Annotated in this window: 50 protein-coding genes and 2 tRNA genes (2 of these 52 only partly in view); 23 read left to right on the top strand and 29 right to left on the bottom strand. The window is 73.7% G+C overall.

The features are described from left to right. Nucleotides 1–222, top strand: the final stretch of a protein-coding gene (locus ACZDYF_RS05060) for a dihydrolipoyl dehydrogenase family protein (RefSeq protein WP_475054216.1). The gene continues 1290 nt to the left of window position 1, outside the view; the window shows 222 of its 1512 coding nt (coding positions 1291–1512); its start codon lies beyond the left edge, outside the window; its stop codon occupies nt 220–222. 31 nt (nt 223–253) lie between these two features. Here the strand turns inward: ACZDYF_RS05060 and ACZDYF_RS05065 are convergent, their stop codons facing one another. The 3 genes from ACZDYF_RS05065 to ACZDYF_RS05075 form a co-directional block, all read right to left on the bottom strand. Further along, nucleotides 254–1264 carry a glycine betaine ABC transporter substrate-binding protein gene (locus ACZDYF_RS05065; protein ID WP_475054220.1) on the bottom strand — a complete coding sequence of 337 codons (1011 nt, stop codon included), beginning with the start codon at nt 1262–1264 and terminating at the stop codon, nt 254–256. Between the two features lie 86 nt (nt 1265–1350). After that, nucleotides 1351–2031 carry an ABC transporter permease gene (locus ACZDYF_RS05070; RefSeq protein ID WP_475054222.1) on the bottom strand — a complete coding sequence of 227 codons (681 nt, stop codon included), beginning with the start codon at nt 2029–2031 and terminating at the stop codon, nt 1351–1353. Further along, a complete protein-coding gene (locus ACZDYF_RS05075; RefSeq protein ID WP_475054224.1) occupies nt 2028–2768 on the bottom strand; it encodes an ABC transporter permease in 741 nt (246 codons plus the stop codon). The genes ACZDYF_RS05070 and ACZDYF_RS05075 overlap by 4 nt, the downstream gene beginning before the upstream one ends. A gap of 68 nt (nt 2769–2836) precedes the next feature. Here ACZDYF_RS05075 and ACZDYF_RS05080 point away from each other — a divergent pair, with 68 nt between their 5' ends. Then, nucleotides 2837–3883 (top strand): ABC transporter ATP-binding protein, encoded by a 1047-nt coding sequence (locus tag ACZDYF_RS05080; RefSeq protein ID WP_475054229.1) that lies wholly within the window; start codon nt 2837–2839, stop codon nt 3881–3883. 66 nt (nt 3884–3949) lie between these two features. Then, nucleotides 3950–4870, top strand: coding sequence for an ATP-grasp domain-containing protein (locus ACZDYF_RS05085; RefSeq protein WP_475054234.1), 921 nt, complete (start codon nt 3950–3952; stop codon nt 4868–4870). A 184-nt stretch (nt 4871–5054) separates the two neighbouring features. Here ACZDYF_RS05085 and ACZDYF_RS05090 read toward each other — a convergent pair whose 3' ends face one another. Beyond that, the gene (locus tag ACZDYF_RS05090; RefSeq protein ID WP_191789227.1) at nt 5055–5534 is read right to left on the bottom strand and encodes an aromatic ring-opening dioxygenase LigA; all 480 of its coding nucleotides are present in this window, start codon (nt 5532–5534) and stop codon (nt 5055–5057) included. Between the two features lie 291 nt (nt 5535–5825). On the opposite strand from ACZDYF_RS05090, the gene ACZDYF_RS05095 reads away from it, so the two are divergent. Further along, complete coding sequence (locus ACZDYF_RS05095; protein WP_475054238.1) at nt 5826–6215, top strand: nuclear transport factor 2 family protein; 390 nt, start codon at nt 5826–5828, stop codon at nt 6213–6215. Between the two features lie 140 nt (nt 6216–6355). Beyond that, entirely contained in the window at nt 6356–6838 is a 483-nt protein-coding gene (locus ACZDYF_RS05100) for a hypothetical protein (RefSeq protein WP_475054242.1), read from the top strand. 49 nt (nt 6839–6887) lie between these two features. Here the strand turns inward: ACZDYF_RS05100 and ACZDYF_RS05105 are convergent, their stop codons facing one another. The 4 genes from ACZDYF_RS05105 to orn all read right to left on the bottom strand — a co-directional run bounded on the left by ACZDYF_RS05105 (nt 6888) and on the right by orn (nt 10525). Further along, nucleotides 6888–8162: a class I SAM-dependent methyltransferase gene (locus tag ACZDYF_RS05105; RefSeq protein ID WP_475054245.1), complete on the bottom strand. Its 1275-nt coding sequence runs from the start codon at nt 8160–8162 to the stop codon at nt 6888–6890. After that, the gene (locus ACZDYF_RS05110) at nt 8159–9565 is read right to left on the bottom strand and encodes an FAD-binding oxidoreductase (protein ID WP_475054250.1); all 1407 of its coding nucleotides are present in this window, start codon (nt 9563–9565) and stop codon (nt 8159–8161) included. The genes ACZDYF_RS05105 and ACZDYF_RS05110 overlap by 4 nt, the downstream gene beginning before the upstream one ends. 139 nt (nt 9566–9704) lie before the next feature. Next, nucleotides 9705–9780, bottom strand: a tRNA-His gene (locus tag ACZDYF_RS05115). Between the two features lie 70 nt (nt 9781–9850). After that, nucleotides 9851–10525 (bottom strand): oligoribonuclease, encoded by a 675-nt coding sequence (gene orn / locus ACZDYF_RS05120; protein ID WP_475054613.1) that lies wholly within the window; start codon nt 10523–10525, stop codon nt 9851–9853. Between the two features lie 188 nt (nt 10526–10713). Between orn and ACZDYF_RS05125 the strand changes: the two genes are divergently transcribed. From ACZDYF_RS05125 to ACZDYF_RS05145, 5 genes are all read left to right on the top strand, one after another. Further along, nucleotides 10714–11280 (top strand): DJ-1/PfpI/YhbO family deglycase/protease, encoded by a 567-nt coding sequence (locus ACZDYF_RS05125; RefSeq protein ID WP_204808357.1) that lies wholly within the window; start codon nt 10714–10716, stop codon nt 11278–11280. A gap of 402 nt (nt 11281–11682) precedes the next feature. Next, a complete protein-coding gene (locus tag ACZDYF_RS05130; protein ID WP_475054258.1) occupies nt 11683–12453 on the top strand; it encodes a phosphatase PAP2 family protein in 771 nt (256 codons plus the stop codon). 186 nt (nt 12454–12639) lie between these two features. After that, nucleotides 12640–14037 carry a GmrSD restriction endonuclease domain-containing protein gene (locus tag ACZDYF_RS05135; RefSeq protein ID WP_475054261.1) on the top strand — a complete coding sequence of 466 codons (1398 nt, stop codon included), beginning with the start codon at nt 12640–12642 and terminating at the stop codon, nt 14035–14037. Between the two features lie 88 nt (nt 14038–14125). Next, nucleotides 14126–14860: a winged helix-turn-helix domain-containing protein gene (locus ACZDYF_RS05140; RefSeq protein ID WP_475054265.1), complete on the top strand. Its 735-nt coding sequence runs from the start codon at nt 14126–14128 to the stop codon at nt 14858–14860. Beyond that, nucleotides 14857–16110: an MFS transporter gene (locus ACZDYF_RS05145; RefSeq protein WP_475054268.1), complete on the top strand. Its 1254-nt coding sequence runs from the start codon at nt 14857–14859 to the stop codon at nt 16108–16110. Before ACZDYF_RS05140 ends, ACZDYF_RS05145 begins: the two co-directional genes overlap by 4 nt. A 51-nt stretch (nt 16111–16161) precedes the next feature. On the opposite strand, the gene ACZDYF_RS05150 is transcribed toward ACZDYF_RS05145, so the two are convergent. Both ACZDYF_RS05150 and ACZDYF_RS05155 read right to left on the bottom strand, forming a co-directional pair. Further along, entirely contained in the window at nt 16162–17205 is a 1044-nt protein-coding gene (locus ACZDYF_RS05150; RefSeq protein ID WP_475054271.1) for a hypothetical protein, read from the bottom strand. Nucleotides 17206–17211: 6 nt separating this feature from the next. Beyond that, nucleotides 17212–19515 carry a choice-of-anchor I family protein gene (locus tag ACZDYF_RS05155; protein ID WP_475054274.1) on the bottom strand — a complete coding sequence of 768 codons (2304 nt, stop codon included), beginning with the start codon at nt 19513–19515 and terminating at the stop codon, nt 17212–17214. A gap of 304 nt (nt 19516–19819) precedes the next feature. On the opposite strand from ACZDYF_RS05155, the gene ACZDYF_RS05160 reads away from it, so the two are divergent. Both ACZDYF_RS05160 and ACZDYF_RS05165 read left to right on the top strand, forming a co-directional pair. After that, nucleotides 19820–20365, top strand: coding sequence for a hypothetical protein (locus ACZDYF_RS05160; RefSeq protein WP_475054278.1), 546 nt, complete (start codon nt 19820–19822; stop codon nt 20363–20365). A gap of 111 nt (nt 20366–20476) precedes the next feature. Further along, on the top strand, nt 20477–21430 hold the full coding sequence (locus ACZDYF_RS05165) for a phosphotransferase (RefSeq protein WP_475054280.1): 954 nt from the start codon (nt 20477–20479) through the stop codon (nt 21428–21430). A gap of 51 nt (nt 21431–21481) precedes the next feature. Here the strand turns inward: ACZDYF_RS05165 and ACZDYF_RS05170 are convergent, their stop codons facing one another. Next, on the bottom strand, nt 21482–21904 hold the full coding sequence (locus ACZDYF_RS05170) for a VOC family protein (protein WP_475054282.1): 423 nt from the start codon (nt 21902–21904) through the stop codon (nt 21482–21484). A 104-nt stretch (nt 21905–22008) separates the two neighbouring features. Here ACZDYF_RS05170 and ACZDYF_RS05175 point away from each other — a divergent pair, with 104 nt between their 5' ends. Next, on the top strand, nt 22009–23004 hold the full coding sequence (locus ACZDYF_RS05175; protein ID WP_475054283.1) for a helix-turn-helix transcriptional regulator: 996 nt from the start codon (nt 22009–22011) through the stop codon (nt 23002–23004). 32 nt (nt 23005–23036) lie between these two features. Here ACZDYF_RS05175 and ACZDYF_RS05180 read toward each other — a convergent pair whose 3' ends face one another. The 5 genes from ACZDYF_RS05180 to ACZDYF_RS05200 are packed head-to-tail and all read right to left on the bottom strand — an operon-like array spanning nt 23037 to nt 27761. Beyond that, nucleotides 23037–23672 (bottom strand): energy-coupling factor transporter transmembrane component T family protein, encoded by a 636-nt coding sequence (locus ACZDYF_RS05180; protein WP_475054288.1) that lies wholly within the window; start codon nt 23670–23672, stop codon nt 23037–23039. After that, nucleotides 23669–24418, bottom strand: a complete 750-nt coding sequence (locus tag ACZDYF_RS05185; protein WP_475054291.1) for an energy-coupling factor ABC transporter ATP-binding protein — start codon at nt 24416–24418, stop codon at nt 23669–23671. The genes ACZDYF_RS05180 and ACZDYF_RS05185 overlap by 4 nt, the downstream gene beginning before the upstream one ends. A gap of 11 nt (nt 24419–24429) precedes the next feature. Next, a complete protein-coding gene (locus ACZDYF_RS05190) occupies nt 24430–25617 on the bottom strand; it encodes a thiolase family protein (protein WP_475054294.1) in 1188 nt (395 codons plus the stop codon). Further along, complete coding sequence (locus ACZDYF_RS05195; RefSeq protein ID WP_475054297.1) at nt 25614–27056, bottom strand: AMP-binding protein; 1443 nt, start codon at nt 27054–27056, stop codon at nt 25614–25616. The genes ACZDYF_RS05190 and ACZDYF_RS05195 overlap by 4 nt, the downstream gene beginning before the upstream one ends. A gap of 18 nt (nt 27057–27074) precedes the next feature. Further along, nucleotides 27075–27761 (bottom strand): biotin transporter BioY, encoded by a 687-nt coding sequence (locus ACZDYF_RS05200; protein ID WP_475054299.1) that lies wholly within the window; start codon nt 27759–27761, stop codon nt 27075–27077. Between the two features lie 413 nt (nt 27762–28174). Here ACZDYF_RS05200 and ACZDYF_RS05205 point away from each other — a divergent pair, with 413 nt between their 5' ends. Further along, the gene (locus ACZDYF_RS05205; RefSeq protein ID WP_475054302.1) at nt 28175–28531 is read left to right on the top strand and encodes a hypothetical protein; all 357 of its coding nucleotides are present in this window, start codon (nt 28175–28177) and stop codon (nt 28529–28531) included. Between the two features lie 150 nt (nt 28532–28681). Here the strand turns inward: ACZDYF_RS05205 and ACZDYF_RS05210 are convergent, their stop codons facing one another. The 10 genes from ACZDYF_RS05210 to ACZDYF_RS05255 are packed head-to-tail and all read right to left on the bottom strand — an operon-like array spanning nt 28682 to nt 41579. After that, a complete protein-coding gene (locus ACZDYF_RS05210) occupies nt 28682–29677 on the bottom strand; it encodes an FHA domain-containing protein (RefSeq protein WP_475054305.1) in 996 nt (331 codons plus the stop codon). After that, nucleotides 29674–30957 carry a VWA domain-containing protein gene (locus tag ACZDYF_RS05215; protein ID WP_191789209.1) on the bottom strand — a complete coding sequence of 428 codons (1284 nt, stop codon included), beginning with the start codon at nt 30955–30957 and terminating at the stop codon, nt 29674–29676. The genes ACZDYF_RS05210 and ACZDYF_RS05215 overlap by 4 nt, the downstream gene beginning before the upstream one ends. A 22-nt stretch (nt 30958–30979) precedes the next feature. Continuing rightward, nucleotides 30980–32230 carry a PP2C family protein-serine/threonine phosphatase gene (locus ACZDYF_RS05220; protein ID WP_475054313.1) on the bottom strand — a complete coding sequence of 417 codons (1251 nt, stop codon included), beginning with the start codon at nt 32228–32230 and terminating at the stop codon, nt 30980–30982. Continuing rightward, complete coding sequence (locus tag ACZDYF_RS05225; RefSeq protein ID WP_475054316.1) at nt 32227–34566, bottom strand: serine/threonine-protein kinase; 2340 nt, start codon at nt 34564–34566, stop codon at nt 32227–32229. Before ACZDYF_RS05225 ends, ACZDYF_RS05220 begins: the two co-directional genes overlap by 4 nt. Further along, nucleotides 34563–35768, bottom strand: coding sequence for a hypothetical protein (locus ACZDYF_RS05230; RefSeq protein WP_475054321.1), 1206 nt, complete (start codon nt 35766–35768; stop codon nt 34563–34565). Before ACZDYF_RS05230 ends, ACZDYF_RS05225 begins: the two co-directional genes overlap by 4 nt. Beyond that, complete coding sequence (locus ACZDYF_RS05235; RefSeq protein ID WP_475054323.1) at nt 35765–36781, bottom strand: transporter substrate-binding domain-containing protein; 1017 nt, start codon at nt 36779–36781, stop codon at nt 35765–35767. The genes ACZDYF_RS05230 and ACZDYF_RS05235 overlap by 4 nt, the downstream gene beginning before the upstream one ends. Further along, a complete protein-coding gene (locus ACZDYF_RS05240) occupies nt 36778–38145 on the bottom strand; it encodes a hypothetical protein (RefSeq protein ID WP_475054326.1) in 1368 nt (455 codons plus the stop codon). The genes ACZDYF_RS05235 and ACZDYF_RS05240 overlap by 4 nt, the downstream gene beginning before the upstream one ends. Further along, nucleotides 38142–39797 carry an AAA family ATPase gene (locus ACZDYF_RS05245; protein ID WP_475054329.1) on the bottom strand — a complete coding sequence of 552 codons (1656 nt, stop codon included), beginning with the start codon at nt 39795–39797 and terminating at the stop codon, nt 38142–38144. The genes ACZDYF_RS05240 and ACZDYF_RS05245 overlap by 4 nt, the downstream gene beginning before the upstream one ends. After that, the gene (locus ACZDYF_RS05250; protein ID WP_225226640.1) at nt 39794–40351 is read right to left on the bottom strand and encodes a hypothetical protein; all 558 of its coding nucleotides are present in this window, start codon (nt 40349–40351) and stop codon (nt 39794–39796) included. The genes ACZDYF_RS05245 and ACZDYF_RS05250 overlap by 4 nt, the downstream gene beginning before the upstream one ends. A 10-nt stretch (nt 40352–40361) precedes the next feature. Continuing rightward, a complete protein-coding gene (locus ACZDYF_RS05255; RefSeq protein ID WP_191789203.1) occupies nt 40362–41579 on the bottom strand; it encodes a toxic anion resistance protein in 1218 nt (405 codons plus the stop codon). 176 nt (nt 41580–41755) lie between these two features. On the opposite strand from ACZDYF_RS05255, the gene ACZDYF_RS05260 reads away from it, so the two are divergent. Further along, complete coding sequence (locus ACZDYF_RS05260; protein WP_475054332.1) at nt 41756–42394, top strand: alpha/beta hydrolase; 639 nt, start codon at nt 41756–41758, stop codon at nt 42392–42394. Nucleotides 42395–42641: 247 nt separating this feature from the next. On the opposite strand, the gene ACZDYF_RS05265 is transcribed toward ACZDYF_RS05260, so the two are convergent. After that, entirely contained in the window at nt 42642–43298 is a 657-nt protein-coding gene (locus ACZDYF_RS05265; protein WP_475054335.1) for a flavin reductase family protein, read from the bottom strand. 429 nt (nt 43299–43727) lie between these two features. Then, nucleotides 43728–43800 (bottom strand) — tRNA-Arg (locus tag ACZDYF_RS05270). A 187-nt stretch (nt 43801–43987) separates the two neighbouring features. On the opposite strand from ACZDYF_RS05270, the gene ACZDYF_RS05275 reads away from it, so the two are divergent. The 8 genes from ACZDYF_RS05275 to ACZDYF_RS05310 all read left to right on the top strand — a co-directional run bounded on the left by ACZDYF_RS05275 (nt 43988) and on the right by ACZDYF_RS05310 (nt 55127). Continuing rightward, nucleotides 43988–45706 (top strand): GTPase, encoded by a 1719-nt coding sequence (locus ACZDYF_RS05275; protein ID WP_475054337.1) that lies wholly within the window; start codon nt 43988–43990, stop codon nt 45704–45706. Further along, nucleotides 45703–47289 carry a GTPase gene (locus tag ACZDYF_RS05280; protein ID WP_475054339.1) on the top strand — a complete coding sequence of 529 codons (1587 nt, stop codon included), beginning with the start codon at nt 45703–45705 and terminating at the stop codon, nt 47287–47289. The genes ACZDYF_RS05275 and ACZDYF_RS05280 overlap by 4 nt, the downstream gene beginning before the upstream one ends. A gap of 43 nt (nt 47290–47332) precedes the next feature. Beyond that, the gene (locus ACZDYF_RS05285) at nt 47333–48010 is read left to right on the top strand and encodes a single-stranded DNA-binding protein (RefSeq protein WP_475054342.1); all 678 of its coding nucleotides are present in this window, start codon (nt 47333–47335) and stop codon (nt 48008–48010) included. Between the two features lie 112 nt (nt 48011–48122). Next, nucleotides 48123–49805 carry an energy-dependent translational throttle protein EttA gene (ettA, locus tag ACZDYF_RS05290; RefSeq protein ID WP_364073857.1) on the top strand — a complete coding sequence of 561 codons (1683 nt, stop codon included), beginning with the start codon at nt 48123–48125 and terminating at the stop codon, nt 49803–49805. 135 nt (nt 49806–49940) lie between these two features. Next, nucleotides 49941–52037 carry a dynamin family protein gene (locus ACZDYF_RS05295; protein WP_475054347.1) on the top strand — a complete coding sequence of 699 codons (2097 nt, stop codon included), beginning with the start codon at nt 49941–49943 and terminating at the stop codon, nt 52035–52037. Then, nucleotides 52037–53623, top strand: coding sequence for a GTPase family protein (locus ACZDYF_RS05300; RefSeq protein WP_475054350.1), 1587 nt, complete (start codon nt 52037–52039; stop codon nt 53621–53623). Before ACZDYF_RS05295 ends, ACZDYF_RS05300 begins: the two co-directional genes overlap by 1 nt. 83 nt (nt 53624–53706) lie before the next feature. Further along, nucleotides 53707–54213 carry an acyl-CoA thioesterase gene (locus tag ACZDYF_RS05305; RefSeq protein ID WP_138824940.1) on the top strand — a complete coding sequence of 169 codons (507 nt, stop codon included), beginning with the start codon at nt 53707–53709 and terminating at the stop codon, nt 54211–54213. A gap of 113 nt (nt 54214–54326) precedes the next feature. Then, nucleotides 54327–55127, top strand: a complete 801-nt coding sequence (locus tag ACZDYF_RS05310; RefSeq protein ID WP_364073847.1) for a hypothetical protein — start codon at nt 54327–54329, stop codon at nt 55125–55127. Here ACZDYF_RS05310 and ACZDYF_RS05315 read toward each other — a convergent pair. Then, nucleotides 55108–56160, bottom strand: the 3' portion of a protein-coding gene (locus ACZDYF_RS05315; RefSeq protein ID WP_475054355.1) for an SDR family oxidoreductase. It continues 603 nt past the right edge of the window; 1053 of the gene's 1656 nt are visible here — the last part of the coding sequence; its start codon lies beyond the right edge, outside the window; it ends in the stop codon at nt 55108–55110. The genes ACZDYF_RS05310 and ACZDYF_RS05315 overlap by 20 nt on opposite strands.

Here is a 56160-nt window from a genome sequence, read left to right on the forward strand (position 1 = left end):
GTCGCCGAGGGCTACGAGGGGACCGCGCAGATCGTGGTCGACACCGACCGGCAGGTGATCGTGGGCGCGACGTTCGTCGGTCCGGACGCGGCGGAGATGCTGCACGCCGCGACCATCGCGATCGTCGGGCAGGTGCCGCTTGCACGCTTGTGGCACGCTGTGCCCGCCTACCCGACGATCAGCGAGGTCTGGCTACGGCTGCTCGAGACCTACGGCCTGTAGCCGCGAACGCCCCGAGCAGCCGCCTGCTCGGTCAGCCGAGCTGGCCGTCCGAGGAGAACACGAGGCCGAGCACGATCTCGCCCTGGAGGAGCGCCGACTTGGTCAGCGGCCCGCCCACGTCGAGGTTCACGAAGTTGGTGATGTTGAGGCCGTAGGTCTCCTCGAGCCCCGGCTGGCAGAAGGCGCGCTCGGGGCACTCCGGTCCGGCGCCCAGCGTGATGCCGCCGGGGCAGGCTTCGGCCAGCTCGCTGAGCGTGGCCACGTCGTGCTCCTCGGCGAAGGCCGTCGTGACGGCGAACGCGTTCTGGTCCTGGGCTGCCGACGGCTCGCCGAAGGTCAGGCCCTTCTGGGCGCCCAGGTCGCGCAGCGCGGTCACCGTGGTGTCGAGATCCCCGCTCGCGAGGGGCTCGGCGTCGGGGCCGTTGATCTCCTTGTTGAGGAACTCGGTGAGCGTCCCCACGTACTCGGGGAACACGCTGAGCTGGCCCGACTCGAGCGCCGGCAGGTACGTCTCGCGCGCGTCGACCGTCTGGACCGTGACGTCGTAGCCGCCCGAGCGCAGGACCGCCGCGTAGATCTCGGCGAGCGTGGTGCTCTCGGAGAAGTTGGCCGCGCCCACGACGAGCGACCTCCCGGTCCCCGGGGTCGAGGTCGCCGCGAGGCCCTCGTCCTCGACGAACTTCTGCGCGACCTGCGAGGACGTCTGCCGGTCCACGTCGACGGCCTTGTTGAGCGCGATGAGCTTGTCGGTGTCGAGCGCTGCGGACACGGTGTCGAGCAGCTCCAGGACGGCGGGCTGGTTCGCGACCGCCGCCGCGTTGGCCGCCGGGATGATGTTGTCGACGGTCTGCAGGTGCTTGTCGTCCTCGAGGACGACGAGCGCGTCGCCCGCTACGGGCTCGCACACGGTGCCGCTCGCGGTGGACGTGGAGCCCCCGGACGCCTCGGTGCCGGAGGATCCGGCCTCGCCGCACGCCGCGAGAGCGACGACGAGGAGGGCGGAAGCGGTCAGGGTGCGGAAGGTGGTGGATCGCCGTGACATGGGTGTCAGGTGCCTCTCGGGTCGTCGTCTCGCACGGACAACCCATTCCACCCCCGGGGGAGGGCACCGGCAACCCGAGGGGTGCCTCAGCGGACGGTGCCTGCCTTGACGCGCAGCGGTGCGGGGGTCACGGCCCGCTGGACGAGCGCGAGGACCGCGTCGACGACGAGGCACAGCACCGCGATCACGACGCCCACCGCGAGGACCTGCCCGTAGCGCTGGTTGGAGAAGCCGACCCGCAGGGGGACGCCGAGCCCCCCGCCGCCGACGAACGCCGCGAGCGTGAGCACCGCGATGACCTGCACGATCGCGGTCCGCAGCCCGGCGGCGATCAACGGCACCGCGAGCGGCACCTCGACGAGCCACAGCGAGCGCTGCGAGCTCATGCCCATGCCACGGGCAGCGTCCTTGACGTCGGGGTCGACCTCGGCGACGCCCGTGTAGGCGTTGGCGAGGATGAGCGGGATCGCGAAGATCACGGCCGAGATGACTGCAGCGCGATTCCCGAACAGCCCGCCTGCCGCGAGGATCAGCAGGATCCCGAACGTCGGCAGGGCGCGCGAGGTGTTCACGACCACGATCGTCGGACCCGCGCCCTTGCCCGAGTGGCCGAGCCAGATCCCTGCGGGCAGAGCGATGAGCGCCGCCAGCAGGACCGCGATCGCGGTCATCTCCAGGTGCTCGCCCGTGCGCACGAGCAGCCCGTCGGGCCCGGTCCAGTTGAGCGGGTCGTTGAGCCACGTCAGGGCTTCCTGGACGACGTTCATGCGGACCGCTCGCTCGCCGCGACGGCCGCCTGCGCGACGGCCGCCTCGCTCGCGACGCGTCCCGTCGAGCGGTCCGTCGAGCCCGGCGCACGGGTCCGTGACCACGGGGTCAGGGCCCGGCCCAGGAGCAGGAGGAGCAGGTCGAGCACGACCGCCAGCAGCAGGCACAGCAGCGTCGCCGTCATGATCTGGGCGTTGTAGCTCGACCGGAAGCCGCGGAACATCAGGGTGCCCAGCCCGCCGTACCCCGCCACGAACCCGACCGTGACGAGCGCCACGGTCGAGACCGTCGCGAGCCGTACCCCGGTCATGATGCTCGGCAGCGCGTTGGGGATCTCGACCGAGGTCAGCAGCCGCGTGGGACCGTAGCCCAGGCCCTTGGCCGCGTCGCGCACGTCGGGGTCGACGCCCTGCAGGCCCACCAGGATGTTGCGCACCAGGATGAGCAGGGCGTACATCACGAGACCGATGAGCACGGGCGTCCGACCGATCCCCGTGAACGGGACGAGGATCGAGAACAGTGCGAGCGAGGGGATCGTGTACATGACGCCCGTCGTGCCGAGCACGGGGACCGCGAGCCAGCGCACGCGGTGCGCGAGTGCCGCGAGCGGCAGGGCGATGACGAGCGCGATGAGCACGGCCTGGATGGTGATCGTCGTGTGCTCGACGAGCGCCTGGGAGATCTCTCCCCAGTTGTTCTGGACGTAGCTCCACGAGAACCACGGGTTGGGCGGCATGCCGTCGAACCTATCCCGAGCCACCCACCGCTCGCGCGACGGGGTGGCGCGCCAGGTAGCGTCGAGGCATGGCGAGCACCCCGACCGGCACCACCGAGGCCACCAGAGCGTTCCCGACGATCACCGACGAGGCGGCCATCGTGTTCGACGGCGTCCGCAAGGAGTACCCCAACGGGACCGTCGCGGTGGGCGGCCTGTCCCTGAGCGTGCGCGAGCACGAGATGCTCGCGCTCGTCGGGCCCTCGGGCTGCGGGAAGTCCACGACGCTGCGCATGACCAACCGCCTCGTCGAACCCTCTGCCGGGCGCATCCTGCTGAGCGGCGAGGACATCACGCAGGGTGACCCCGTGGCCCTGCGGCGGCGGATCGGGTACGTGATCCAGAACGTCGGCCTCTTCCCGCACCGCACCGTCGCCCAGAACGTCGCGACAGTCCCCGGGCTGCTCGGCTGGGACAAGGCGCGCACGCGCTCCCGTGTCGGCGAGCTGCTCGAGCTCGTCGGCCTGGCCCCCGACACCTACGCCAAGCGATACCCGCACGAGCTGTCGGGCGGCGAGCGCCAGCGCGTCGGCGTGGCCCGGGCGCTCGCCACCGACCCGCCGGTCCTGCTCATGGACGAGCCCTTCGGTGCCGTCGACCCCGCAGGGCGGCGCCGGCTCCAGACCGAGTTCCGGCGCATCCAGCGCGAGCTCGGGACCACCGTGCTGTTCGTGACCCACGACATCGACGAGGCCGTCCATCTCGCCGACCGCATCGCGGTCTTCAGCTTCGGCGGGCACCTCGAACAGCTCGCCGAGCCCCTGTCCGTCCTGGCGCACCCCGCGAGCGACGCCGTCCGGGAGTTCATCGGGGAGGGCGCGCCGGTCCGCATGCTCGGGCTGGCCATGGTGCAGCGCGCGGACCTCGAGGGCGTGGACCTCATCTCCGCGCCCGCCCCCGACGCGATCCGCCTGGGCGCGCCGCTGTCCGTCGCCTTCGAGGCGATCGCGGCGCTGCCCGGGGCCGCGATGGGCCGGGTGCCCGTCGCGGACGAGGCGGGCGACGTCGTCGGGTCCCTGACCGCGGACGGGATCCTCGCCGCCCTGCGGCGCACCGCGGACGCCGCCGCGGTCTAGCGGGCGCGACGGAGATCTCACCGCCCGCGCGTGTACGGCGCGCGCGGGGCGTCTAGGCTCGTACGCGTGACCACCACCGCGCGCATCGCCATCGCCACATGCTCCGTCCTGCCCCGCCTCGACCCCGACGACGCCCCCCTCGTGGGAGCGCTTGCCGCCCGGGGCATCGAGGCCGTGCCGTCGGTGTGGGACGACGAGTCGGTCGACTGGACGTCGTTCGAGGCGGTCGTCGTGCGCTCGGCCTGGGACTACGCGCCGCGCCGCGACGAGTTCGTCGAGTGGGCAGAGCGCGCGGGTCGGGTGCTGAACCCCGCCGCGGTCATCAGCTGGAACACCGACAAGCGCTACCTCAAGGAGCTCGAGGAGCAGGGCGTCCCGGTCATCCCGACGCTGTGGCTCGACCCGAGCCAGAACCTGTCCTCGCGCGCCATCCACACGCGCCTGCCCGCGCAGGGTGACTTCGTCATCAAGCCCGTCGTGAGCGCCGGGGCCAAGGACACGGGCCGCTACCAGTCGGGGGAGGCGCACTCGCGCGGCCTCGCGATCCAGCACGCCAAGAACCTCCTCGCCTCCGGGCGTCAGGTCATGGTCCAGCCGTACGTCCGCAGCGTCGACACCGCGGGGGAGACGGGGCTCGTCTTCATCGACGGCGAGTTCTCGCACGCCGTGCGCAAGAACGCGCTGCTCACCGGCCCGCACCGTCCCACCCAGGGCCTGTACAAGCAGGAGGAGATGAGCCGCTTCGAGGCCAGCCCCGAGCAGCTCGCGGTCGCCGAGCAGGCGCTCGCGGTCGCCGCCAGGGCGGTACCGGGGCAGGAGCCCAACCTCTACGCTCGCGTCGACCTGGTCAACGGCGACGACGGCGCCCCCATGGTCATCGAGGCCGAGCTCACCGAGCCCTCGCTCTTCTTCTCGCTCGGCAAGGGATCGCTCGACCGCTTCGCGGACGCGGTGGCGCGGCGGCTCGTGGCGAGCCCCGAGGCCTGACCGCCCGGGCCTGACCGACCAGGCCCGACCGTCCGGCCCTCGACCGGCAGGCGCTCGTCACGGCTCCCGACCCCGGACGTGATGAAGGCCCGACGAGCTGTGCTCGTCGGGCCTTCACCATGCCGGGAGATTCTTGCCGGGTGATCTGCCGAGCTGGTCGTGCTGGTGCTGCTGTGGTGCTGCGTCAGGCGTTGACGACCTCAGGGGTGGGGTTCGCGGTGCCGACGCTCAGGGCGGGGGCTGCTCCGATGCGGCGCAGGGCGTAGCCGAGGAGGCCGAACAGGACACCGAGGCCCATGACCAGTGCGCTCACGCCGTAGGAGACGACCGAGGTGAAGAGCGAGGCGCGGAGGAACGAGCCGTTCATGACCGTCGCGCGGGTCGGGTCTTCCTTGTCGAGCTCGGCGTAGGTCTTGCCGTCGCTCATCTTGAGCGCGTGCTCGTTGATGATCTCGGCCTGGGCGTAGGCGCTGAAGGGGCCGCGGACCGGCGAGCCGGCGAGCATCGAGGCGTCCTCGGAGACCGTGATCTTCTCGGCGGCCAGCTGCGAGGTGATGGTGGCCCAGGTGGCTGCGCCGGCGAGCAGCAGCACGAGGCCTGCGATCATCGTGACGAGGCCGATGAGGCGGACGGAGCGGGCGGGACCAGCGGTGCTGGTGCTCATGGTGTGACTCCCAGAAGAAGAGGTCGAGGCGACCTGAGATGAGGTGCGAAAGGATCGAACTTCGTTGCGATCCCTATGCTGGGAGCGCTTCGATAAGTCGACCCTACAGACCTTGTGAACGTCTTCACAAGCGAGTTTCTGTGGCCTCCGTCACGCGGAGATGACAGAGTGTCAATGTCGAGAAAAGTGGTCGGACGGGCCGATCGCGAGCGTAGGGCCGAAGGTTCCCCACCCCCGGGACGAAGGTCCCGACCGGCACCAGAACCGGCCCACGAGCACCGGGAGAACGGCATGGGACGCGACACCAGTGCCCTGCGGGACGAGCTGGAAGCCGTCGAGGCGGCCTGGGGGCGGGCCATGGTCGCCAACGACGCCGACGCGATCGGCCGGTTCATGACCGACGACTGGCAGATCGTCGGCGAGGACGGCGCCACGGCCCGCGAGGACTTCCTGGCCCTCGTCCGCTCGGGGGACCTCACGCACGAGTCGATGGGCAAGATCACCGGGAGCGTGCGCTCGCTCGGTGACGTCGCCGTGCTCGTCGGGCGCGGCACCAACACCGGTCACTACCAGGGCCAGGCGTTCAGCTCCGACGAGTGGATCACCGACGTGTTCGTCCGGGGCGCCGACGGGTGGCGGTGCGCCCACACGCACCTCACCGCGGCCCGCGGCGCGTCCTGACGCACGGCCGCCAGGTGAGCACCCACGGCGTTCTGCGCGCCGTCGGACTGCGGCCGACGCCCTCCCTGCGGATGCCCTTGGAAGCTGCGGGCAGGGGCTGTCATGCTTGCGCCTGCACGAGTGACCACCAGGAGGGCTCGATGAGCGACACGATCGCCTGGCTGCGGACCGCTGTCGGTCGCATCCAGGAAGGGCAGGCGCCCCACCACTTCGACACCCGGCACCTCGACGAGCTGGGGGAGGGGTGGGGCGGGCTCGAGGACGTCCCCCGCGTCCTCGAGGCTCTTCTGAGGGCGACGCGAGGACTGTCGGCCGACTGCCGGGTCGCCCTGGCCGTACCTCTGGCCGGGGCCGAGAACCCGCCACAGGACAGGCCCGAGCTTCACGACCTCGTCCTCGACGAGCTCGAGCCGCCGTCGATCTACGTCCTCGGCGAGAAGCACTTCCTCCAGGGGCCTGACATGAGCGACCGCCTTCACCTCCCGTACCCGACCACGCCGTGGGGACCGCCCGGCGACGTCCACGTCGAGCTCGTCGCCCGGCGTGACCGTGAAGCAGCCGAGCAAGGGTGGGGCTGGGTGAGCACCCTGTGGGTCCACGTGCGCCCAGCGGCGCTGGCCTGACCCTCGCCAAGCCGTGCTCGAGCGCCCACGGAGCGCGGCGCCGTCGGGCCTAGGGGGTCCAGTCCGGGCGCAGCGGGAAGCCCGACGCCCCACCCGGCTCGGGGCGCACCGCGAGCACCTGGTGGAGCTGGATCTCGTTGCGCTCGAACGCGAGCCGCGACCCCGCCATGTACAGGCCCCACACGCGGGCCGTGCCGATCCCGACGTCGGCCACGCACTCCTCCCAGTGCCGCGTGAGGTTCGCGCCCCACTCGCGCAGCGTCATCGCGTAGTGCTCGCGCAGGTTCTCCTCGTGCCGCACCTCGAGACCCACGTCCTGCATGGTCGAGATGATCCGGCCCGAGCCCGTGAGCTCGCCGTCCGGGAAGACGTACCGGTCGATGAAGCCGCCCGCGCGGGGACGGGCCGTGTTGGTCGGGCGAGTGATCGAGTGGTTGAGCAACCGACCGCCGTCGCGCAGACGACCCTGGAGGAACGTGAAGTACGCGCGGTAGTTCGCGACCCCGATGTGCTCGGTCAGCCCGATCGAGCTCACGGCGTCGAAGCCGCTGTCGGTCACGTCGCGGTAGTCGCCGTACCGGACCTCCGCGAGGTCGCCCAGCCCCTCTGCCTCGATCCGGGCCTGCCCCCACTCGGCCTGCTGCCGGGACAGCGTGACCCCCAGCGCGTGCACCCCTGCACACGCCGCGTGCCGGACCATGCCGCCCCAGCCGCACCCGACGTCGAGCAGGCGCATGCCCCTGCGCAGGCCCAGCTTGCCCGCGACCAGCGCGTACTTGTGCTCCTGCGCCTCCTCGAGCGTCGCCTGCGACGTGGGGAAGCACGCGCACGTGTACGTCATCGACGGCCCCAGGACGTGCTCGTAGAACGTGTTCGAGACGTCGTAGTGGTGGCTGATCGCCTCGGCGTCGCGCTGCCGAGAGTGCCGCAGCCCCTCGGTGAGCCGGCGCAGGCGCGACAGGTGCTCCTCGGGCGGTGGCTCGGGAGGCCGCAGGACGCCCAGGCCCAGACCGCGCGCCCACCGGGCCACCTCGACCGGGCTCGGACGGCGCAGCCGCAGCCCGTCGGCGGCAGCCCGGAGCAACGGGTACGGGTCCCCGCCCGGCACCCCGTCCACCTGCAGGTCGCCCGCGACGTACGCGCGGCCGAGCCCCAGCCCCCCGGGCGACGTCGCGACGTACCGCAGGCCCCGCTCGTTCGCCAGGTGCACGTGGAACGGGGCGTCGGCCGGACCTGCGCTGGACCCGTCGTACGCACTGAAGCCGAACGGCAGCGGGCCGTCCGCCAGCTCGTCGAGGACCTCGGCCACCGCGATCTGCGTCATGCTCCCTGCACCGCCTTCTCGTAGAGCGTCGGCGTGCGTCCCGCCGGGTCGTACCGGTCCTTGACCGCCGCGTAGTCGATGCCGCCGTACAAGGTGTCGAACGTCTCGCGCCCGTACGTCGAGGTCGAGTAGAGCGACTTGTGGCCGTGCCGCACCGCGACCGCCATCTCGATCAGGCGGTTCACGTCGCCGTCGCGCCCGCCCTCGGCGATCGGCACCCCGCCCCAGAAGCCCACGTTGACGTACACGCGGTGCGGTTCGAGCGGGTACAGGGGCCACGGCTCGGGCGACGCGAGGCGCAGCGGGCACAACCACACCGGCGTCATGGGGACGTGGCCCGTGAACCACGCCATGAAGCTCTCGAGCTGGTCGAGCGGCACCTCGACGTCCTGGACCACCCGCTCGTTGCGGGGCCGACGGCGAAGGTCGGCGAGCCGGCCCGTGAGGTCCAGGCGCTCGTCGAGGCCCACGATCCGGCGGTAGACGTCCGAGCGTCGCCACCGCCGCGGCCACAGCCTGCGCACCACCGGGTTCTGCACCCCGAACGCGCGCGAGCACCAGAACCAGTCCGTGTCCCAGCGCCACAGGTAGTCGTGCGTGCTCAGCACGTCGAGCGGGCGCTCGCGCACCGAGAGGTAGTAGATGCGCTGGCCCGTGTAGTCGCTCGGTGCGGGCGCGAGCGACCGTGCCTCCTCGCGCGACGCGAACCGGCCCAGGCACAGGTACACCTCGCCCGGGGCGAACAGGACACCGTCGCAGAAGTCGACCCGCTGCCCCTCCCACGAACCGTCCGCCGCGATCTTGCCGACCGCCGCGGCGACCTCCGCGACCGAACCGAAGCGCACGTTGCGGACCGCGACGAACGGCTCGCTCCGGTCGAGGCGCAGCCGCACGCGCGTCGCGTACCCGAGGGTCCCGTACGAGTTGGGGAACGCGTGGAAGAGGTCGGCGCGCTCGCCCGTGGGCCTGGCCGTGACGAGCTCGCCGGCCGGCGTGAGGACGTCGATCTCGAGGACGGCCTCGTGCGGCAGGCCGTTGCGCAACGAGCTCGACTCGATGCCGAGCCCTGCCAGGGCGCCACCGACCGTGATGGTCCGCAGCTGCGGGACGACGGTGGGGACCAGCCCGTGCGGCAGCGTCACGGCGACCAGGTCCTCGTATGCGCACATGCCCTGCACGTCGGCCGTGCCCGCGGCGTCGTCGACCGAGATCACCCCGGTCAGTCCCGACACGTCGAGGCCGGGGCCGGGGGACGGGCGTCGAGGGCGGAACAGGTTCGTCGTCCGCTTCGCCAGGCGCAACGGGCGGCCGGGGTCGACGGCAGCGGCGGAGCGCACCAACGTGGCCACGGCCTGCGCGTGCTGGTGCTCGCCACGGACAACGGTGTTCGCGGGGGCTGACACCTCACCCACTGTAGGGAAGGCTGGCGAAGCCGCCACCGGTGAGCGGAATCACAGTCGCAGTCGGGCACCTCGCGGGGGTGATGCGGGGGTGCCGGAAGCAGAAGAGGCTCCTCGCGCGAACGCGAGGAGCCTCTTCCCGTGGGGTGAGTAACGGGACTTGAACCCGCGACCCCCTGGACCACAACCAGGTGCTCTACCAGCTGAGCTATACCCACCACGGCCTGCTCGGGTTCCGAGGAACCGTTCTAGCAGCCGTCGAAAAGTGTACCTGGTTTCTGAGGGCTCTCAGGACAGCTTTTCGGCCTCGGCCCCGGCGGGCGCCGAACCGGGGGGCGGGGTGTCTCCCGAGGCGGCTCCTGGCAGGGGCGCGACGATCGTCCCGAGGGTCGTACCGACGCTCGTCGCCTTGATCCGTTCGGCGATCGCCTTCGCGGTCCGCGAGTCCGTCCCGGGCTGGGGCACGAACAGGGCCTCGCGGTAGTACCGCAGCTCGTCGATGCTGTCGAGGATGTCGCCCAGCGCACGGTGGCCGCCCGTCTTGGCCGGGGACGCGAAGTAGACCCGCGGGTACCAGCGGCGCGCGAGCTCCTTGATCGAGGAGACGTCGACGATCCGGTAGTGCAGGTGCCCGACAAGCTCTGGCATGTCCCGCTCGAGGAAGGTCTTGTCGGTGCCGACCGAGTTCCCCGCGAGCGGGGCCTTGCCGGGCTCGGGCACCCAGGTGCGGACGTACTCCAGCACGCGGGCCTGCGCGTCGGCCATGGTCGTGCCGCCCGGCAGCTCCTCGAGCAGCCCCGAGGTGGTGTGCATCTCGCGGACGAAGTCACCCATCTGCTCGATCGCCTCGTCCGGCGGGGTGATGAGGACGTCGACCCCCTCGCCCAGGACGTTCAGCTCGGAGTCGGTGACGACGGCGGCGACCTCGATGAGCGCGTCGGCGCCCAGGTCGAGGCCGGTCATCTCGCAGTCGATCCACACGATGCGGTCGTTGGTGTTCACGGGGCTCACGCCCACAGCCTAGGCCGTGGGGGCCGGGGTCGGTGCCCGGGACGCCCGTGCTGCGAGCCGGACGGGCCCGACCTACCGTCGAGGAGGACCTGGACGCGACCGCGCCCGGGTGCTCTCACGACGACGAGAAGGAGACAACCATGGCTGACACGGACCTGGCGGGCCGCCGCGTCCTGGCGATCGTGACGAACTACGGCGTCGAGCAGGACGAGCTGGTGGTGCCGCTCGAGCACCTGCGTTCGGCGGGGGTGGACGTCGACGTCGCCGCCGTGACGATCGACCCCGTCGAGACCCTGGTGGGGGACAAGGACCCCGGCACCACCGTCCCGCCCACGCTTCGGCTGCAGGACGTCGATCCCGCGGGCTACGACCTGCTGCTCGTCCCCGGCGGCACGCTCAACGCCGACTCGCTGCGGCTCGAGAGCGCGGCCGTCGACGCGGTGACGTCCTTCACCACGACCGGCCGACCGGTCGCGGCCATCTGCCACGGTCCCTGGGTGCTCGTCGAGGCGGGCGTGCTGACGGACAAGACCCTGACGACGTACGCGTCGTTGCGGACCGACGTGCGCAACGCGGGCGGCACCTGGGAGGACAGGCCGGTGGTCCGGGACGACGCGGGCGGGTGGACGCTCGTGACGTCCCGCGACCCGGGCGACCTCCCCGACTTCCTGCGCGAGATCGACGCCGTCCTGGCCGAGCGCGCCTGACGCGAGTCCGCGGACAGCACGAAGGCCCTGGCTCCCGTGGGGAGTCAGGGCCTTCGGCGTGCGGGGACCCGGTCGGCGGGCGGCGCCGGGGGGTCGAGCCGCGTCATGCGGTGTGACGGGGTCGGCGGGATCGCCGGGTGTGCTCCGGGAGGCGCGTCGTCGTCCGGCGCAGCGAGCTGCGGCGGCGGGTCTGCTCCTGGAGCTGTTCGCGCCGACCGAGGTCGGCGACGTCGTACATGAGCTGGGGATGCATGGTGGTGTCTCTCGTGACGTCGGATTCGTGGACCTGGCCGGGCCCTCCACCGCCCGGTACTGACCGGACGGACGCCACCGCGGTGATGGGTGCCACACTTCCACCTCCTCGCCGAGCGGCGCACCCCTTTTTCTCCCTAGGCTCTCGGGATGAACCCTGACGACGAGGCGCGCGACGCCCGAGGTGACCTGAGTGCGGGGGAGGGGACGCCGTCGGGCGGGCGGGACGTGTGGCGCTCGCGGCTCGTCGCCGCGCTGCCCGGCCTGGTCCTGATCGTGATCGGCGTCCTGGGCTTCCTGGTCGTCTACGACTCCGTGCGCGAGCGCGACGACCTCTGGTTCACCGACGACGTGGTGCTGGAGTGGATGGTCGCGCACCGGAGCGCGACTGCGACGACCGTGCTGACGTTCATCACCAACATGTTCGGGCCCGTGGTGCTGCCGATCCTCGTCGCGGTGGGCTGCCTGTGGTGGGGGCTCGCGACCAAGCGCTGGTGGGAGCCGGGGCTGCTCGTCGGGGCCATGATCACCTCGACGATCGTCTCGACGGTCCTCAAGGCGGTCGTCGCCCGGCCACGACCCGACGAGTCCGCGATGGTCGTGGCGGGCGTCGAGCGCAGCTTCTCGTTCCCGTCGGGGCACACGATCGGCGCGGCGACCCTCGTGCTCGTCGGGGGATACCTCGTGTGGCGTCAGTGGAAGGAAGGGCGCCAGCGCCGGATCGTGTTCGCGCTGTGGGTAGTGGTGAGCGTCGTCGTCATCGTCGTCGTGGGCGGCAGTCGGCTCTACCTCGGCTACCACTTCGTGACGGACGTCCTGGCGGGGGCGAGCCTGGCCGTGGCGGTGCTCGGAGGCGTGGTCGTGATCGACCGGCTGCACGACCTGCGGGACGACCAGCCGCGTGCCCGGAGCATCGCCTGAGGCCCCCTCGCGGGTGAATTCCGTGGGCCAGGGCGCCTGTGGACCGGCCTGTTTCCTTGTGCCGCCTGGGTTCCGAGCCGAGCGGCGCTGAAGGGCCCGTGCGTCGTCCACTACCTTGAGCGCGCACACCCCGACCCCGCGCGCCGGTCTCACCGCACCGCTCGGCACGAACAGAAGGACTGAGCGATGGCGAAGAAGTCTGCCGGTGTAGCCCCGGGCGTGATCGCCCTGATCGTCGGGGTCGCGGTCGCGTACTACGCGGTGGCCTGGCCCTACCTCGTGGGGACGTGGCTCGCGGTCCAGATGGGGGCCGGGCTCCCGTCGACGCAGCGATCCGTCCTGGGGTGGGTCTTCGAGGTCCTGTACCTCGCGGTGCTCGCCGTCGTCGCGGTCCGTTGGCTCGCGGCGCGCCGCTCGCCGGCCGGTGCCCGGACCAGGCCCGTGCCGGGGCGTCTCGTCGGGATCGGCGTCGCCGCCGTGGCCGCGACCGCGCTCGTGTCCACGGGGGCCGTCGCGGTCGGGATCAAGGTTGCGCCCTCCGCGGCGCCCGCGCTCGTGGCGGAGGAGGGCGCGCCCCTCGACCTGCTCGACGCCCCTGAGACGGCACTCGTCGAGGCCGACCCCGAGGTGGTCGCCGCGGGGGACGACGCGACGGCCGACCCGGCCGAGCTCGTCCGCTTCGACGACGCCGTGACCACCGCGGGTGCCGAGACCGCGCTCGCCGCGCTCGGGACGCTCGAGGTCAAGGGGCGTGCCCCCAAGACCGGGTACGACCGCGACCAGTTCGGCCCGGCCTGGGCGGACGTCGACCGCAACGGCTGCGACACCCGCAACGACATGCTGGCGCGGGACCTGGTCGACGAGACCTTCAAGCCCGGCACGAAGGACTGCGTCGTGCTCACCGGATCCCTCGCCGACCCGTACACGGCCACGCCCATCGCCTTCCAGCGAGGCAACGCCACGTCGAGCGCCGTACAGATCGACCACGTCGTCGCCCTGTCCGACGCCTGGCAGAAGGGCGCCCAGCAGCTCGACGCCGACACGCGCAAGAGGTTCGCGAACGACCCGCTCAACCTGCTCGCCGTCGACGGACCGTCCAACCAGGCCAAGGGCGCGGGTGATGCCGCGACCTGGCTGCCGCCGAACACCGCCTACCGGTGCGAGTACGTCGCCCGGCAGGTCGCGGTCAAGGTCGGCTACGGCCTGTGGGTCACGCAGGCCGAGCGCGACGCGATCGCCCGCGTCCTGTCGTCGTGCCCCGGGCAGCTCCTGCCGACCGGGGACAGCGCGTACGCCGCGCAGGGGGTCGTCGAGGCGGTCGTCGAGCCTGCACCCGTCGTGCCGGTCCCCGCCCCCGCGCCGGTGGTCCCGGTCCCGGCTCCGGCGCCTGCACCGGCCCCCGCGCCCGCCCCCGCTCCCGCGCCTGCTCCGGCACCCGCCCCGGTGCCCGAGCCCGCACCGGCCGACGTCTTCTACCAGAACTGCGACGCCGTGCGGGCCGCGGGTGCGGCCCCGATCTATGCCGGCGACCCGGGGTTCCAGGGCAAGTTCGACCGTGACAAGGACGGGGTGGGCTGCGAGTAGCCGGGCGCGTCGGCAGCGACGTCCGGAGCCGCTGCCCATTCTAAAGAAGTCTTGCGCAAGACTTCTTTAGAGTTGTAGCGTGGCTGCCATGCCGCAGACCAGCCCGCCCGACGACGCCGCTCACCAGCCCGCGCAGCCCCCAGCTCCGGCGCAGCGCGACGAGGCCGTCACGACCTCCGACCCGGAGCGCATCCGCGCCCTGGCGCACCCGCTGCGCCTCGCGATCCTCGACCTGCTCGACGACGAGGGTCAGGCCACCGCCACGCGCTGCGCGCAGGTCACGGGGGGGTCGGTCGCGAGCTGCTCGTTCCACCTGCGGATGCTCGCCAAGTACGGGTTCATCGAGCCCGCCGAGCGGGTCGGGCGCGAGAAGCCGTGGAAGCCCGTGGGTACGGGGCGCACCAGCCGCTACGACCCCGAGCAGCCCGAGTCGCTGCGCGCCGCGGGCGAGCTCGCACGGATCGTCGTCGACCAGGAGGCTGCCCGGATCGCGCACTGGATCGACGGTGCGCCCCGCCAGCCCCACGAGTGGCTGCTCGCCTCGGTCATGACCAAGAGCTCGTTCTGGGCGACGCCCGCCGAGCTCACCGAGCTCTCGCGCGAGCTCCAGGCGATCACCGACCGCTTCGAGGGCCGCTGGGCGCACCCCGAGCTCCGACCCGAGGGCTCACGGCCCGCCCGGCTCTTCGGCGTCGTCAACGCGGACCCGTTCGACCCCGACGCCCCGGCGTCCGCCGCAGCCCCGCCCGCTCCCGGCGCGGGCTCGTCCACCCCCGGCTCGGTCGCGATCGAGCTGCCGACCGGCGAGGAGGCCGGCGCATGACCACGGACACCCACACCGCGGCTCTGGTCAAGCAGGCGCTGCGCACGCGCCCCTTCCGCCTCCTGACGGTCGCGTGGGGCTTCACGAACTTCGCGGACTCGGTCCTCGCGGTCATCTTCGCGGTGTGGGTCAAGGACCTCACGGGATCGAACGGCACCGCGGGCCTCGTGTTCGCGGCGCTGGGCCTCCCGGCGCTCGTCTCGCCGCTGCTCGGCCAGGTCGCCGACCGCGTCTCGCGCCGCCGCATGATGATCGTCGCCTACCTCGTCGGCGCGGTCTCTCTGCTCTCGCTGTTCGCGGTCCGCGGTCCGGACCAGGTGTGGCTGATCTTCGTCGTCACGGTGCTGTACTCAGGGATCGGGTTCGCGACGGCCGCTGCGCAGTCCGGCCTGATCCGCGACCTGCTGCCCGACGAGGCGCTCGGGTCCGCCAACGGCCGGCTCACGACGATCGACCAGACGTTCCGTCTCGTCATGCCGGTCATCGGTGCGGGCGTGTACGTCGCGGTCGGGCCGCTGCCGCTCGTCGTCTCGGCCGTGGTCGCGTTCGTGGTCGCGGCGTTCGTCGTGTCCCGGATCGTGCTCGTCGAGACCCCGCCGACGCCGCAGGACGAGCGCGAACCGTTCCTCGCCGAGATCACCGCGGGCTTCCGGCACCTGATCCGCACGGCCCCGCTCGGGGTCCTGACCGTCGCGCTCGCGGTCGCGTTCGGGGCCGTGGGCGTCCTCAACGCGGTGAGCTTCGCGGTCATCGAGAACGGCCTGGGGCTGGGTCCGGAGATGCTCGGTCCGATCTCGAGCGTCCAGGGAGTCACGGCGATCGTCGCGGGCCTCACGGCAGCGCGCATGATCAAGCGGATCGGCTCGCAGCGCCTGGTCGCGCTCGCGCTCGGGATCGTGACGCTCGGGATCCTGCCCGCCCTGGGGACGAACCTCGTCGCGATCATCGTGGGGATGGGCGCGATCGGGCTGGGCGTCACGTGGGCGATCGTGGGCTTCGTGACCGAGCGCCAGCTCAAGACCCCGTCGACGCTCCAGGGCCGCACCTCGGCCGCGACGAACATGCTGCTCAACGTGCCGCAGCTCGTCATGACCGTGGTCGCCGCGGCCGTCGTCGGGGCCGTCGACTACCGCCTGCTCGTCGGCGTCACCGCGGCGGGGCTCGCGGTCTCGGTGCTGCTCTCGCTCAAGGGCTCGCGCGCGTCGGCGGCCGAGGAGGCCGCGGAGCCCGCGCAGGCCGCCGGACGGTGAGTGCATGGTTCGGCCGCGACACGCCCGGCGAGTCGCCACCGAACCACGCACTCAGCGGGCTGCGAGCGCCGCGTCCACGGCGGCCTCGAACCGCACGCGCGCCCGACGGCGCCGCGCCCGCCAGGCCAGCACCGCACCGACCAGCAGGGTCGCCAGGGCGAGCGCCGACCACGGGACCGCCCACAGGTGCCCCTCGCCCGTGGCGGGGGGCACGGGGTGGGAGGCGGCGCCGTCGGGCAGGGTGGTGCTCGCCGTCGTGGCGACGACGGGCGCGAGGGTCACCGACGCCCCGAGCCGCCCGAGCGGCGCGACGCCGCTCACCGTCCCCGTGAGGGTGAGCGCGTCGCCCGGCAGGAGCTCGGGCAGGTCGCCCAGCGGGACCGACACGCTGCCGACAACGCCCGCGACCGTCGCCGAGAGCGGGCCCGTGAGGCGCACGTTGCCCGTGTTGGTCACCGTGAACGAGACCTGCACGTCCCCGGTGCCCACGGGGTTCCACGACCCGGCGTAGTCGGCGTCGACGGCCGTGACGGTCGCCGACGGAGCGAGGTCTCCTGCGACCCGGACCAGGACGCGCGTGCCGAGGCGTCGGTCGACCGACACCCCGCCCTCGCCCGCCCCCGTCACGAGCGAGGTCACGAGCGCGGCCGTGTGGTCGCCGGGGGTCGCGTCGGCGGGGACCGTCAGCGTGAAGGGGACCGTGGCCCGTTCGCCCGGGCCCACCTCGACGCGCGCAGCGTCCGCGGTGATCCATGCGCCCAGGTCCACGGACGTCGCGCCCGCGGGCAGGACGTCGAGCGCACCCGTGGGCGAGGTGAAGGCGTCGGCCGCGTAGACCGCGAGGTCGAGCGGCACGTCGCCGCGGTTGGTCACGACGAGCTCGTCCGTGATCGTGGCCCCGGGGTCGAGGGCGAGGTCGAACGTCGGGGCCGAGGCGGGGGCCACGCCCCAGGTCACAGGTGTGCTGCCCGGTGCCGCGCCGACGGGCGCTTCGAGGGCCCCGGCCGGGGTGGTCGACAGCAGCGCTGCGACCACCCCGGCCAGGACGGCCGCCGCACCGCGACGACGACGGGAGGACGCGGTGCGACGGTCCACGGCCGGTCAGCCGATCGCCGTGAGGGTCAGCGTGGCCGTGTACGTCCCGGCCGCCGCGTCGACCGGGAAGCGCAGGTCGAGGTCGGCGCCGAGGACCGCGCTGCCCGGCTCGTGCCCGGCCGCGGCCGAGCCCAGGAGGGCCGAGTCGGCGAGGCCGTTGCCGCTCACGAGGCCCGAGGCCACGGGGGCACCCGCGAGCGTCCCGCCGCCCGGCGTCACGAGCGCCGGGGTCCAGCCGAGGTGCTTGCCGGGCAGCGTGCGCGCGCCCGCGCCGGAGCCGCTCGTGAAGTCCCCGACCTGGGCCGAGACGGACCACGCGGGAGCCGTTGCCCGGGTGTCGGTGACCGTCACGGCGCCCAGGCGCCCGGTCGCCGCGAGGTGATCGCCCGCGAGCCCGGCCGTGCCGAGGTCCACGACGCGGCTGCCGCCGTCGACCGTCCACACGAACTCGCCCGGCTCGACGGGCACGGCGGGGACGGTGACCGTGAGGTCGATCTGGCCGTCGTCGGGCTCGGCACCGGGCACGTCGACGCCGTAGAACGTCGTGGTGCCCGAGATCTCGTTCCCGACCGCGAGCAGCGGGGTGCCCGTGGGCGAGTCGCTCGCGGGGACGAACGTGAGGCCCTCGGGACCCAGGTCGCCCGCCTCGGCGAACTTCTCGGGCGTCGCCTCGGCGCTCACCGAGAAGTCGCGGTGGTTGACGTAGGACACGTAGGTCGCGCGCGCGGGGTCGGTGACGTCGAAGACCGCGATGCCGCCCACGCGCTCGAAGCCGATGAACGCGTAGGTGCGACCGCCGACCGCGCCCAGCGTGAGCCCCTCGGGCTCGGGGCCCTTGTCGTCGCTGCGCCCGTCGAACCCGGACGCGGTGTGGTTCGAGTTGAAGTAGCCCGGGTTGACCGAGGCCACGAGCTGCTCGAACGCGTCGCCCGAGTCGAAGACCTGACGGCCGTCGGTCGACCAGATCGAGAACGACCGCGACCCGTAGGAGTACAGCTCGTCGTAGCACGAGCCGTCGGCGCGCAGCCCGCTCGCGGTGCTGACGTTGAACCGGCCCAGGTGGGCGTCCGCGGTGAGGTCGGCGAGCGTCGCCGGGTTGCCGGGCGCGCCGACGAACGTCGAGAACGCGTCGGCGCACAGACCCGGGACACCCTTCTTGCCGAGGTCCTTGACGCGCGCGACCTCGGAGTACCCGGCCCAGTCGCGCGAGTCGCCCTCGTTGGCCGTGACGAGGTACGTCGCGCCGCCCGCCTGGTAGGAGGCGATCGTGTCGGGCTGGTAGAGGCCCTTGACCGGCCACGCGCGGATGTCGATCTTCCCGTCCTTGTCGGACGCGTCGAGTCCCTTGCCCGCGGCGAGGTGGTCCTGCGTCCCGAGCGGCAGCAGGTCCGTCACGGTCGCGCTCGCGACGTCGACGACCGCGAGCGCGTTCGCCTCCTGGACGCTCGCGTAGGCGAGGGTGCCGGTCGCGTCCCACGCGATGTACTCGGGCTCGAGGTTCTCCGACACCGGGCGATCGGGCGTGCCGGTGCCCGCGGCCTCCCGGCCGCCGAACACGCGGACCCCGGCCGGGAGCGGCTCGGCGCCACCCGCCTCGAACGCGTGGAACGTCGCCGTACGGACGTCCGCCTGGGCGGCGCTCGCGAGGCTCGCGGGCGCCGTGACGATCGAGATCGAGCCCTCGGGGTCGACGCTGTAGTCGTCCGCGGGCTCGCCCTCGTTCGCGACCGCGATGCGCGAGCCGTCGGGCGAGAACGTCACCATGTCGGGCAGCGCGCCCACGCGCACGGCGCCGAGGATCGCGTTCGCGGGGGCGGCACCCGGCGTGGTCACGGGCGCGGCGGCGTCGAAGAGGACGAGCCATCCGTCGTCGGTCTTGGTGCTCGACTCGACTGCGGCCACCGCGAGGCCGTCGGGGCGGATCGCGACCGAGTTCACGACGGCGTCCGCCGCGACGACCGAGCCGTCCGCGGAGGCCGTGCCGCCGACCGCGAGCTCGAACAGCCGGGTCGGGGCCGAGGGGTCCTGGGCGTCGAGCACGTCGACCTTGCCGGACTGCGCGTTGACGACGAACAGGCGCTTCGAGGCCGCGTGGAACGCGACGATCTCCGCCGCGGACTCGTCGAGCTGGCCCGTCGAGTACGTGCCGAGCGGCGAGAGCGTGACGGCAGGGGGGACGGACGGGTCGGGGGCCGCGACGGCCGTGCCGACGCCCCCGAACGTCCCGGCGGCGACCGCGACCGCGAGGCCGGCGGCCACGACGCCGACCGCCTTCGGGTACGGCAGGCGGGACTGGTGAACCACGCGCATTCCGTGCTCCTCGTTCCGATGGCCCTGCAGGGTGCAGGGCAGACGCTCGGAACCTAGGCCCGGCCGGTGTCGAGCCGGTGAACGGCGGCCGACGGGACGAGGGCCGCCGGATGACCGATGGGGCGTACGCGACGAATCCGGCATCCCAGCGCCTAGGGGATGACCCTGGGGCGCCGACAGTGAGCCTGCGACGAGAGGTGGAGGCCATCGGTCGCGAGGTCCCGCGAGCGGCGCAGGCGGGCGCGCGCAGGACCCGACCAGGACCCGACGCGTCGGCCCAAGGAGCCTCCGTAGCGTCGATGCCATGACCACGAACCCCACGTCCCCGTCCCTCGCCCGCCGTTCCCGCACCCTCGCCGTCGTCGCCCTCGGAGGCCTCGCAGCCCTCGCGCTCAGCGCGTGCGGGGGCCTCTCCGAGAGCCTCTCGGAGCGCAACGACGGCCACACCAAGACCTACGCGTTCGACACCGGCAAGGAGGGCAAGGCCGACGAGGTCGTCCCGGCCTGGGTGCCCGATGACGCCGCGACCGTCCAGGGGATCTTCCGCACCACGGGCACGGAGCGCCTGCTCACGTACCGGGGGAGCCTCGACGGCCTGCCGGCCGACTGCACGACCGTCTCGGCCGAGAACCCCCTCACCCCGCAACCCGAGCGCGAAGGGTTCACGGCCGAGGACTACCGGACCGAGGCCACGCTGCTGGCCACGTGGTGGCCCGACGGGCAGGAGAGGGCGAGCACCGTGATGTGCGGCAAGTGGTGGATCTCCGCGGACGGCGAGGACGTGTACGCGTTCACGCCCGAGCTCACGAGGGTCGAGATCGAGGAGCAGCCGACCCCGGCGGCGACGTAGGGCCGGCTGCAGGTCGGGTGCGGGTGAGATGCGGTGACCTGCGAGAACACGACAGGACTCGCGGGCGCGCGCTCAGCGGTCCCGCCCCGCGCGCCGACTACTGTCACCCGGATGGACTCGACACGACGCACCGTCTCGACGCGGCGCACGACCTGGCAGGAGCTCGCACCGCAGGTGCGCGCGGACGTCGAGGAGATCCTGGGCGGCGAGGTGGTCCTGGCCGAGAGCCAGGCGCACGGGTACTCCCCGGGTAGCGCCGACCGCGTGCGCACCGCTGCGGGTGACCGGGCCTTCGTCAAGGCCGTGAGCCGCTCGCGCAACGCCGACGCGTACGACATCCACCGCCGCGAGCTCGACGTGCTGCGCCGCCTGCCGGGCGCCGCGCCCGCCCCCCGGCTCCTGGGCGCGCACGAGTCCGACGAGTGGGTCGCACTCGTGATCGAGGACGTCGACGGCCGCCACCCCGGCCTACCGCCCGAGCGCCGCGAGCTCATCGCGCTCCTCGGAGCGCTCCTCGAGCAGCCCGTGGTCCGGGACCCCTCGGGCTCCTCGCCGTTCCCCGACGCGACGGCCGAGCTCGCCCCGTCGTTCGACGGCTGGACGCGGCTGCGCTCCGACGGTGACCTGTCGGCGCTCCCGGCCTGGGCCACCAGCCACCTCGACGAGCTCGAGGCGCTCGCGGCCGGGGCGGCCCGCGCCGCGCACGGCGACCGGCTCGTCCACCTCGACCTCCGGTTCGACAACCTGCTGGTCGACACGTCCGCGCGCGTGTGGGTCGTCGACTGGCCGTGGGCCGGGACGGGCGCGCGCTGGATCGACGGCGTGACCCTGCTGCTCGACGCGCGGGTCAACGGCAGCACGGTCGACGTCGACCGGATCACGGCGACCCACCCGCTGTTCCGGGGGGCCACGCGGGAGGACGTCGACGCGTTCCTCGCGGGCCTCGCCGGGTACTTCTTCGACGCGGCACGTCACCCCGCCCCGCTGAACATGCCGACTCTGCGCGCGTTCCAGCGACGGCAGGGCGTCGTCGCGATCGAGTGGCTCGAGCAGCGGAGGGCCTGAACAGCGGGACCGGGCGGGCCCTGAACGAGGGGGCAGCGCGAGGGGCAAGGGTCAGCCGTTCCAGGGGACCTCGAGGTCGAGCACCCAGGTGACGCCGAAGCGGTCCGTGAGCATGCCGTAGAGGGGCGACCACGGGGCCTGGGCGAGGGGGACGAGGACCGTGGCACCGTCGCAGAGCCCGCCCCAGTAGCGGCGGAGCTCGTCGGTGTCCGTGCCGCGGACGGACACGAAGACCGGGATGACCCCCGGGTCGTGGCTCGTGTGCGAGGGCACGTCGTAGGCCATGACCCGGAAGCCGGCGTCGGAGGCGACCTGGCCCCACATGACCTGGTCGGCCTCGGTGGGCTCGGTCACGGCGTGCGCGTCGGCATAGGTCACGGCGGCGAGGTGCCCGCCGAAGACCTCCTGGTAGAAGGTCAGCGCGTCGCGGGCGGTCCCGCGGAAGTTCAGGTGCGTGGTGGTGGCGACGGTCATGTCGGCTCCTCGGTCGGTCCGTGCCGGGGCGGGCGCCCCGTCGAGGACCACTGTGCCGAGCCATGAGGTCAGGTTCTGTCCTCATGGTTCGTAGCATGGAGGACATGAGCCAGCCCGCCGGTACGGCCGCACGTCTGCTCGCCCTGCTGTCGCTGCTCCAGGCGCGCCGGGACTGGCCCGGCCCGGTGCTCGCCGAGCGCCTGGGCGTCAGCCTCCGGACCGTGCGCCGGGACGTGGACCGCCTGCGCGACATGGGCTACGAGATCCGTGCCGGTCGCGGGTCCGTGGGCGGGTACCGCCTGGACGCCGGCGCCGAGCTGCCGCCGTTGCTGCTCGACGACGACCAGGTCACGGCCATCGCCGTGGCCCTGCAGGCGGTGCCCCTCGCGGCGGCCGGCGTCGAGGACGCCGCGGGACGGGCGCTCTCCACGATCCGCCGCGTCATGCCGAGCCGGTTGCGCACCCGGGTCGACGCGGTGCGGTTCACGACGCTCGCCGACGACGCCCCGGCGCGCGAGGTGGCGACGGACGACCTGGCCCTCCTGTCGACCGCGATCCGCACCCGCGAGGTCGTCCGCTTCGACTATCTCGGGAGCACGCGGACACCCCAGGAGCGCCCCCGGCCGCCACGGCAGGCCGAACCGCACCATCTCGTGGCCGCCCGCCGCCGCTGGTACCTGGTCGCATGGGACCTGGGTGCCGCGGAGTGGCGGATCTTCCGCGTCGACCGCATGGTCCCCCGCGCGCACACCGGCCCGCGGTTCACGCCGCGCACCGTGCCGGGCGAGGACGTCCAGCAGTTCGTCGCGGCCCGGTTCAAGGGAGGACCCTCGAACGACTGGCCGTGCCGCGGGAAGGTCGTCGTCGACCTCCCGGCACGGGCCGTCGCGCCGTTCGTCGACGACGGGGTCGTCGAGGACCTGGGGGCCGAGCGTTGCGGCGTCGAGGTCGGGGCGTGGTCGTGGACGGCCCTGGCCGCACTGCTCGGACGCTTCGGGGCGGACGTGCACGTCGTCGAGCCACCGGAGCTCCGAGCCGCGTTCGGGGAGCTCGCCGAACGCTTCGCCCGGACGTCCACCTGCGGCGACCCGGGCCGCTGACCCAGCCGCTGACCCGGCCCGCTGACCCGGGCTCAGTCGTCGAAGCCGCGCGCCCGCAGGGCCTCGCCGAGCGCGTCGGCCTGCCGCATCGCGCCCACGACGAGCGGGACGGCGAAGGCCCGCACGTCGCGCTCGTGGCCGCGGGCTCGTTGCGCGTCACGGACCCGTCCCGCCAGGTCTGCGATCACGGGCACGCTGCGCAGCGCGAGGGCAAGCACGAGCGCGATGCGCTCGACGTCCACACCGACGCGCTCGAGCGGCCAGAGCCCGCGCTCGATGGCCGCGAGCAGGTCGGAGGCCCGCGTCGTGCAGGTCACGAGGCCCGCGAGCGCCACGAGCACCAGGAGGCGCGTGCTGAGGACCGCGGCGGACGTGAGGTCCATGAGCCACCACTGGAGCGCGAAGACCACGGGCAGGAACAGGCGCAGGGGTCGCACCTGCCCCCACGCGGCCCGCCACCCGAGGCCCGCGACCGCGTAGAGCCCTGCGACCGCGAGAGCGGCGAGGCCCACGCCCACGGCGTCACGCACGAGCAGCAGGGCCAGCGAGCACGCCATGAGCGCGGCGAGCTTGGGCCCGGCGGGGGCGCGGTGCAGCGGCGAGCGCCCGACGACGTAGGCACCGGCCGTGTGGTGTGTCGCGCCACGTGGGGGGCTCGGGTCGGTCACGGCCGCTCGTCCAGGAGCCGGCGGTAGTACGCGACGGCCGGTGCGGGCGCGTCGTCGGCCACGATGCGTCCCTCGTCCACCACGAGCACGCGGTCGTAGCCCGTCATCAGGTCGAGGTCGTGCGAGACGAGCACGACCTGCTGCGGGATCTCGGTGAGCAGCGCGGCGACGCGGCGCGTGTTGCGCAGGTCGAGCAGGGTCGTGGGCTCGTCGGCCACGACGAGGCGCGGCGAGGTCACGAGGACCGACGTGAGCGCGAGGAGCTGCTTCTGGCCCCCCGAGAGCAGGTGTGCAGGGTGGTCGGCGTGGCCGTCGAGGCCGTGGCGCGCGAGCCAGCCCGCGACGAGCCGGTCGCGGCCGGCACGGTCGTGATCGCTGCGGCGTAGCGAGTAGGCGACGTCCTCGGCGACGGTGGGCATGACGATCTGCGCGTCGGGGTCGGAGAACACGAAGCCGACGCGTCGCCTGACCTGGGCCCCCGAGCGTCGTGTGTCGAGGCCGTTGACCCGCACGGTGCCGCGCGTGGGCAGCACGAGCCCGTTGAGGAGCCGCGCGAGGGTGCTCTTTCCCGAGCCGTTCGCGCCGACGATCCCGATGCGCCGCTCGCGCAGCTCCGTGGTGACCCCGCGCAGGACGTCGCGCTCGCCCAGGCGCACGTGCACGTCCTCGAGCCCGACGACGCAGCCCACCTCGGGTGTCGCGGCCGCCGGATCCCGGGCCGGGTTCTCGACGGTCGACCTGTGCATGCCTGCCCCTCTCATCGGACCACCTCGAACATCCCGGCCACGCCCAGCCCGCCGCCCACGGCTGCGGCCGCGAGACCGAGCGAGCCCGCCGGGGCCCCCGCGCGCACGAGCCTGCTGAACAGCCGCACGACCGACACGGCTCCGCTCGCCCCCCACGGGTGACCCAGCGCCAGGGCGCCGCCGTCCGCGCACAGGCGAGCGTCGTCGTCGGGCAGACCGAGCGCGTCGGTGAACGTCAGGACCTGCGCCGCGAAGGCCTCGACGAGCTCGATCGCGACGAGGTCGTCGGCGCTGCGGCCCGTGCGGGCCAGGAGCTCGCGCACGGCCGGGACCGGCCCCCAGCCCGGCAGTCGCGGGTCGCAGCCGCGCGTCACGCCGCCCACGAGCCGCAGGCCGGGCACCCCGAGGCGCGCACGCACGCGCTCCGGGACGATCGCGACGACCGCGGCTCCGTCGCTGACCGGGCTCGCGTTGCCCGCCGTCACCGTGCCGCCCGGCGTGAACGCCGACGGGAGGCGCGCGAGCCGCGCGCGGTCGAGCGGGCGAGCGCGCTCGTCGCGGGCGAGCCTCCCGACCGGGACGGTCTCCTCGGCGAAGCGACCCGCCGCGTGGGCGGCGAGGGCGCGTGCGTGCGAGCGGGCGGCGTAGTCGTCCTGGCGCTCGCGGCCGATGCCCCGCTCGCGCGCCAGGGCGTCGGCGGCGGCGCCCATGTCCGGGTCGCCGAGCTCGGCCGGGGTGAAGGGGGCGCGGTCGTACGGGACCGGCTCGGCCCTCGATCCGCGGGGTGGTCGGTGGGCGCGCAGCGGGGAGGTCGAGGCGCTCTCCACCCCTCCGGCCAGCACCAGGTCGCCGTCCCCGGCGCGGACGGTCTGGGCCGCGAGCAGGATCGCGGCCAGCCCGCTGCCGCACTGCCGGTCGACCGTGACCCCGGGGACGTGCTCGGTCAACGTTCCGCCCGCGTCGCGCAGCGAGGCCGCGAGCACCGCGACCCGTCCGAGGTTCCCGCCGGGTCCCGTGCAGTTCCCGAGCACGACGTCCTCGACGCTCAGGCCGTGGTCCGCCGGGAGGCCGGCGAGCGTCGCGCCCAGGACGGGGGCGGCGAGGTCGGTCGCCGAGAGGTCCGCGTGCCCGTGGCCCGCCGTGCCGATCCAGGTCCGCCGCGCGGCGACGACCACGGGGGAGCCGGGCGACGCGCTCACCGCAGCGCCTCGTACGCGGGCTCCCCGGACAGCAGCGCCTCGCTGATCGCGCCGCGCGCGGCCTTGCCCGACGGCGTCCGCGGCAGCTCGCGCACGCCGTACCAGTGGCGCGGGCGCTGGGCCGAGGACAACGAGGCCCTGGCCACGCGTTCGAGGTGCGCGCGCAGCCCCGGCCGGTCGGCGCACTGCACCACGGCCGTCACGACCGCGCCGAGGCGGCGGTGCGGGGTCCCGACGACCACGACGTCCTCGACGCCGGGGATCGCGCGCAGCACGACCTCGACGTCCTCGGGAACCACGGTCGCGCCGCCCGTGAGGATCGCGCCGTCGCCCCGGCCGCGCAGGACGAGCGGGGCGCTCTCTCCTGGGGTGGGCTCGGCGACGGGCACCTCCGCGAGGTCGCCCACGGTGCACCAGTCTCCGTCGCGGCGGAACGGGCCGGTCGCCCGGGCGAGGTACCCCTGCGCGACCCACGGCGACCGCACCCAGACCTCGCCGAGCGTCGCTCCCGGCAGCTCGCGCACCTCGACCTCGACCCCTGGGAAGGGACGCAGGCCCGTGCCGTCGGTGTCGATCGCGACGAACGACAGCTCGACGGCCCCGTAGTAGGTCACGACGCCCACCCCGGCGCGCGCCGCGCGCTCGCGCACGTCGTCCGGCAGCGAGGCGCCGCCGACCACGGCGGTCCGCAGTCGGCTCGGGGCGCCCGCCTCGACCGCGTCGAGGATCGGTTCGAGCGCCGAGGGCACGAGGTGCACGACGTCGGAGGTCGCCAGGGCCGTCGTGATCGCGGCGTCGCCCTTGGCGAGCTGGACGCACGCCCCCGTCGCGAGCGCGTGCACGGCCGCGAAGCAGTACAGCGACGACGCGAGCGGGCCGGGCACCAGCACGGTGTCCTCCGACCGGGTGCCCGTGAGCCGTGCGGCCGCAGGGAACGACCCCGTCCAGGAACCGCGCGTGCGCACGACCGCGCGGGGGCGACCCGTGCTGCCCGACGAGAACCCGGCCCACGCGAGATCCGACGCCGACGGCTCGACGGGAGAGGCGTCGTCGGGCGCGCTGCCCACGACCGGGCCGCTGAGCGGGGCGAGCGCGTCCGCCGCGCTGCCCCGCGGGAGCGGAACCTCGACGAAGCCCGCCGGGGCGATCGTCCGCAGGACCTCGGCGCGCTGGGACCGCGACCACGTGTGGTCGCAGACGAGAGGCGTGGCGCCCGCGAGGTCGACCGCGAGGAGGGCCGTGAGGAGATCGACCGGGTCGGGCAGCGAGATCGCGACGACGTCACCCACGACCGTCCCCGTCGCCCGCAAGAACTCCGCTCCTGCCGCGACGTCCGCGGCGAGGGCTCGGTAGGTGCGGGAGCGTTCCGGTGCGCGCAGCGCGCAGCGCCCCCCTGCGGAGCTGCGGGCGTGCGCGAGGACGGCGTGGGCGACGGGCATGAGGGGATCGTAGGGCGATCAGGCCGCGGGGCTCGCGGCGGGCTGGGTCTTCGGCGTCCTCGCACCGCGGCGCAGGGGCGACGCGGCCGGATAGGCGCGGACCACGCCGACCGTGACCGAGGCCGCGACCACGGCCTTGAGGAGGTCGCCCGGAAGGTACACGAGCGAGCCGGTCGCGACCGTCTGGAGCGAGAAGCCCGTGACGAGCGCCTGGAGCGGGATGCCCAGGGCGTACATGACGAGCATGCCGCCGACGACGCACGCGGCCAGGACGCGCCAGAAGGTCAGAGTGCGGAAGCGCTCGACGATCAGACCGATCACCGCGGCGCCCACCACGAACCCGATCAGGTAGCCGGCCGACGGGCCCACGAAGACCGCGGGGCCGCCCCGCCCGCCCGACAGGAGCGGGAGGCCCGCCGCGACCAGGGCCAGGAACGTGAGCATCGCGAGCGCGCCGCGCCACGCGCCGAGGAGGGCGCCCGCGAGCATGACGCCGAGGGTCTGGAGCGTGATCGGGACCGCGTTGCCGAACAGGGCCAGGCTCCCCGGCATGCCGAGGACCGCGGTGAGCGCGGCGAACGTCGCGATGCGGGCCGCGTCGGCGGCGGAGATGCGCCAGCGGGAGGTGGCGGGCTCGGGGTGCTGCGCAGGGTGCGCGTGGGTGGGAACGTCGGCGGGCAGGTCGGTGCGCACTGCGCGGGCCACGGGGTCTCCTCGGGAAGGGCGTGAGGTGCCGGGGGGCACGTGTCCACTCTGGTCGGAGACGGGATGCCGGTGCGTCGGCGCCACGAATCAGGTAGAGCAGGGTGTGTTGGCGGAAGTCGACAACCGGTTGGAGGAAACCACCAAGAACAGCAGGGGGTCCTGGATACCTGATGGAGGAACTGACCAAACGGCCGACGACGGCGAGGTGGTCCGGGTGCTGCTCGTCGATCCCGGGGCCCGATTCCTGGATCGCGTGGTGGCTCCGTTGTCCGATCAGGGCGTCGGGTTCGTTGAAGGAGGCGTGTCTGTTCCAGTGGTGGGCGGCGAGGATGTCGCCTGCGTGGACGGTCAGAACGGTGGGGTGAGACTCGATGGATCGTGACGTTGCTCGAGGTGCTGTCCTTCTCGACCGGGTGAACCAGATCGGTTGGATCGGGAACTACGTGCTGTCGTTCGCGATGATCGGCATAGGGATCGCCTTCGACGTGTGGAGTGTGGTGCTCATGGGGCTGGCGGCCGGCGTCCCGGGTGGGCTGGTGACTCACTGCGCGATAGTGCGGCGATCGACGGCGTTCCGGGCTCGACGCCAGGGCAGTCGGCTCGGGGTGTTCGCGGTCGGCCTTGGGCTTGCAGTGACGTTCGTAGCGCTCGGGGGGTGGCTGGGGGGAGTGTGGGCGGCTGGTCCGCTCGGGGTTCTCGTCGTCACCGCAGAGTTCTTCGTCGCGCGGGAGTGGGTGGCGAAGGCCGACGCCGGTCGGGGACCCGCGTAGCGCCACATGGAGAGGACGCACCCCGGCCTCAGCCTCTGTGTGGTGTTCGTGGATCACCCACAATTGTGGGTGATCCACGAACACCACACCCCGCCCCAGCGGAGTTGAACCACGGCGGCCTCGTCGCCATCGTCCGTCACGCCACGAGGCTCAGACCTCCCCAGGCAGCGCCTTGCGGATCACGAGCCGCGTCCAGCCGCCGAGGTAGATGCGGTCGCCGTCGGCGACCTCGCGGCGCTGACCGGCCGGGATCGGGTCGATGGGCAGCTCGCCGCCCGCGGGGCTCAGGTACGTCCCGTTGGAGGACTGGAGGTCCTCGACCCACCAGCGCTGCCCGTCGGTGTTGAGCTGGCAGTGCCGTCGCGAGACGCCGGTGTCGGCGCCGCAGTCGATCTGCGGGTGGATGTTGCGCGACACCGAGGGGCGTCCCACGAGCACGCTGCGCTCGCGCAGCACCACGAGACCGGGCAGCCCGGCCGACGGCAGCGGGTCCTCGGCCTTCTGCGCCTGGTACCAGTCGGGGTCGATCCACACCTCGACGACCCACTGGTCCTCGCCCGGCACGGGCGGGGTCGGCAGGTGCGTCCCCATGCCCGACGGCGTCGCGCCCGTCCGGGCGGACGCCGCCTCGCCCTCTGCCGGGCCGGCGGGAGCAGCGACCGGGGCCGACGACGGGTCACCCGCCTCCGGGTCCCCGACGGGCGGCGTGAGAGCCGCCGGGGCCGACAGCGGGTCGGCGGTGGGCGCTGCCGCAGGCGACCCCGCGGGAGGAGCGACCGGGTCGAGGTCGAGCGACGATGCCGGGGGATCGAGCGGCCCCGACGACCCAGCGGGCGCACCCGCTGACACCGGGGTCGCGGCCGACGGCGCCCCCGCGGGCTCGGGCAGCGAGCCCGTCGTGAAGTCGTAGCCGCAGTTCTCGCAGAACAGCGCCCCGGCCGCAGCCGGGAACGAGCAGTGCGGGCACGCGATGGGCTCGCCACCCGCAGCCGCGCCACCACTGCCGGCAGCACCGGCCGCGGCCCCGACGGACCCGGAGGTCACGGCCGCCGACGCACCGCTCGACGCGGCCCCCATGGGCTCGCCGCACACGTCGCAGTAGTCGGTCGACTCGGACGCGTGCCCGTTGGGGCAGATCGCGCTCATCGCTTGACCCGCGTGGTCTTGGTCGAGGCGGTGTCGAGGGCCATCTCGTCGAGCTTGTCGGTGTTGCGCTTGAGGCGCACGGTGCCCTGCTCCTCGCTCTCGATCTCGACGACCTTGCGCAGGCGCGAGGTCGCCTCGTCGTTGCCGGTCTCGGCCGCCAGCTGCACGGCGCGGCCGAGCTTGACCGTGGCGGTCGCCTCGTCGCCGGCCGCCTTGGCCGCGAGGCCCTCCTGGATCGCGGACGCGAGCTCGGCCTGACCGGTGTAGTGCGCGACCTCCGGGTTGATGCGCGTGGTGAGCGCGCCGTCGTCGGACCACTTGGCCTTCACGAGCCCCGACGAGACCACCTCGCCGTTCACAGCGAGCTGGACGCGCGCCGCGAGCTGCTCGGAGCCCACGGGCTTCGAGGCCACGCGCACGGCCACGTGGTAGTCGCGCGTCTCGTCGCCCCACGACCCCGTGGGGTAGGAGCCCGTGAGCGGGTTGACCACGGCGCGGCGCGTCGTGAGGTCCTCGACCGTCGGGGCGACCTGGCGCACGAACAGCACCTGGGCGCCCTGCGGGGCCCACACGCGCAGGTCCGCGGAGGCGACGCCACGAGACATGGACTTCTGGACGAGCGAGGAGAAGTCGGCAGCGATCTCGCTCGGGTCGGCGATGAGGTCGACCGTGCCGAGCAGGGCCGTCGAGATCTCGCGCAGCTCGTCGACCTGCCAGCGCGAACCGACGCCGCGCGCGTCGCACTGGAACTTCCCGGTCACGGCGCGCACGACCTGCGACAGGTTCTCGCGCGGCTCCGACTCGTTCTTGCCGTCGGTCAGGAGGATCGCGTGACGCTGGGCGGCCTGGGGCACGGTGTCGAAGAGCTGGGCCGCGAGCTGGAGCCACGTGCTCATCGCGGTGCCGCCCGACGGGCTCATCATGGCGATGGCCCGCTTGGCCTCCTCACGGGCCGCGGGCTCCATCTGCACCATCGCGACGCGCGCGTTGGGGTAGGGGAACGCGCGCTGCGCGACGTGGCTGCCGCCGACGATCGCGAACCAGGTCCCGTCGAGGATCTGGTCGACCGCGACCTGCGCGGCGTACTTGGCGGACTCCATGTTGCGTCCGGACATCGAGCCGGACGTGTCGACCATGATGATCTCGGCGACGCCGCCGCCCGAGGTCGCGGCCCCCGCCTGACCTGCCCCTCGGGCGGTCACCGTCACGATGGCGTGCACATCCGTGGCGCCCTCGGACAGGAACTCGTTCTGGAAGACCTCGGCGGAGAACTCGGCCATGGGTTCTGGGCTCCTTCGTGGATCAGAGGGCGTGCGTCGCGGGCTCGTCGCCCGAGAATGCGTCTGTGTGCAGGTTATCGGAGGTGTCCGGGGCGGCGAGCGCCTCGAAACGCGCAAGGGTCGCGGTGATGTTGTCCCGGCCGCCCTGGGCGTTGGCCCAGCGCACGAGCTCGGTCGCCAGGGCGCGCGGCTCGCGGCCCGTGGTGGTCTCGGTAGAGCGCACGAGGTCCGCGAGGTCGTCGGCCGCGGAGCAGTAGTTCCACAGGCCGTCAGAGCAGACCAGCAGCCAGCCCGAGGAGTCGGGGACGGTCGGGGCGCAGCGGGCCGCCGGGTCGGTCGAGTCGGGCCCGAGCCAGCGCGTGATCGCGTGCGCCTGGGGCGCGTTCTCGGCGACGTGGCGCGGGGTGCCCATGGCCATGAGCTCGTGCGCCCACGAGTCGTCGACGCTGAGCTGGCGGGCCGTGCCGGCGTCGGGGATCCAGTAGGCGCGCGAGTCGCCGACCCAGCCCGCGACGATCAGCGGGCCGTCGACGACGGCCGCGACGAACGTGCACGAGGGTGGCTCGGCCCGCTCGGCCTTGTCGCCCACCGCGACCAGGACGGCGTCGTTCGCGGTCGTCGACGCGGCGAGCATGAGAGCCTGCCACGCCTGGATGCGCTCGGTGACGTCCCCCGTGACGGGGGCGGCGCCGTCGGGCCCGCCGGACGCGAGCACGTCGCGGGCCGCACGCGCGGCCGCGAGGCTCGCGACGTCGGAGTCCGGCGCGGCCGAGACCCCGTCGCACACCACGAGGGCCGCGAACCGCCCGACCATGGCCGGGTCGCCCGACGCGGCGAGCGCCATGGCGTCCTCGTTGCGCGAGTGCCGGATGCCGCGGTCGCACACGCCGGCGACCCAGGGGGCGGGCTGCTCGGCCCAGTGGTCGCGCTCGACCTGGGCCTTCTCGCCGCACTGCTCGCAGTAGCCGTCGTCCGCGACAGTGCCGCCGCAGCTCGTGCAGGGACGTCGGGCAGCGGGCGGCGGCGGAGGGGGCGGCGCCCCGGCGCCCGAGTCGGGGTCCGTGGGCTTGAGGTCCGGCAGAGGCGTCGGGAGGGTCAGGGGAGGCAGCGCGGGCACGGGCGGGCGCGCCAGGATGGGCGGCCCGTCCCCGGCGGCCACCGCCGGCCCGACGTCGGAGCCGCAGTTCTCGCAGAACCTCGCCCCGGGTGCGGGCACCTCGCCGCACGTGGCGCACGGCGCGAGCAGGCCGGGCGAGCTCTCCTGCGCGCTCACGTCGTCGTCCAGCGGCGCACGGCGTTCGCCCGGTCGACGAGGTCGATCTTCGCGACCCGGTCCTCGGTGAGCGTCGCCATCTCGCGGTAGGCCCCCTCGAGGGCGTCGCGCAGCGGTGGCTCCTTGGGCTCGACCCCGCCGAGGCGCGCCGTGCCGACCTGCTTCTTGACCGTGACCTCCTCGAGCGCGGAGCTCAGGACGTCGATCGAGAGGGCGACGCGGTCGCGCTGGGGGATCGCGACCGACTCGACGCTCGCGAGCGCCTCGGCCAGGGCCGTGAGCCCCCGGTCGGACCCGGCGAGGAGCCTGGCGCGGCGCATGCGCGCGTCGGTGTACGAGCTGCGGGTCGGGGTCACGAGGTCCAGCGCGTGCAGGGCCCCGTCGAGGTCGCCGCGCGCCTGCCGGATGCGGGCGAGCCCGAACGCCGCGGGCGCGGTGTAGTTGGCGTCCGACCGGGCGCAGATCACGTACAGCGACTCGGCGATGTCCGGTTCCCCGCTGACCTCGCACGCGACCGCGAGCGCGAGCTTGGGCGCGAGCTCGCCGGGGACCTGGCCGTAGACCGCGTTGAACGAGGCGCGGGCGTCCGCGGCCTCGCCGCGCGCGAGCTCGGCCAGCCCCCCGATCCAGGCCGCCCGCCACTCCCACGGGTCGTCGGCGAGGATCTCGACGATGGTCTTGTCGACCTCGGCGAACCGGCGGTGCTCGATCGCGGCCTTGGCGTACGCGAGCCGCACCTCGACCGTCGACTCGGGGGCCGCCGCCAGGGCGGCCATGCGTGCCGCGGGGTCGGCGATGTTGACGCCCGCGAGCCAGCTCGCCATGGGGTCGGACTCGTCGATCTTGAGCGTCGGCAGGGCGTCCCACGTGAGGGGGTGGTCGGCGTCGTCGGACACGGGCGCCTCGAACAGGACGGAGGCCGCCGAGTGCAGCGCGCCGCTGCCCGGGCCGCGGTCGGTCGCGACGACCTCGCGCAGCACGCCGATGAGCTGGGCGCGCATCTCGTCGACCGTCGCGAAGCGGTCCGACGGGTCGAGCGCGCAGGCCTTGGCGAGCAGGCGGTAGAACGAGTCGTACTGCTGGAAGACCGGGGTCTCGGCGACCGGCGGCAGGGAGGCGACGTACGTCGTCTGGTTCCCGCGGAAGTCCAGCACGAGCGTGGCGAGCGTGCGCCCGATCGTGTAGATGTCGGACGCGACGGACGTCCCGATCTCCGCGACCTCGGGAGCCTGGTAGCCGACCGTCCCGAAGATCGCGGACGTCAGGTCGTCCAGGCGCCGCACGCCGCCCAGGTCGATGAGCTTGACGCCGTCGCCCTGCTGGATCATGTTGTCGGGCTTGAAGTCGCAGAAGATCAGGCCCAGGTCGTGCAGGTACGCGAACGCCGGGAGGATCTCCAGGACGAACGCGAGCGCCTGGTCCACGGGCAGCGGGTTCACCACGCCGCCGTTGCCGTCGCGGCGGTCCTTGAGGATCTCCTTGAGCGACTTGCCGCCCACGTACTCCATGACGGTGTAGCCCGCGCCGTCGTGCATCACGAAGTTGTAGATCTCGACGATCAGCGGGTGCTCGACCTCGGCCAGGAACTGGCGCTCGGAGATCGCGGCCGCGAACGCGTCGGGGTCGCCCGAGTTGAGCAGACCCTTGAGCACGACCCACCGGCCCGACACGTTCTGGTCGCGGGCCAGGTAGATCCAGCCGAGGCCGCCGTGCGCGAGGCAGCCCACGACCTCGTACTGGCCGCCCACGACGTCGCCCGGCGAGAGCTGCGGGTCGAACGAGAACGCGGTGCGGCACTGCGGGCAGAAACCCGAGGTGCGGCCCGGGACGCCGTCGCGCGACCGGCCGACCTTGGCGCCGCACGTCGGGCAGAAGCGCTTGGACTCCGCGAGCTCGGGCACGGCCATGATGGCCTGGAGCGGGTCGCGGACCGGCGCGCTGGGCACGGTCGTCAGGCCTGCGCCCAGGCGGTGGCCGCGCAGACGCGTCGAGGACGTCCCCACGCGCCGCGTGGACTTGGTGCCCGTCACGGCCGAGCGGGCCGAGCCGAGCGCGGCGCTCGCGAGCTGGGTCGAGCTCGTGCGCCCCGTGCGGGTCGAGACGGCCTCGCCCTCGGGGCCCGGGCCGGCCGCGTAGTTCGGGGCGGCCTGCGCGATGCCCGTGCCGAGCATGGCCGACGGCGACGCGGCGGCTGCGGTCGCGGTCGTCGACGACCCTGCCGGGCCGGGAGCCCCGGCCGAGGGCGCGGCGGGCGAGCCGCACACGTTGCAGTAGCCGTCCTCGATGAAGCCGGTGCAGCCCGGCTGGGAGCAGGGCTCCTGAGCGGTCGTGGTCATCGGGACGATCCTTCCTGGCCCGGTGCGGGCGGCGGTGCGGGTGACGATCCGGGCGACGCGAGGTGCGCCGGGAGCGGACGGGACAGGAACTGGTACTGCTCGACGAGGAAGCGCAGCAGGACGACGTCGCAGGGCACGGCCTCGCCCGCCGCGCGGGCCTCGGCCAGCCCGGAGCGGACCGTGGGGGAGGCGCTGCGGCCGTTGGCGTCGGCCTTCACGCGGTAGGCGTTGAGCCGGTAGCGGAGCTCTGCCCGCTCGCGCAGCGGCGCGGTGTACGCGGACTCGACCGTGTCGAACGCGCGTGCGACGGTCGCGAGCCGCGTCAGGAACCCGTCGAGCCCCGCGCGGTCGTGCGGGACCTCGCCCAGGCGCGACACGTCGGGCACCGCGAGGCGCGGGGGAGCGGCGATCTCGCGGCGGGCACGGGCAGCGAGCTCGCGCAGCGAGGGCTCGCGCGCCTCCAGGGCCGCGTAGCGCTCGACGGCCTGCTTGCGGTCACGGGCCAGCTCGCGACGCTCGGACGCACCCACGATGAGGTCGCGCTCGGTGCGGGCGACCTCGGCCTCGAGCTCGGTCAGGGGGCCGGTCACGTCGGCGCCGTGCGACGCCTTGTCCCGCAGGCGCGTCCAGCGCTCACGGAGCTTCTCCACCCGGCCATGGGCCTCGGTGTCGGAGCCGGCGAGCTCGTCGCACCGGGCCAGCTCGGCGCGCAGCCCACGGAACCGGGCGACCTCGTCGGCGGCGTTCGGGTCGAACGACAGGCGCGTGCGCAGCGCGGCCACGATCGCGTCGCACAGCCGCGTCGCCTCGACCAACGACACGAGCGACGAGCCGTCGGGCGAGCTCAGGCGCCCCCAGATCAGCTGCGAGATCTTCTCGCGCGCGACCGTGTCCGCGCGCCCCGAGTCCCAGACCACGGCCATCTCGTCGGCGCGCGTGCGGGCCGCCTGCCACAGGGTCATGGCGAGCAGCATGTCGGCGGTGTAGGTCTCGGGGGACGCCGCGGCCTGTGCTGCGGCGTCGAGGCGGTCGAGCTCGGTCCGCCGAGCCCGCAACCACTCCTCGAGCGCCGCGAGGTACGTGAAGAGCTCAGCGGCCGGGCTCGCCTCGCCCAGACGTCCGGGCGCGCTCGGTGCCTGCTGCGTGCGCGGGGCCACGGGCGGCCCGGCAGCGGCAGGGGAGGGCGAGGAGCCTGGGGTCACGGCGTGCGGCCGTACACGGCGACCGGTGGGGCCGGGGCCGGGCCGAGGACGCCGAGCCACTCGTCGTACAGCGCGGTCCAGGTGCCGTCGGTGCGCATCTGCTCCAGCACGCCGTTGACGAACTTGACCATGTCGACGTTCGCGGCCGGGATGCCCAGGCCGTACGGCTCGTCGGAGATCGCCTGTCCGACGACCTTCGCGTACGGGTCCTGCGCCGCGAAGCCCGCGAGGATCGTGTCGTCGCCCGTGATCGCGTCGACCTTGCCCTGCTGGAACAGGGCGAGGCAGCCCGTGTGGGTCGTCGCGGGCACGGCCTCGATGTCGGGGTACTCCTGGAGGCGTTCGAGCGTCGTGGTGCCGTCCGGGGCGCAGACCCGCTGGCCCGCGAGGTCCGCGATGCCCTGCGCCTCGGAGTCCCTGGTCACGAGCACCTTCTGGCCCGCGTGGTAGTACTCCGAGGAGAACGCGATGGTCTCCCAGCGCTCGCAGTTGATCGTGAACGCCCGGGCGACGATGTCCACCTCGCCGTTCTCCAGGGCCTCGAGCCGCTGCCCCGACGTGATGACGCGGAACTGGAGCCGGTTCGGGTCGCCGAAGATCGCGGTCGACACCTGGTGCAGCACGTCGATGTCGAAACCCTCGATCTGCCCCGTCAGGGGGTTGCGGGCACCGAGCTGGAGGGTGTCGGCGGAGACCCCCACGACGAGCGAGCCGCGGTCGCGGATCGCCGCCATGGTGCTGCCTGCGGGCAGCGCACCGGGTCCCGGCAGCGGGCCGTCGGGCGCGTAGGACGCGACCGGGTTCTCGCACGCCGCGGCAGCCGAGACGGTGCTGCCGGCCGGGCCGCTCCCGGCCGCTGCGCTGCCCGCGGTGCCGACGACCGAGGCCACGGACGCCCCCGCGGACGGTCCGGCGTCGGACGTGGCGCAGCCGGCCAGGGCCAGGGCGCCCGAGACCCCCAGCGCCACCAGGGCGCCCAGGCGCCCGCTCTTGCGGAAGGTCGTGGTGATCACCGGTACTCCTCCAGTCGGACGTTCAGGCCGCGCCAGGCGAGGACCGCCGCGACGAGGCCCGCGGCCAGCAGCAGCCAGCCCGCGAGGGCGGACTTCGTGCCTGCCGAGGCGAGGTCGGCCTGCGTGGCCCTGATGTTGTCGGTGATGTCGTTCGTGACGGACTGGGAGAAGGCCGCGAACGCGGCGTTCGGGCTGCCCTCGGCTGAGCTCGTCGCGAGCGCGACCGCCCCGTCCCAGTCGCCCGCGTCGTCGAGCGCGCGGATCGCCTGGTGCTGGGTGACCCAGTCGCCCAGGTGTCCGGCCGCGGTCCCGTCGAGGACTCCGGCAGCCCCCGCGTCGTCGAGGCGCTGCGTCGCGTCGGCCGTGAGCTCGACGAACGACTCCTCGTATGCCTGGCCCGAGCCGCGCTTGATGAGCGTGAAGCTCTCCATGGCCTTGGCGTCGTTCGCCTCCGAGTACGCGGTCGACGCCGCAAGGGTCGCCGCGTACGGTCCGTCGCGGACCGCGGCGGCCGCGCCGTTGGTCTGGCTCAGCAGGACCGCGCCCACGACCCCGACGACCAGCACGACCGCGCTCGCCGCGAGCAGCCCCACGTTGAGCACGCGGTGCGTGCGCTTGGCCAGCCACACCTGCGTCGCGACGAGCAGCGCCAGGCACAGGATGCCTGCCGCGAGGATCCACAGCGCGTTGCGCACCATCGACAGGTCGGACGCCACACGGTCGGCGTTGTCGTCCACGAGCGTCGTGAGCGTCGGCAGGATCTCGTCGCGCAGCAGCGTCGAGGCCTGGTCCAGGTAGGCCGACCCCACCGGGAAGCCCTGGCGGTTGTTCGCGCGCGCCTGCTCGATCAGGCCCGTGTAGACCGCGACCTGCGAGGCGACCCGGCCGAGCTCGGTCGCGTCCGCGCTGTTGGACCCCGCGAGCTCGGCGATGCGGATCGAGGCGTTCGCGATCGCGTCGTCGTAGCGCTCGCGCTGGTCCACGGGCTCGAGGCCGCCGACCAGGAACGCGTTGGTCGCCGCGGCGTCCGCCACGACCAGGTTGTTGCGCACGTCCTGGACCCCCAGGAGCTGGCTCGTGTCCGCGCGGGCGTCGTCGAGCGCGATCCCCTGGACGCGCGCGGCCTGGAAGCCGAGCGCGCCGAAGACGATCGCCGCGAGCACGCACAGCGCGAGCGCGATCCGCAGCTTGCCCGGCGATCGACGCAGCGCGCTGCGCACCCCCGCGCGGCGGGCGGCCCGCTCCTCGGCCTGCGTGGCGGCGGGTGCGCCCGGGGGCGTGGCGGGCTGCCCGGGGTAGGAGGGCTGGACGGCCCGACCGGGCGCCGGGGCGGACCCGGGCGGCGGCGTCAGGGTCTGGCTCATGCAGGCTCCTCCTGAGGGGAGACGGTCGGGTGGTCGGAGAGGTCTTCGGGGAGCTCGTCGGGCTCGGCCGCGTCGGCCAGGATGCCGGCCGAGCCCTCGGCGGCGGTCCCGTCCTGGGGCAGCAGGTCCTCGGGCAGGAGCCGGCGCAGCTCGTCGAGCGTGGGCTCCGGGGTGTCCTTGAGGCGCCACGCGTGGCGCGCGATGGCCGCGTCCAGGACGTTGCGCGCGTGGCGACCGTTGCCGAACCCCTCGGTGCGCGGCACGAGCGAGACCATCTCCTCGAACCGGTCGAGGGTCTCGGGCAGCGCCTCGAAGTCCGCAGAGGTCGCCATGCGCTCGAAGATGCCGCGCAGCTCGGCGTCCGAGTAGTCGTCGAACGTGATGGTCGTGGAGAAGCGCGACTCGAGGCCGGGGTTGGTCGCGATGAACCCGGCCATGGGGCCGGGGTACCCCGCGACGATCACCACGAGGTCGTCGCGGTGGTCCTCCATGTCCTTGACGAGCGTGTTGACGGCCTCGGCGCCGTACTGGTCCTCCGCGAGGCCGTACGCCTCGTCGATGAACAGCACGCCGCCGATCGCGGTCGCCACGACCTCGGACGTCTTGACGGCCGTCTGCCCCAGGTAGCCGGCGACGAGCTCGGAGCGGTCGACCTCGACCAGGTGCCCCTTGCTGAGCAGCCCGAGCGCGCGGTAGATGCCCGCGACGAGGCGCCCGACGGTCGTCTTGCCCGTGCCCGGGTTGCCGAGGAACACCAGGTGGCGCGTGAGCGTGGGCGTCGTCAGGCCCGCGGCCGTGCGCAGCTTCTCGACGCGCAGGAGCTCGGTCTGCTGGCGGATCTCGTGCTTGACCCGGTCGAGCCCGATCAGCGCGTCGAGCTCGGCCAGGAGCTCCTCGAGCGACCGGGGCGGCTCGGTCTCGGTCTCCTTCTCGGCGGGGGAGTCGCCCGTGGTCGCGCTCTGCGCGCCGTCGGTGGTCGCACCGTCCACGCTGCCCGACGGCGTCGCGTGCGTCCCGGAGGCCGGCCCACCCGCGGGGTGGCCGGGGCTACGGGCGCCCAGCGCGTCGAGGATCGCGTCGACCGTCGGGACGACGTCCTGCGCCGGAGGACGCAGGCCGCCCGCACCGGCGAGCGAGCCCAGGTCGAACGGGTTCGACCCGCTCGGGAGGGTCGGGTCGAACGACGGCGTCGGGAAGTGGACAGGAGTGCCCTGCGGCCGGGCGGTGGGCGGTGGGGCCGTGTGCGGCTGGGCCGCAGCCCGCTGGACGGCCGTCGTGGACGCGGCGTTGGCCGAGGCCGCGAGCCCGGGGGAGCCCAGCGCACCGGCCGCGGAGATCACGGCCGCGAGGGCCTCCGCATAGGCGGCCGCGTGCTCCGAGCCCGCGACGACGAGGGCCGTGAGCTGGTCGGTCGGGGCCGAGCGCCACCGACGGCCCCGCTGCGCGGCCTCGAAGAACGCCGTGAAGTCGCCCGGGTCACGCCCCACGGCCTCGAGCCACGCGGGAGCCGCGCCCGTGGACGACTCGGCCACCGCGGCGGCGAGCCGCTCGCCCTCGTGCGCGACGTCGTCGGGCACGAGGCCCGCACCGCGACCCACTGCGACGAGCGCCTCGATGCTCCGTGCGAGCGCCCCCTGGCGCGCGGCGCTCACGGCCGTTCCAACCCGCCCGGGCTGCCCGGTGCCTGGGGCTGGGCCGTGCCCGTCCCGGCGTCGGGCGCGAGCGCGATCGAGGAGGACTGGAACTTCTCCGCGAGGAACTGACCGTGCGCCACGAGGGCCGCAGCGTCCGCGCGCGAGACCGCGTCCGAGATCTTGTCGAGCGTCACGCCCAGCAGGTCGAGCTGGTCGCACAGGATCATGAGCGACGTCTTGCCGCGGTTGACCGCGCGGGTGTCCGCGAAGTCGCGCGGCAGGCGCAGGTAGCCGCCCACGGCCTCCGGCAGGTAGCTCGTGGCCGTCGCGACGACCGTGTGCGCCTGCGCGCTGCCGCCACCCAGGCGGTCCAGGCGCGGGGCCATGTCGTCGACCGTCCTCGCGATCCGGTTCACGCGCGCCGTGACCGCGGGCGGGACCCGGCCGTCGATCTGCGCCTGCACGGCGTCGACCGAGGCGAGGATGTCCGCGCTCGTGGGTGCCGGCGGCAGCACGGGGACCTCCGGCGGGCGACTGCGCCCGCCGCCGAACAGGTTCTGGAACCAGCCCATGGCGTCCGGGTCAGACCTTCCCGAGGTCGAGCGCGCCCGAGGCCGCACCCGACTGGTCGCCCTGGGCCACACGGTCCAGGTACTCGCGGGCCTTGGTCGTCTCGGTCTCCAGGACGCCGATGGTCTGCGCCATCGAGTCCAGCGCCTGGACCTTGAACGTCGAGATCGAGTCCATGGTCGCGTAGATGTTCTGGAACGCGGCCTGGAGCTGGGGGAGGCCGACCGTGGCGCTCGCAGCCTGCGCCTGGATGGTCGCCGACTGGTCCGCGAGCATCTTCGACGTCGAGGCGATCATGTTCGACGTCGTCGTGTTGAGCGCCGTGATCTGGTCCAGGACGAGCTTCTGGTTGGCGAGCGCCTGGGCCACGATGACGGCCGTGCGCAGCGCCGAGACGGTCGTGGTGGTCGCGCGGTCGACGCCCTTGATGAGCTCGACGTTGTTCTTGATGACGATGTCGATCGCGAGGTACCCCTGGATGGACACGGCGAGCTGCGTCAGGAGGTCCTGGTGCTTCTGGCGCACGTAGAACAGCACGTCCTCGCGCAGCGCCTTGGCCTTCTCCGGGTCCGTCGCGTCGAGCTCGGCGGTCTTCGCGGAGAGCTGCGCGTCGAGGCGCTCGGCCACGTAGATGTACTGGTTGAGGCGCGCCATGGTGTCCCACAGGTGCTGCTTCTCGAGGTTGAGCGCGGCGTTGTCCTTGCGGAGCTCGTCCTGGCCGTCGTAGAGCGCGCGGATGATCGCGTTGAGGTGGCCCTGCGCGCTCTCGTACCGGCGGAAGTAGTCCGTCAGCTTGTCACCGAAGGGGATGAAGCCGAGGAGCTTGCGGCCCATGCTCGCCTCGGACGGGTCGAGGTTCTCGACCGTGCGGCGCAGCTCCAGGAGCGTGCTGCCCACCTTGGAGCCCTCCGACAGCCCGCCCTCCTTGAGCGCGCGCACGGGCGTGGCCAGCAGGCGGTTCGAGGCGTCGGCGGCGGTGCGGATGTCCTGGTCGCCCATGGTGCGCACGTCGTTCGCCTTGGCCGCGAACTCGGGCGAGCGCGCGTCGGAGGCCATGAGCGCGTCGAGGTAGGACGTGACCTTCTGGTCCAGACCGGGGATCGCGGCCTCGTCGACGCGCGGAGCCATCGCGGGGGCCTGCGTGGTCGCGACGGGCTTCACGGGCTCGGGCGCGGAGAGCACCAGGTGCTCGGTCGCGGCGGGGGGCTGGAGCGGTGCTGCCTCGGTCATCGTGATCCTTCGCTCGTCTCTGACGGAGGTCGGTGCGGGACCCACCCCTGGAACCCGGCGAACCGGGCAAGCCGGTCGACCGGCCGGTCCGGGGAGTATATCCGCGACGGGTGGCCGGTTCTTTACTCTTTCACGGCCTGGGAAGGGAGAGAACTCCCCATGTCAGGATTCTCGGCATGAGCTCCCCGATCACGGTCCACGTCCGCGGCAGCAACCAGGCGGGCCGCCCCCTTCTGCTGCTGCTCCACGGGTTCGGCTCGCACGAGCACGACCTGCCCGCGATCGCCGGTCATCTTCACCCGGTCTGGGACTGGGCGTCGCTGCGCGCTCCCCTCGACGCGGGCAACGGCGGGTTCTCGTGGTTCCCGCTGGGCGTGCCGGGACGTCCAGACCCGGCACCCGTCGCGGAGTCCACCGAGGCGGTGCTCGCGTGGCTCGACGCGAACGTGGCCCCCGGGACGGTCGTCGTGCCCGTGGGCTTCTCGCAGGGCGGCCTGATGGTGACCCAGCTCCTGCGCACCGCCCCCGAGCGCTTCGCGGCGGGGGTCGTGCTCTCGGGCTTCGTGCTCGACGCGGCGCTGCCCGGTGACGAGGCGTTCGCGGAACGGCGGCCGGCCGTCTTCTTCGGGCACGGCGACGCGGACCGGGTCATCTCGGCCGACGCGACGGCGCGGACCTCGGCCTGGCTGCCGCGGTTCACCGCCGTGACCGACGTCGAGTACGCGGGGCTGCCGCACTCGATCAGCGCCGAGGAGCTCGCCGACGTGTCGGTGTTCCTGGACGGGGTGCTCGAAGGCGCCGGGCTCGGGGACTGACGCCTCCTTCCGCCGGGGGCGCACCCTCTCCTGGGGGGCACCAGGGGCTGGGGGCGGGGTGGTGTTGCCGCAGAGTGCCAACAATTGTTGTCAGTTATGGGCACGGTCCCCGACCCGAACAGTTCACGCTCAGCCGACCACGGAAGCGCTGCCCGTCACCGGACCGCCACGACGGGCCGGGACGCCGCCCACAGCGGAGCGGTCAGCCCCGCGGTCCCGACGGCGGAGATCGCCTGGGCGACGACGGCTAGCGGTACCACTCCTCGTCGATCGACGAGAGCCTCGACGGCAGCACCCGGTCACCCAGCCCGTAGAACTGCTGGAAGCTCATGATGAGCGGGCGCCACCGGTCGGGGTCGATCCGGTGGGCCGAGCACGCGAGCCGGATCGACTCGTGCACGTGCACCCGCGTGACCGCGATCTCGACCGCGAGGATGCTCCCCGCCGCGACCGGGTCGTCGCCGCGCAACGGATGAGCGTCCACCACGTGACCCTCGAGCTGCACCGGGCACTCGCCCGCCCTCGGCGCCGACACCGTGTCCGACGCGACGGGCGTCAGGCCCGCGCGCCCGAACTTGTCCGGCTCGTACCGGTACCCCACGGACGACTTGCGCGCCGAGACCGGGTCGCGGCCCGTCGTGAGCGCGATCCGGTCGACCGCCGAGACCTGCTCGACCGAGGGGAGGTTGAGGACGACCTCGCCCGTCTCCCGAAGCCTGATCGCCGTCTGCGACCTGGCCCCCACCCCGATCACCGCGGTGTGGCCCAACCAGAAGATCGACGACAACGGGGCGAGGTTGGGCCGTCCGTCGTCGCCGACGGTGCTGACGAGGACCACCGGGGTCCCGAAGTAGAGGATGGGCGGGTCGATCGTGACGTGCTCGGTGCTCTGGACGGCCAGCATGGGAGTACCTCCGCGACGGGTGGACGGGCTCGTCCTGAAGACGGAGCGGGCCACCGGGACGTGAGGTCGTGGTCAGGAGAGCGGACGGCTCGGGGAGGCGTCCACCGCTGGGCCCGCACGGCCACGCCACCGACGAGCGAGGACCGGCCCCCTTGGGGTGTCCGCCCCGTCGGGCATGCTCTGCGCAGGAGCTTCGACATCTTCGTCCAACGGTTCGTCGACGGTGACGCAGGACAGGTCGACGTCGGGGCGCTCGCCGCACTGATCGAGCCTCTGGTCTCTCGCCAGGAGCTCGAGGCGGGGTACGTCGAGCTCTCGTTCCCCGACGGCCGGGCGGACCTGTACGGAGTGCGGGACCTGAGCCGTGGATTCATGGTCAACCACGTCGGGGGCAGGGCCGCCTGGGACTTCCTCGTGGCGGCGCAGGGGTGCCCCGAGCAGGACTCGAACCTGCAACCTACGGATTAGAAGGCCGTTGCTCTATCCATTGAGCTATCGGGGCGCGGGGACCATCGTAGTGGGAACCGGCCGTGACCTGCGCGCACGCGCGCGAGGACGACGTGTCGCACACCACCTCCTCTCGGCCGCGCGTCCCCGGCCAGCCAACTCACCCGCCCCGGCCGCAGTCCGTCACCCGGTCATCGGCGCGCGCGTTTGGCATCGCCTCGGTAACCACAGAAGATGAACGGGTGACGACCCGACATGCTGCCGACCCTGCCTCGCGGGCCCTTTCCGCCTCGGGCAGGACGCCCGGCAACACGCCTGGCAACGCCCCTGAGGAGATCGGGACGACCGTCTACGACGTGGGCCGGGACCTGCGTCGTGACGTCGCCGACGCCCGCCTGCCGCTGGACCTCGACGGGGCCGCAGACGCGGAGGAGGCTCGCAAGCGCCTCCTGAACCAGCTCGACGAGCACCTGCTGCCCCGGCTCAAGGAGCTGTCCTCGCCTGCGGTGGTCGTGATCGCCGGGTCGACGGGCGCGGGCAAGTCGACCCTGTACAACTCGCTGCTGGGCGAGGAGGTCTCCACGGCGGGGGTCCTGCGCCCGACGACCCGTGAGCCCGTCTTCGCCTACAACCCGCTCGACGTCGACGTCCTGGTCCACAGCCCCACGACGGCCATGTCGCGCGTCGTCGAGCACGACGGCGTGCCGCGCGGCACGGCGCTGCTGGACGCCCCGGACCTGGACTCGCTCCTCGCGGAGAACCGGTCGACCGCTGCGCAGCTGCTCGAGGCCGCGGACCTGTGGCTGTTCGTGACCACGGCGGCCCGCTACGGCGACGCCCTGCCCTGGGTCGCGCTGGGGCAGGCCATGGAGCGCGGCGCGAGCGTCGCGATGGTGCTCAACCGTGTCCCGCAGCACAACCTGACGACGATCCGTGGCGACCTGCTGGCCCGCCTGCGCGAGCACGGCATGGAGGGCGTCCCGCTGTTCGTGATCCCTGACGTGGGTCCGCACGAGGGCATGCTCGACCCTGCGACGGTGGCGCCCATCGCGCGCTGGTTGACGATGCTCGCGGGGCCGGACCGTTCGCGCGCCGTGATCGTGCGCACGCTCAAGGGGTCGCTCGCGGCGCTGCCCGCATGGGTCACGGGCATCGCGGGCGCCGTGCAGGAGCAGGTCGAGGCCGCGGAGGTCCTGCGCGAGACGATCGACCGTGCCCTGCCGGGTGCCGAGGCCTCGGCCCGTGCGTCCGTCGCCTCGGGCGTCGTGGCGGAGGGGTCGGTCGCCTCGCGCTGGGCCCAGCTCGCGGGTGCGGAGAAGATCGACCGCGTCAAGGTCCGCCACGGCCTGGCCCGTTCGACCAAGCGTCGGGGGCGCTCGCGCGAGGTCGCGCTCGAACCGCTGCTCGACGAGGTGCGCGCCGCAGCGACCCGTACTCTCGTCGCCGCGGGCGCGACCGCGGACGACGCCCTGCGGGTCGCGCTCTCGGGGCCCACGGCCCCTCCCGGTGGCCCGGCCTTCGCGCCCGAGCACGGTGACCCGGGCCGTGAGGCAGCACGTGAGCAGGCCGCGGCGACGCAGGTCCACGAGTGGGTCGCGGTCGCCGACCGTGCCGTCGAGGCCCTGCGCGGCATCGACGAGCCCGGCATCGCGCCGCAGGAGACCGCCGAGACGCGCCGGGCCGAGGCCGCGGTCAAGGCGTTCGGGCCCACGGGCCTGGCGGCTCTCCTCCTCACGGCCGCCGCAGGGTCCGACGACGCCGCGCGCCTCGTGCGCAGCCTGCTGGGCGACGCGGGGGACGCGTCGGTCGCGACCCTGGCGTCGGACCTCGCGGACCGCGCCGCGACCATGGTGGCCCGCGAGCCCCTCGACCTGCACGAACGCCTCGACGTCCCCGCCCTCGCACCGGATGCCGCCGTCGGGCTGCGCCTGCGCCTCGCCGAGCTCAGGAGGCTCTCATGACGTCCCACGACACCCAGCTCAGGTCCCGCACGGACGACCTCGCCAAGGCCCTGGACCTCGCGGGCGACCGGCTCGACCCCGAGGTCGCGGCTCGGATCCGGACCGCGATCGACGGGGTGCGCGAGCGTCTGGCGCTCGGCGTGGACCATACGGTCGTGGCGCTCGCGGGCGGCACGGGCTCCGGCAAGTCGAGCCTGTTCAACCGCATCTCGCGCCTCAACTTCGCGGACGTGGGTGCCAAGCGGCCCACGACGGCGCGCATCACGGCGTGCTCGTGGAGCGACCAGGCGACGGCGTTGCTGGACTGGCTGGAGGTCGACCCCGAGCGCCGGATCACGCGCGGCAGCGAGCTCGACGGCGACGCCGAGCAGGGTCTGGAGGGCCTGGTCCTGCTGGACCTGCCGGACCACGACTCGATCGAGCCCGCGCACCAGGAGGTCGTCAACCGCGTCCTGCCGCTCGTGGACCTGCTGGTGTGGGTCGTGGACCCGCAGAAGTACGCCGACGACGCGCTGCACTCGGGCTACCTGCAGAAGTCGGTCGGGCTCGAGGCGTCGATGGTCGTGGCGCTCAACCAGATCGACACGGTGCCCACGACGCAGCGCGGGAACTTGGTCGCGGACATGGGCCGCCTCCTGGAGGAGGACGGCCTCTCGGGCGTGTACGTGACCATGGTCTCGGCACGCACGGGCGAGGGCCTGGGGCAGGTGCGCGAGCTCCTGGAGCAGGCCGTGGCGCGCCGGAGCGTGGCCGCGAGCCGTGTCGCGGGCGAGCTCGACCGCGCCGGCGCGCTGCTGCTCGAGGAGACCCCGGGCGAGGTGCCGTGGACGATGAGCACCGCGGTCGAGGAGGAGGTCGTCGCCATCGGCGAGGCCACGGGCCTGGCGGCCGTCGCGGGGCAGGTCGCGGCAGCGGTGCGCAACGGGTACGGGCGCCCCGAGTTCGCCCCGCCGCAGGCCGACGCCGTCGCGCTGTCACGCAGCCGGTGGATCGCGCGCGCGGGCAAGGCGCTGCGCCCGGGCTGGAAGCGTGCGCTGGACGAGGCCGTGGCGCCTGCGGACCGGCTCGTCGAGGACACCCAGCGCGCACTGTCGAAGGTCTCGCTCGACACCCGCGGGCCGTCCTCGGCTCGGGCGACGCGGGTCACGGCACTCGTGGCGATCGGCGTCGCGGTGGTCACGGGAGCTCTCGCGATCCTCAGCTCGCTGGGGGTGCTGGACCTGGACAGGGCGATCGTCGCGACGTCCGCGATCGTGGCCGGGGCCGCGGTCCTGGTCGCCCTGGGGTTCTTCCTCGCGGGGGTCCAGATCCGCCGCACGCTGGCGCGCCGCCGCGAGGCGACGGTGCTGGCGTCGGGGCGCGGCGCCGTCGAACGCGTGGTCCAGGAGACCATGGGCAAGCCCACGCAGAAGCTCCTCGACGAGCACCGCAGGGTCCGCGAGCTGGCGCAGTCGGCGCGCGAGACGGGCAAGGAGCTGCCGCTCACCGGGCCTCTGACGTTGCCCACAGGCAAGGATCTGGGCGACGCGTCCACAGGAGCCCCCTCGGCCCAGGACACCACGACGCGCGAACCGTCAGCCTGAGTGCGCGGTCGGCACCAGGCCGACCCCGCACCCAGGAGGAACGATGGGCAACGACGTCACGGTGACGCTGGCAGGCTTCATGGGCACCACTCCCAAGCTCTTCACGTCCCCGACCGGCAACGACTTCACGAGCTTTCGCATCGCGAGCACCACGCGCTACCTCGACCGCTCGCGCGGCGAGTGGGTCGACGGACGGACCATCTGGTTCACGGTCAAGGCGTGGCGGGCCATGGCGCAGAACGTCGCGGCGTCGCTGCGCAAGGGCGACGCGGTCGTGGTCACGGGCCGCCTCGCGGTCGACGAGTGGACCAGCCCCGAGGGTCCGCGCACCAACCTCGTGATCGAGGCGAGCGCGCTCGGCCCGGACCTGACGCGCGGTCGTGCGCAGTTCCAGCACACGGTCCATCGCACGGCCCAGCCCGACGGCGTCACCGACGCCCCGGCGTCCGGGTCGCCCGGGGGCGCTCCGGGCTCGGGGGCCACGGGGGCCGGTGAGCGCTCGGGCGGGCTGGACGAGGGACCGGGCGACGGCAGCGCGTGGGACCTGGGCCGGCCGGGGGAGCCGTTCCCCGAGGACGACGACGCCGAGCACGGCCTGGTGGACGACGCGCTGGGGGAGCGAGGCTCGGGTGCCGACCACGCGGGCCTCACCGAGGAGAAGGCCGAGGCCGACGACGACGGCGAGGACCTGCTGACCGGCGAGCTCCTGGCGACGCGCTGAGGCCCGACCGCGTAGGCTGGGGGGTCGAAGACGCCCGCCCCACCGGGGGCCACCCCGGGTCCGGGGCGGGCGCACAGCATCCCGCGAGCGATCGAACGGTGGAACAGAGCCAGTGGCTGAGTTCATCTACTCCATGTACAAGGCGCGCAAGGCGCACGGTGACAAGGTCATCCTCGACGACGTCACCCTGAACTTCCTTCCCGGGGCCAAGATCGGTGTGGTCGGCCCCAACGGTGCCGGCAAGTCCACGATCCTGAAGATCATGGCCGGCCTCGAGCAGCCTTCGAACGGCGACGCCCGGCTCTCGCCGGGCTACTCGGTCGGCATCCTGCTGCAGGAGCCGCCGCTGAACGAGGAGAAGACAGTCCTCGGCAACGTCGAGGAGGGCGTGGCCGAGATCAAGGGCAAGCTCGACCGCTTCAACGAGATCTCGGCGCTCATGGCCGAGCCGGACGCGGACTTCGACGCCCTTCTCGCCGAGATGGGCACCCTGCAGGAGGCCATCGACGCGGCCGACGCGTGGGACCTCGACTCGCAGCTCGAGCAGGCCATGGACGCGCTGCGCTGCCCGCCGCCGGACGCCGACGTGTCGGTGCTCTCGGGCGGTGAGCGCCGCCGTGTGGCACTGTGCAAGCTCCTCCTCGAGAAGCCCGACCTCCTGCTCCTCGACGAGCCCACCAACCACCTGGACGCCGAGTCGGTCCTGTGGCTCGAGCAGCACCTCGCGTCCTACCCCGGCGCGATCCTCGCCGTGACCCACGACCGCTACTTCCTCGACCACGTCGCGGAGTGGATCTGCGAGGTCGACCGCGGTCGCCTGTACCCCTACGAGGGCAACTACTCCACGTACCTGGAGAAGAAGCAGGAGCGCCTGGCGATCCAGGGCAAGAAGGACCAGAAGCTCGCGAAGCGCCTGAAGGACGAGCTCGAGTGGGTCCGCTCCAACGCGAAGGGCCGCCAGACCAAGTCGAAGGCGCGTCTGGCGCGCTACGAGGAGATGGCTGCCGAGGCGGACCGCACCAGGAAGCTGGACTTCGAGGAGATCCAGATCCCGCCGGGCCCGCGCCTGGGCTCGGTCGTGCTGGAGGCTCAGAACCTGCAGAAGGGCTTCGACGGCCGCCGGCTCATCGACGGGCTCAGCTTCACGCTGCCGCGCAACGGCATCGTCGGCGTGATCGGCCCCAACGGCGTCGGCAAGACGACCCTCTTCAAGACGATCGTGGGCCTCGAGCCCCTCGACGGCGGCGACCTGAAGGTCGGCGAGACCGTGTCGATCTCCTACGTCGACCAGTCGCGCGGCGGGATCGACCCCAAGAAGACGCTGTTCGAGGTCGTCTCGGACGGGCTCGACTTCATCAAGGTCGGCAACGTCGAGATGCCTTCGCGCGCGTACGTCGCGGCGTTCGGCTTCAAGGGTCCGGACCAGCAGAAGCCGGCCGGCGTGCTCTCGGGCGGTGAGCGCAACCGTCTGAACCTCGCGCTGACCCTCAAGCAGGGTGGAAACCTCCTGCTGCTCGACGAGCCCACCAACGACCTGGACGTCGAGACGCTGGGCTCGCTCGAGAACGCCCTGCTCGAGTTCCCGGGCTGCGCCGTCGTGGTCTCGCACGACCGGTGGTTCCTCGACCGCGTCGCGACGCACATCCTCGCGTACGAGGGCACCGAGGAGGACCCGGCGAACTGGTACTGGTTCGAGGGCAACTTCGCCTCCTACGAGGAGAACAAGATCAGCCGTCTGGGTGCCGACGCGGCGCGCCCGCACCGCGTCACGTACCGCAAGCTGACGCGCGACTGACCAGCGCACGACCGGTGCTCGTCCCCTGACGGACGGCACCGCGACCGAAGGGCCCCGGCGAGCTGCGCCGGGGCCCTTCGGCGTCCCGGCGCGCTCACCGGTCGCTCGGGCGCCGCGTCCGGCAGACTGAGGCCCATGACCCACCCGAGCGACGACGTCGCCCCGTCCGTCGGCGGCGCCCCTGACGGCGGCCTTCCCGACGGCGCAGACGACCGCTCCGACGAGGGCGGCTCCGTCGGGCGCGGCCTCGACGAGGCCGGCCACGGTCGCCACGTCGCCGAGGACGACCCGGTCGTGGGGCAAGCCGCGCGCACGGCGCAGGGTACCGACGAGCTCGTCGCGGCCCTCGACGTGCTGCGGGGCGAGCTCACCGCGCAGCGCCTGCCGCTCGTGACGCCGGGGGTCGAGGAGGACCGGCGGACGCTCGCCCTCGCGCTCGACCAGCTCGACGACTACCTCCTCCCGCGCCTGCGGTCGAGGTCCGCGCCGCTGCTCGTGGTGGTGGGCGGCTCGACGGGGGCGGGCAAGTCGACGCTCGTGAACTCGGTCCTGGGGGAGAGGGTCACGGTGCCGGGGGTCCTGCGGCCCACGACCCGCTCGCCCGTGCTGGTCCACCACCCGCTCGACGTCCGCTGGTTCAGCACGGACCGCATCCTGCCGGGGCTCGCACGCGTCACGGGTCCCGCGGACCACGGGGCGGCCGAGGGATCGCACCGGTCCGTCCGGCTGGTCGGGTCCGAGGTCCTGCCGCAGGGCCTCGCGCTCCTCGACGCCCCGGACGTCGACTCTGTCGTGGTCGAGAACCGCGAGCTCGCGGCGCAGCTCCTGGGTGCCGCGGACCTGTGGCTCTTCGTGACCACGGCCGCGCGCTACGCCGACGCGGTGCCGTGGGACCTGCTCGTCGAGGCGGCGTCCCGGCGCGCGCAGGTCGCGCTCGTCCTGGACCGCGTCGACCCGGGGGCAGAGGCCGTCGGCGCGGACCTCCAGCGTCTGGCCTCCGAGAACGGTCTGGGCGACGCGCCGATCTTCCTCGTGCCCGAGGCTCCGCTCACGGACGGTCTGCTGCCCGAGACCGCGGTCGGGGAGATCTCGCGCTGGCTGACCGCGCTCGGCGGCGACGCGGGCGCGCGCTCGGCCGTGATCGACGCGACGCGCGACGGCGTGGTCGACGACCTGGTGCGGCGTGCGCTGCGGCTCGCGGGCGCGGTCGACGTGCAGCACGAGGCCGACGATCACCTGCGGTCCGCGGTCGACGCGGCCTACGACGACGCGCGGCGCACGGTCCTGGCCGCGACGAGCGACGGTGCCATGCTGCGCGGTGAGGTCCTCGCGCGCTGGCAGGACTTCGTGGGTACGGGCGAGTTCTTCCGGGCGGTCGAGCAGAAGGTCGGCTCGGTGCGCGACGCGATCGGCGGGTTCTTCCGCGGCAAGGGCCGCAAGGTCCCAGGCGTCGAGGAGGCGATCTCGCACGGCCTGGAGTCCGTGGTGCTCGATGCCGCGGAGGAGGCCGCCGAACGTGCGTACCGCGCGTGGCGTGCCGACCCGGCCGGCTCCGCGCTGCTCGACGGGCTCGACCTGTCCCGCGCCTCGGCCTCGTTGCGCGCCCGGGTCGCGGAGGAGATCCGGGGCTGGCAGTCCGACGTCCTGGCGCTCGTGGGCGAGCAGGCCGCGGCCCGGCGCGGCACGGCGCGGGCGCTGTCGTTCGGTCTCAACGGGCTGGGCGTGGCGCTCATGATCCTCGTGTTCGCCTCGACGGGCGGCATCACCGGGGCGGAGATCGGCATCGCGGGCGGGACCGCGGTGCTCGCGCAGAAGCTCCTGGAGGCCGTGTTCGGGGACGACGCGGTCCGCCGCCTGACCCGCACCGCGCAGGACCGGCTCGTGGACCGCGTCACGGCAGTCCTCGACGGCGAGGCCCGGCGCTACACGTCGCAGCTCGACGCGCTCGGCACGGGGGACGCGACGGGCGCCGCTCTCCGCGCCGCGGCGTACGACGTGCGCCAGGCCGCGCGGCGCGAGCAGAAGAGCCGCGACCGGGCGGGCGTGGCGGGAGAGGCGAGCGGCGCCGTCGGGCAGGCGGGCGCCCTGCGCGGCGTGCACACCCGTCCTGCGTCCGCACCAGCGGCCCCGGACGACGCGGTGGCGACCGAGCGTCCCGGGTTCTGGCGCCGGCTGTTCGGCGCCCGCACGGACGAGCCGGGCGACGCCACCACCACCGGAGAAGGGCGCTGATGGCCCGCCTCGACCTCTCGGCGCGTGTCGCGGCGCTCGAGACCGCGGTCTCGGCCGGCACGGCGCGCCTGCCCGACGACCTGCTCGACGACGCGCGCGCCGTCCTCGCGCGGACCGTGGCGCGCAGCGCGCTGTCGGCCGAGCACACGGTCGTCGCGCTCGCGGGGTCCACTGGGTCCGGCAAGTCGTCGTTGTTCAACGCGATTGCGCGCGCGCCGCTCGCGCGTGCGGGCATCACGCGCCCGACGACGTCGCGCCCCCTGGCGGTCGTCTGGGGGCCGGGCGCGGACCCCCTCCTGAGCTGGCTCGAGGTCGGTGACCGGCACCATGCCGCCGATCGTGCGGCCGTGGCCACCGACGGGCTCGTGCTGCTGGACCTGCCGGACCACGACTCGGTCGTGACCGAGCACCGGGCGGTCGCCGAGCGCCTGGTCGAGCGAGTCGACCTGCTGGTGTGGGTCGTCGACCCCCAGAAGTACGCGGACGCGGCACTCCACGAGAGGTACCTGCGCCCGCTCGCCGGGCACGGGGACGTCGTCGTGGTCGTGCTCAACCAGATCGACCGGCTGACGCCCGAGGAGGCGACCGCGTGCCTCGCGGACCTGCGCCGGCTCGTGGCCGAGGACGGCCTGGCCGCGGCGCGCGTGCTGGGCGTCTCGGCGACCACGGGGCAGGGGATCGACGAGCTCGACGCACTCCTGGACCGGGCGGCGGCCCGCCGGGAGGCCGCGGTCGCGCGCATGGTCGCGGACGTGCGCGGCGTCGCGAGGAGGATCGCGGACGCGTGCGGCGACACGGTGCCCGCGCGTTCGCAGGACGCGGCACGGGCCCGCCTCGTGGACGCCCTCGAGGCCGCGGCCGGGGTGCCCACCGTGGTCGACGCCGTCCGCGGATCGGCGAACCGCCGTGCACGCGCCGCGACCGGGTGGCCACCCACGCGGTGGATCGGGCGGCTGCGGGTGGACCCGCTGCGGCGCCTGGGCCTCACGCGCGGCACGGACCGGCCGGACCTGGCGCGCACGTCGATCCCGCGGACCTCGCCCACGGTCGCGGCCCGCGCGCAGGTCGCGGTCCGCGAGTACGTCTCGACCATGACGGCCGGGGCCCCGCAGGACTGGGTGCTCGCGGCGCGGGCGAGCGTGACCGACAGCACGGGGGGCCTGGCGGACGCGCTCGACCAGGCCGTCGCGGGCACCGAGCTCGAGGCCACGCGCCGCCCGCGCTGGTGGGGCGTCGTGAGCTTCCTGCAGTGGGTCGTGCTGGGGGCGCTGGTCGCGGGGCTCGCGTGGCTGGGGGTGCTCGCGGTGCTCGCGTATCTCCAGCTCCCGGCCCCGGCGACCCCGGTGTGGCGGGGGATTCCCTGGCCGACGCTCCTGGCCCTGGGCGGGGTGGTGGTCGGCATCGTGCTGGCCCTCGCGTCGCGCGTCGCGGGAGCGCTCGGTGCCCGACGGCGGGCGGCCCGCGCGCGCCGCAGGCTGCGGGAGAGCATCGGGGAGGTCGCGGGGCGCCTCGTCTGGCTGCCCGTCGCGGAGGAGCTCTCGGCGCTCACGACGTGCCGCGTGGCCGCCCAGGTCGCGGCGACCTGAGGCGGGCGTAAGGTGACCCGGGTGCCTCCCCACCGATCTCCGGCGGACGAGAGGCGCGTGCCCCACGCGAAGAAAGGACTTCCATGACCCGCCTGCACGTCCCCGTCGCCCTGCGCTGGTCCGACCTCGACGCCTATCAGCACGTCAACAACGTCGAGATGCTGCGGCTCCTGGAGGATGCCCGCATCACCGCGTTCTGGCGCCACCCCGAGGCCTCGATCGAGGAGAGCTGGCCCACGGCGGTCCTCGACACGGGACCGCACGCGACGTCGCACACCCTGGTCGCCCGGCAGGAGATCGAGTACCTGCGGCCCCTGGGGTTCACGCGGAGCCCGGTGCGCGTCGAGATGTGGCTCGGGCACCTGGGCGGGGCGAGCCTCGAGGTCTGCTACGAGGTGCACACCGAGTGGCCGGACGGCGCCGAGCGCACGGGGCCCTCGATCGGCAGCAGGCCCTACGCCAAGGCAGCGACGACCATCGTGGTCGTGGACGCGGCGACGGGTGCCCCGCGACGCATCACCGAGCCCGAGCGCGCCGCCTGGCAGCCCTTCGTCGAGGAGCCGCTCGAGTTCCGTCGTCGGGGGCGCTGAGGCGCTCGGCCCCGTCGCCATCCTGCGACCTCGAGCCCCCCGGTGAGACGTCCGCAGGTCCGGTGACGAACACGACCGTGACGGATGCCCCTGGTTGATGTCATGATGCGCGCGTGGACACCGTAGAGGTTGTGGGCGCCGACGTGGCCGTCGATGCCGGACCCGAAGACGTTCTGCCCGTTCTGCCCCGGTCCGCGGCGTCGGTCTCGGACGTCGAGATCGAGCTCGACGCCGTGGACTGGGCCGCCTACCAGGGGGCGTTCGGCACGGCCGACGTGCTCCCTGCCCTGGTGCGCGCCGTCGTCGGGCCCGCAGGTGCCGAGCAGGACGAGGCACTGGACCTGCTGTGGCAGGTCGTGAACCACGAGGGAGCGCTCTACGAGGTCTCGGTGCCCGCGCTGCGCGTGCTCGCGGCCGTCGTCCGGGACGACCACCAGCCCGAGGACGTGCGCAGCGGGGTCGCGCTGCTCCTGCTGACGATGGGGGCAGCCCACCTGCCCGGCGAGCCCGCCGACCAGGTGGACCTCCAGCTCGAGGTGCTGCTCGCCGCGCAGGAGGTCCTGCCCGGCCTCGACGCGTCCTTCCTCCACGGTCCCGCGACGCTCCAGGTCGCGCTGCTCGCGTTCCAGGCCGTCACGGGGGAAGCCACGTCCGCCGCCGGCCGTGCCGCGATCGCACGGCTCGTCGCGGCCGACGAGCCGCTGCTCGCCGCGATCGCGTCCCTCACGTTCGACCTGGTCTCGGGCGCGGTCCCCGCGCGTGGTGCCGTGCACCGGCCCGGCGTGCTCGACGAGGACATCCGCGAGCTCATCGAGGACTACGCGGACCTGACGGACGTCACGCTCGCCGGGATGGTCGTCAGCGAGACCGCGTTCGCCCTCGTGGACCGGATGCTCACCGCGCTCGAGGAGTAGCGGTGGGCCGCCGGGCCTGCTCCTCCGTCCGGCGCGCAGCCTGCTCGGCAGCCTCGGCGATGTTCTTCTGCATGCCTCCGAAGACCACGCCGTGGAACGGCTTGACCGACCACCAGTAGGCCTGCCCGGCGAGGCCGTGGGGATGGAAGAGCGCCCGCTGCGCGAAGTAGCTCCGGCCCGGACCGGACGCTTCCTCGGGAGCGGGACCGACGTCGTCGGGCCCGGTGATCTCCTCGGCCGCCTCGTCGACGCGCAGCTCGAGCCACGCGAGACCCGGCAGCCGCATCTCGGCGCGCAGCAGCAGGCGCCGGCCGGGCTCGATGGCCTCGACCCGCCAGAAGTCCAGGACGTCGTCGACCACGAGCGTGCGCTCGTCGCGGCGCCCGCGTCGCAGGCCCGGCCCGCCCGAGAGCCGGTCGAGGAGGCCGCGCACCCGCCACGCGAGCGACCACGAGTACCAGCCGCGCTGCCCGCCGATCGACTCGATCACGGACCACAGGACGTCTGCCGGGGCGTCGACCACGCGTCGGCGCTCGTCGACGTAGAGCGAGCCACCCGCCCAGTCGGGATCGGAGGGCAGGGGGTCGCTCGGCGCCCCCTCGACCGCGGCCGACGACCACCGGGTGGTCACCTCCCCGTCGTGGATGCGCTCGAGCGCGAGCTCGACCGCGCGGCGGAAGCCGATCAGCCCGCCGGGCGGGTCGGGGACGTACCGCGCGATGTCGTGCTCGTCGCACACGACCTCGTGGACCAGGGACTCGACGAGGGGCCGCGCGATGCTCGCGGGCACGGGCGTCACGAGCCCCACCCAGTGGCTCGACAGGCGCGGGGTCAGCACGGGGACGCTCACGATGAGCCGTCGAGGGAGGCCCGCGACCTGCGCGTAGCCCTGCATCATCTGCCGGTAGGTCAGGACGTCGGGTCCGCCGACGTCGAACGCGCGCGAGACGTCCGCGGGCATCGTCGCGCTGCCGACCAGGTAGCGCAGCACGTCGCGGATCGCGATCGGCTGGATGCGGTTGTCGACCCAGCG

It is taken from the genome of Oerskovia sp. PE-21s (assembly GCF_056158145.1).

Bases quoted from the DNA above. Each gene is read 5' to 3' on its own strand.
- ACZDYF_RS05065 (WP_475054220.1), bottom strand. From the start codon at position 1,264: ATGTCACGGCGATCCACCACCTTCCGCACCCTGACCGCTTCCGCCCTC.
- ACZDYF_RS05070 (WP_475054222.1), bottom strand. From the start codon at position 2,031: ATGAACGTCGTCCAGGAAGCCCTGACGTGGCTCAACGACCCGCTCAAC.
- ACZDYF_RS05075 (WP_475054224.1), bottom strand. From the start codon at position 2,768: ATGCCGCCCAACCCGTGGTTCTCGTGGAGCTACGTCCAGAACAACTGG.
- ACZDYF_RS05080 (WP_475054229.1), top strand. From the start codon at position 2,837: ATGGCGAGCACCCCGACCGGCACCACCGAGGCCACCAGAGCGTTCCCG.
- ACZDYF_RS05090 (WP_191789227.1), bottom strand. From the start codon at position 5,534: ATGAGCACCAGCACCGCTGGTCCCGCCCGCTCCGTCCGCCTCATCGGC.
- ACZDYF_RS05095 (WP_475054238.1), top strand. From the start codon at position 5,826: ATGGGACGCGACACCAGTGCCCTGCGGGACGAGCTGGAAGCCGTCGAG.
- ACZDYF_RS05100 (WP_475054242.1), top strand. From the start codon at position 6,356: ATGAGCGACACGATCGCCTGGCTGCGGACCGCTGTCGGTCGCATCCAG.
- ACZDYF_RS05105 (WP_475054245.1), bottom strand. From the start codon at position 8,162: ATGACGCAGATCGCGGTGGCCGAGGTCCTCGACGAGCTGGCGGACGGC.
- orn (WP_475054613.1), bottom strand. From the start codon at position 10,525: ATGACCGGCCTCGACCTGGGCGCCGACGCGCTCATCGAGGTCGCCGCC.
- ACZDYF_RS05125 (WP_204808357.1), top strand. From the start codon at position 10,714: ATGGCTGACACGGACCTGGCGGGCCGCCGCGTCCTGGCGATCGTGACG.
- ACZDYF_RS05130 (WP_475054258.1), top strand. From the start codon at position 11,683: ATGAACCCTGACGACGAGGCGCGCGACGCCCGAGGTGACCTGAGTGCG.
- ACZDYF_RS05135 (WP_475054261.1), top strand. From the start codon at position 12,640: ATGGCGAAGAAGTCTGCCGGTGTAGCCCCGGGCGTGATCGCCCTGATC.
- ACZDYF_RS05140 (WP_475054265.1), top strand. From the start codon at position 14,126: ATGCCGCAGACCAGCCCGCCCGACGACGCCGCTCACCAGCCCGCGCAG.
- ACZDYF_RS05145 (WP_475054268.1), top strand. From the start codon at position 14,857: ATGACCACGGACACCCACACCGCGGCTCTGGTCAAGCAGGCGCTGCGC.
- ACZDYF_RS05155 (WP_475054274.1), bottom strand. From the start codon at position 19,515: ATGCGCGTGGTTCACCAGTCCCGCCTGCCGTACCCGAAGGCGGTCGGC.
- ACZDYF_RS05160 (WP_475054278.1), top strand. From the start codon at position 19,820: ATGACCACGAACCCCACGTCCCCGTCCCTCGCCCGCCGTTCCCGCACC.
- ACZDYF_RS05165 (WP_475054280.1), top strand. From the start codon at position 20,477: ATGGACTCGACACGACGCACCGTCTCGACGCGGCGCACGACCTGGCAG.
- ACZDYF_RS05170 (WP_475054282.1), bottom strand. From the start codon at position 21,904: ATGACCGTCGCCACCACCACGCACCTGAACTTCCGCGGGACCGCCCGC.
- ACZDYF_RS05175 (WP_475054283.1), top strand. From the start codon at position 22,009: ATGAGCCAGCCCGCCGGTACGGCCGCACGTCTGCTCGCCCTGCTGTCG.
- ACZDYF_RS05185 (WP_475054291.1), bottom strand. From the start codon at position 24,418: ATGCACAGGTCGACCGTCGAGAACCCGGCCCGGGATCCGGCGGCCGCG.
- ACZDYF_RS05195 (WP_475054297.1), bottom strand. From the start codon at position 27,056: ATGCCCGTCGCCCACGCCGTCCTCGCGCACGCCCGCAGCTCCGCAGGG.
- ACZDYF_RS05210 (WP_475054305.1), bottom strand. From the start codon at position 29,677: ATGAGCGCGATCTGCCCCAACGGGCACGCGTCCGAGTCGACCGACTAC.
- ACZDYF_RS05215 (WP_191789209.1), bottom strand. From the start codon at position 30,957: ATGGCCGAGTTCTCCGCCGAGGTCTTCCAGAACGAGTTCCTGTCCGAG.
- ACZDYF_RS05225 (WP_475054316.1), bottom strand. From the start codon at position 34,566: ATGACCACGACCGCTCAGGAGCCCTGCTCCCAGCCGGGCTGCACCGGC.
- ACZDYF_RS05240 (WP_475054326.1), bottom strand. From the start codon at position 38,145: ATGAGCCAGACCCTGACGCCGCCGCCCGGGTCCGCCCCGGCGCCCGGT.
- ACZDYF_RS05250 (WP_225226640.1), bottom strand. From the start codon at position 40,351: ATGGGCTGGTTCCAGAACCTGTTCGGCGGCGGGCGCAGTCGCCCGCCG.
- ACZDYF_RS05255 (WP_191789203.1), bottom strand. From the start codon at position 41,579: ATGACCGAGGCAGCACCGCTCCAGCCCCCCGCCGCGACCGAGCACCTG.
- ACZDYF_RS05260 (WP_475054332.1), top strand. From the start codon at position 41,756: ATGAGCTCCCCGATCACGGTCCACGTCCGCGGCAGCAACCAGGCGGGC.
- ACZDYF_RS05265 (WP_475054335.1), bottom strand. From the start codon at position 43,298: ATGCTGGCCGTCCAGAGCACCGAGCACGTCACGATCGACCCGCCCATC.
- ACZDYF_RS05280 (WP_475054339.1), top strand. From the start codon at position 45,703: ATGACGTCCCACGACACCCAGCTCAGGTCCCGCACGGACGACCTCGCC.
- ACZDYF_RS05285 (WP_475054342.1), top strand. From the start codon at position 47,333: ATGGGCAACGACGTCACGGTGACGCTGGCAGGCTTCATGGGCACCACT.
- ACZDYF_RS05295 (WP_475054347.1), top strand. From the start codon at position 49,941: ATGACCCACCCGAGCGACGACGTCGCCCCGTCCGTCGGCGGCGCCCCT.
- ACZDYF_RS05300 (WP_475054350.1), top strand. From the start codon at position 52,037: ATGGCCCGCCTCGACCTCTCGGCGCGTGTCGCGGCGCTCGAGACCGCG.
- ACZDYF_RS05305 (WP_138824940.1), top strand. From the start codon at position 53,707: ATGACCCGCCTGCACGTCCCCGTCGCCCTGCGCTGGTCCGACCTCGAC.